We start from the raw sequence: 57,671 nt of genomic DNA, 5'->3' as shown, positions 1-57,671 counted from the left end.
GTAGCGGGGGGTCTGCCGCGACCAGTCGAGATTGCCGCGCATCCAGCTCCGCATCCCGCCGAGGTAGGGGAGGAGCGTCCCCGACAGCTCGGGGTACAGGTCGAGCAGCTCGTCCTCGGCGGTGAGGAAGCGCTCGGTCTCGGCCGCGATCTCGGCGCACACGTGGTCGATCGCCTGCTGCTCGCCGTAGCCGCGGTGGTGGCGGACCAGGTGGACGAGATTGTGGATCTCCCCGAGGACCTGCTCCTTCTCGTAGGAGTAGACGTCGTTGGCCCAGCACACGACGTTGCACGAGGCCTCGAGCGCCGTGATGAACCGGGGGTCGTTGTGCACCGACTCGGGCGCCTCCACGCCGGCCACGATCTCGATCAGATCCATGCACACGTGGATCGCACCGGTGTGCCGGCGGTTGGCTATGTACGCCGCCTCGGAGGGCACCACGCCGTCGGCCCGGTTGCCGGCCTCCCAGGTCGTCGCGGTCGTCAGGTAGGTCATGAGGTGCCACGCGAAGCGGCTGCGCCAGTGCGGAGCCGCCCGTGCGGTCGTACGTTCCCACAGGTCCATCAGGGCGACGACGGCCGCGGGCAGCTCCTCGCCCGGGAGGGGGCCGGGGGCCGAGCCCTCCACCACCGCACGCATCCGGGCGACCACGTCGCGTACGCGCCCGGGGCTGCGGCCGAGGTGCCCGTCGTCGAGCTGGTCGTCGACGAGGAACAGCCAGACGAACCAGTCGGCGACGAGGTCCAGGTGCTCGGCGTCCGCCGTGGGATAGACCATGCCGACGAACGCGCCGAAGTCGGCCTGCTCGAAACGCTCCCTGGCGGACTCCCGGTGCACCAGGCCGGTGCGGCGCGTCCAGACGCCGAGGTGCTCACGGGTGTGATCCACGTGCGGGTTGCTCCGCTGCGGGAACGGGCAGTAGATGTCCGGCAGTTCGCTCTCCACAGTCGGATCCGAGTCCTTTCCGGTCAGACGCGTGGCAGGCCTTCCGTGCGCCGCCGCGCAGCGCTGCGGCCACCCGGGACCTGCGCATTCGAAGCTACCTGAGCCCCCGTCACCCGGTCCAGGGATCGTGATCGCGAATGGTCGAATCCTGTTCGGGTAAGGTCCCCTGGTAAGGCAGGTTCCACTTGCCCCGGCCCCCGGGACGCCTCTTCGGAGGAAGCGACGAACACGGGGGTGCATCGCTGTGTCTTCGTGGAAGCGACCTGCACCGTTTCGTATGAAAAAATGAGTGTTATGCGTTTTCTTGAGCCCGGCACCGGTCGTCACACGGCCTCTCCCTCGGTCCCCTACGACCTCACGTACGACGACGTCTTCATGGTCCCCGGCCGCTCCGCGGTCGGGTCCCGGCAGGCCGTGGACCTCTCCTCGCCCGACGGCACCGGCACCACCATCCCCCTCGTCGTCGCCAACATGACCGCCATCGCGGGCCGCCGGATGGCCGAGACGATCGCCCGCCGCGGCGGACTGGTGGTCATCCCCCAGGACATCCCGATCGAGGTCGTCACCGAGGTCATCGGCTGGGTCAAGACGCGCCACCTCGTCCTCGACACGCCGATCGTGCTGGCCCCCGGCCAGACCGTGGCCGACGCGCTCTCCCTGCTGCACAAGCGAGCCCACGGGGCGGGAGTCGTCGTCGACGCCGAGCACCGTCCCGTCGGCGTCGTCACCGACCACGACCTCGCGGGTGTCGACCGCTTCACCCAGCTCTCCGAGGTCATGTCCCGCGACCTGGTCGTGCTGGACGCGGACATCGACCCGCGCGACGCCTTCAACAAGCTCGACGGGGCCAACCGCAAGCTCGCCCCCGCGGTCGACGCGGACGGCAGGCTCGTCGGCATCCTCACCCGCAAGGCCGCGCTGCGGGCCACGCTGTACACCCCGGCCACCGACGCGGACGGCAAGCTGCGTATCGCCGCCGCCGTCGGTATCAACGGGGACGTGGCGGGCAAGGCCGAGCAGCTCCTGGACGCGGGCGTCGACACCCTCGTCGTGGACACCGCGCACGGACACCAGGAATCCATGATCGGCGCGGTCGCCGCGGTGCGGGCGCTCGACCCGCGCGTGCCCGTCGTCGCGGGCAACGTGGTCGCCGCCGAGGGCGTCCGCGACCTGATCGAGGCCGGCGCCGACATCGTCAAGGTGGGCGTCGGCCCCGGCGCCATGTGCACCACGCGGATGATGACCGGCGTCGGCAGGCCGCAGTTCTCCGCCGTCCTGGAGTGCGCCGCCGAGGCCCGCAGACACGGCAAGCACGTCTGGGCCGACGGCGGCGTCCGGCATCCGCGCGACGTCGCCATGGCGCTGGCCGCCGGCGCGTCCAACGTGATGATCGGCTCCTGGTTCGCGGGGACGTACGAATCGCCCGGCGACCTCCAGCAGTCCGCCGACGGCCGCTACTACAAGGAGTCCTTCGGCATGGCCTCGGCCCGCGCGGTGAAGAACCGCACGTCCGAGGAGTCCGCCTACGACCGGGCCCGCAAGGGGCTGTTCGAGGAGGGCATCTCCACGTCGCGGATGTTCCTCGACCCGGCACGCCCCGGCGTCGAGGACCTGGTCGACTCGATCATCGCCGGCGTTCGCTCCTCCTGCACCTACGCGGGCGCCGCCTCGCTCGAGGAGTTCGCCGAGAAGGCGATCGTCGGTGTGCAGAGCGCCGCCGGTTACGCGGAGGGCAAGCCGCTGCACGCCAGCTGGAGCTGACGGCCGCCTCCACGGGCTGCCAGGCACCGTCGACGCCCCTCCGCGGGCTGTCCCGCACCACCGGCGCCCCTCCCGGACCCTGCTCCGGGAGGGGCGCCGGCCTTGTACGCCCGATGACCGGGCATGACCGTTCGCCTTCTCTTTCCCGGCATCTTTGATCGGCTTCAACTCCGTTATTTGATAAGTAATATGAGCCGCAGTCAGCTGCCCGCCCCTCTGCGGTAAGGGAATCCATGTCCTCCTTCTTCACCGACCTGGCACAGCAGTACATCGACGGCGAGTGGAGGCCGGGGAAGGGGTCCTGGGACATCATCGACTTCAACCCCTACGACGGCGAGAAGCTCGCCTCGATCACCGTGGCCACGGCCGGCGAGGTCGACCAGGCCTACCGCGCGGCCGAGCGCGCCCAGCGGGAGTGGGCGGACACCAACCCGTACACCCGCCGTGCGGTGCTGGAGAAGGCGTTGCGCGTCGTGGAGGAGCGCGAGAGCGAGATCGGTGACGCGATCGTCGCCGAACTCGGCGGCACCCGGCTGAAGGCCGGCTTCGAGCTCCACCTGGCCAAGGAGTTCCTGCGTGAGGCGGCCCGTCTCGCGCTGCGGCCCGCCGGCCAGATCCTCCCGTCGCCGACCGACGGCAAGGAGAACCGCGTCTACCGGGTCCCCGTCGGCGTCGTCGGCGTCATCAGCCCCTTCAACTTCCCCTTCCTGCTGTCGCTCAAGTCGGTCGCGCCCGCCCTCGCCCTCGGGAACGCGGTGGTCCTCAAGCCGCACCAGAACACCCCGGTCTGCGGCGGCACGCTGCTGGCGAGGGTGTTCGAGGAGGCCGGTCTGCCCGCCGGGCTGCTGAACGTCGTGGTCACCGACATCGCGGAGATCGGTGACGCCCTGCTGGAGCACCCGGTCCCGCAGGTCATATCCTTCACCGGCTCCGACAAGGTGGGCCGCCACGTCGCGACGGTCTGCGCGGCCAACTTCAAGAAGGCCGTACTCGAACTCGGCGGCAACAGCGCGCTGATCGTCCTCGACGACGCCGACGTGGACTACGCCGTCGACGCGGCCGTGTTCAGCCGCTACATCCACCAGGGCCAGGTCTGCATGGCGGCCAACCGGATCCTGGTCGACCGTGCCGTGGAGCAGGAGTTCACCGAGAAGTTCGTGGCCAAGGTCGCCTCCCTGCGGGTGGGCGACCCGGCCGACCCCGCGACCCACATCGGTCCGCTGATCAACTCCTCACAGGCCGAGGCCATCTCCAAGCTGGTCGACCAGACCGTGGAGGCCGGCGCCACCGCGCTGCTGCACGGCACCGTCGACGGCAACCTGGTGGGCCCGTCCGTCCTGACCGGCATCGCCGACGGGTCTCCCGTGCTGCACCAGGAGATCTTCGGCCCCGTCGCCCTCCTCGTGCCCTTCGACGGCGAGGACGAGGCGGTCCGCATCGCCAACGACACTCCGTACGGGTTGAGCGGCGCGGTCCACACGGCGAACATCGAGCGCGGCGTCCAGGTGGGCAAGCGCATCCGGACCGGCATGATCCACATCAACGACGGCACGGTCCACGACGAGCCCGTCGTCCCCTTCGGCGGGGAGAAGGCCTCGGGCCTCGGGCGGCTGAACGGTGACGCGATGACCGAGGCCTTCACCACCCAGCAGTGGATCTCCGTACAGCACGGGCGTTCGCGCTTCCCCTTCTGACCGTCGCCCCGCGGTGTGCGCGCCCGGTGGGGGCGCCCATGGTCTACTTCGGGGGCGGCCCGCGCCGCCCCCGAACCGGCCCCCGCAGAGAAGTGACCCACCAGAAGTGCGCCTGAACGACCTCGACGAACGCATCGTCCACGCCCTCGCCGAAGACGCCCGCCGCTCCTACGCCGACATCGGGGCGCTCATCGGCCTGTCGGCACCCGCGGTGAAACGCCGGGTGGACCGCCTGCGCGCCGAGGGCGCCATCACCGGCTTCACCGTGCGCGTCGACCCGGCGGCGCTCGGCTGGGAGACCGAGGGGTTCATCGAGATCTTCTGCAGCCGCAACACCGCCCCCGACGCGATCAAGGACGGCCTCGCCCACTACCCGGAGGTCGCCGCCGCGTCCACGGTCACGGGGGACGCCGACGCGATCGTGCACGTCTTCGCCGCCGACATGCGGCACTTCGAGCAGGTGCTCGAACGGATCGCGGGCGAGCCCTACGTCGAGCGGACCAAGTCGGTACTCGTGCTCTCCCCGCTGCTGCGCCGGTACTCCTCGGGCCCGCCCGCCTGAGACCCGATCACGTCCGTGTGAGACCCAGATCACCCGCCTGACCTGCACGAGGACCGTACGCAACGAATCGCCGGGCAGGCGGGACGGAGCGCAACGGATCGACGGTGGACGCGCAACAGTCGCGCCTTGCCGGGGCTGACGGCCGCCCCGTACCGTCGATACGTCTCCCCACCCCGCCCGCACCGCCCCGAGGTCAGCCATGCCGCCGTTGCGCACCGCACTGCTCCAGAGCTCCGGACGACCCGGCTCCGTGGCGGGGAACCTCGCGGTGCTGGACGAGGCCGCCGGAAAGGCGGCGGAGGCGGGCGCGCGCCTCCTGGTCTGCCCGGAGATGTTCCTCACCGGGTACGCCGTCGGCGACGCCGTGCCCCGACTCGCCGAGCCCGCGGACGGCCCCGGGGCGGGCGCGGTCGCCGAGATCTGCGCCCGGCACGGTCTGGCCGTCCTGTACGGCTACCCGGAACGCGCCGGCGGACTGATCTTCAACGCGGCGCAGCTCATCGGCCCGGACGGTGCCGCGCTCGCCCACTACCGCAAGACCCACCTCTTCGGAGCGTTCGAGGAGAAGTGGTTCACCCCCGGTGAGCAGCCCGTCGTCCAGACCGAGCTGGACGGTGTCCGGATCGGCCTGCTGATCTGCTACGACGTCGAGTTCCCGGAGAACGTGCGGGCCCACGCCCTGGCCGGGACCGACCTGCTGCTGGTGCCCACCGCGCTGATGCACCCCTTCGCCTTCGTCGCCGAGTCCGTCGTGCCGGTGCGCGCCTTCGAGAACCAGATGTACGTCGCCTACGTCAACAGGACCGGCTCGGAGGGCGAGTTCGAGTTCACCGGACTGAGCTGCCTGGCCGGCCCCGACGGCACGGCCCGCGCCCGGGCCGGGCGCGGGGAGGAACTCGTCGTCGCCGCGGTCGACACCGCCCTCCTCGGTGCCTCGCGCGCGGCCAACCCCTACCTCGACGGCCGCCGCCCTCCGCTGTACCGCTCCCTCGTCTGAGCCGCCCGCCCCGTTCCCGCGTTCCCCGCGTCCGCCCGCAAGGAGTCCGTACCCCATGACGTCCACGGTGCCCAACGCCGTCCAGCACACCGACGCGCAGCCGCCGATCACCATGTTCGGACCGGACTTCCCCTACGCCTACGACGACTTCCTGGCCCACCCCGCGGGCATCGGCCAGATACCGGCGACCGAACACGGCGCCGAGGTCGCCGTCATCGGCGGAGGGCTGTCGGGCATCGTGGCGGCCTACGAACTGATGAAGATGGGCCTGAAGCCCGTCGTGTACGAGGCGGACCGGATCGGCGGCCGGCTGCGGACCGTCGGTTTCGAGGGCTGCGACCCCTCGCTGACCGCCGAGATGGGCGCCATGCGCTTCCCTCCGTCCTCCACGGCGCTCCAGCACTACATCGACCTCGTGGGCCTGGAGACAGAGCCGTTCCCCAACCCGCTCTCCCCGGCCACCCCCTCGACCGTCGTCGACCTGAAGGGCGAGTCCCACTACGCGAGGACGATCGACGACCTCCCGCAGGTCTACCGCGACGTCGCCGACGCGTGGAGCGCCTGCCTGGAGGAGGGCGCCGACTTCTCCGACATGAACCGCGCGATGCGCGAGCGGGACGTGCCCCGCATCCGGGAGATCTGGGCGAGGCTCGTCGAGAAGCTCGACAACCAGACCTTCTACGGCTTCCTCTGCGACTCCGAGGCCTTCCGGTCCTTCCGGCACCGCGAGATCTTCGGCCAGGTCGGCTTCGGCACGGGCGGCTGGGACACCGACTTCCCCAACTCCATCCTGGAGATCCTCCGGGTCGTCTACACGGAGGCCGACGACCACCACCGCGGGATCGTCGGCGGCAGCCAGCAGCTGCCGCTGCGGCTCTGGGAGCGGGAGCCGGGGAAGATCGTGCACTGGCCCCTCGGTACCTCGCTGGCCTCGCTGCACTGCGGCGAGCCGCGGCCCGCCGTGACCCGGCTCGACCGTACGGCCGGGAACCGGATCACGGTCACCGACGCCACCGGCGACATCCGGACCTACCGGGCCGCGGTCTTCACCGGGCAGTCCTGGCTGCTGCTGTCCAAGATCGCGTGCGACGACGCGCTCTTCCCGATCGACCACTGGACGGCGATGGAGCGCACCCACTACATGGAGTCCTCCAAGCTGTTCGTGCCCGTCGACCGGCCGTTCTGGCTGGACAAGGACGAGGTGACGGGCCGCGACACGATGTCCATGACGCTCACGGACCGGATGACCCGGGGCACGTACCTGCTGGACGACGGCCCCGGCAGGCCGGCCGTCATCTGCCTCTCGTACACCTGGTGCGACGACAGCCTGAAGTGGCTGCCGCTCTCCCCGAACGAGCGCATGGACGTGATGCTCAAGTCGCTCGGCGAGATCTATCCCGGTGTCGACATCCGCAAGCACGTCATCGGCAACCCGGTCACCGTCTCCTGGGAGAACGAACCCTGGTTCATGGGTGCGTTCAAGGCCAACCTGCCCGGCCACTACCGCTACCAGCGGCGGCTGTTCACCCACTTCATGCAGGACCGCCTGCCCGCCGACAAGCGGGGCCTGTTCCTCGCGGGTGACGACATCTCGTGGACGGCCGGCTGGGCCGAGGGCGCCGTGCAGACCGCCCTCAACGCCGTGTGGGGTGTGATGGCCCAGTTCGGGGGCGCCACGGACCCGACGAACCCCGGCCCGGGCGACGTCTTCGACGACATCGCACCGGTCGAACTGCCGGAGGACTGAGCCCGGCGGCCCGCCGCCTGGCGCGGGGGTGGGCCGCGGGTCAGCGGCAGGGGGTGAGCAGCAAGCGCCCCACCAGGCCGGCCCCCGCGTCCATCCGGGACCTGAACTCCTCGGCGAGAAGCGGCACGCCCCGCAGCCGCCACAGGACCCCGGCCGCCGTCCACGCGGCCTCGCGGGCCCGCTCCAGGCTCCAGACGCCCGCCAGGTGGGTCAGCGGGTCGGCCACCTCAAGCAGATCGGGGCCCGGCATCAGCTCGTCGCGGATCCGTTCCTCCAGCGTCGCCAGGAGATCGCCCACCCGTTCGAACTCCTCCTCCAGGTCGCGGGGGACGCAGTCCAAGGCACGGCAGGTGTCCACCACGGCCAGCGCCAGGTCATGGCCGATGTGGGCGTTGATGCCGGCGAGGGCGAACTGGAGGGGACCGAGCCCGGGGTGGCGGCGGTTCTCGAACAGGGGACGCCAGCACTCGGGCGGCCGCCCGCCCGCCGCGGCCGCGTCGACCGCCCTCAGGTAGTGCTCCGCGAAGCGCACGTCGAGTGCGGATCCGGCCGTGCGGTCGCCGAGGGCGCCGTCGCCCACCCGCGCCCCGACCGTCTCGGTGACCGTCAGATAGACCTGGTTGAACACCGCCACGCCGTCCCCGGGCGGCCAGCCGGAGCCCAGGCCGCGCATCCGCTCGATCACGGCGCCGAGATCGGTGGTCACGGCGCCGGCATCGGTGGTCACCGTGTCGGCTTCGGTCACCGTGCCGGCCGACCCGGCCGGACCCGCGCACTCCTCGAACCGGTTCATGGACGCAGCGTCCCAGCCGGAGGCCCCTCGCGGTGCCGACGGGCCGGAGCGTTCATCGGAACGGACGAACGTCCGGGCGCCGGGGACGGCCGGGGGAGGGGGCGGTGCCCCCGGCGGAGCCGGGTCAGGCCGTCCCGGTGGGCGGTTCCTCGTCGTACGTGGACGTGCCCGAGTCCAGCAGGGGTTCCTGGGTCTTGAGGTGGGCGGGGGCGAACGCCCGCAGGGCGTGGTAGCCGGTGATCACGACGAGGGTGCCCAGTGCGATGCCGCTCAGCTCGAAGTTGTCGGTGATCTTCAGGCTGACCCCGCCGACGCCGATGATGATGCCCGCGGCGGCGGGCACGAGGTTGAGCGGGTTGCGCAGGTCGACCTTGGCGTTCAGCCAGATCTGGGCGCCCAGCAGGCCGATCATCCCGTAGAGGATCACGGTGATGCCGCCCAGCACGCCGCCGGGGATCGCGGCGACGACCGCGCCGAACTTGGGGCAGAGGCCGAACAGCAGAGCGAAGAAGGCGGCCGCCCAGTAGGCGGCGGTGGAGTAGACCCGGGTCGCCGCCATGACCCCGATGTTCTCCGAGTACGTCGTGTTGGGCGGGCCGCCCACGGCGGTGGACAGCACGGAGGCGGCGCCGTCCGCCGCGATGGCGGTGCCCAGCTTGTCGTCCAGGGAGTCACCGGTCATCTCGCCGACGGCCTTCACATGACCGGCGTTCTCGGCGATCAGGGCGATCACGACCGGCAGCGCCACCAGGATCGCGGACCATTCGAAGCTCGGCCCGTGGAAGGACGGCAGTCCGAGCCAGTCGGCGTCCGCCACACCGGACAGGTCCAGGCGCCAGTGGTCGACGGCCTCGGCCCCGCCGGCCGGCGAGTGGATCCTGCCGAACACCAGGTCGAGCACCCAGGACAGGACGTACCCGAAGACGAGCCCCAGGAAGATCGCGATGCGGGAGAAGAACCCGCGCAGGCAGACGACCGCCAGCCCGGTGAAGAGCATGACCAGCAGAGCCGTCCACTGGTCCTGGGGCCAGTAGGTCGACGCGGTGACCGGTGCCAGGTTGAAACCGATCAGCATGACGACGGCGCCGGTCACCACGGGCGGCATGGCCGCGTGGATGATCCGCGCGCCGAACCGCTGAACGATGAGCCCCACCACGAACAGCACGGCGCCCACCACCAGCACCGCGCCCGTGACGGTGGCACTGGTGCCACCGCTTGCCCGGATCGTGGCGGCGACACCCACGAAGGAGAGCGAGCACCCCAGATAGCTGGGCACCCTGCCGCGCGTCGACAGCAGGAAGATGGCGGTCGCGACGCCGGACATCATGATCGCGAGGTTGGGATCCAGGCCCATCAGGACCGGTGCGACGAAGGACGCGCCGAACATGGCGACCACGTGCTGGGCGCCGAGCCCGAAGGTGCGGGGCCAGGAGAGCCGCTCGTCGGGGCGTACGACGGCCCCCGGAGCGGGAGTCCTCCCGTCGCCGTGCAAGGTCCAGCGCACGCCGAGGCCGCCCATGGTCGCTCCCTGTCGGTGTGTGCGAAGTGCCCACCCTGGTGTTCACCCGCGGAAAAAGATCAGCGCCATGCTAGTGCCGCGACGCCGTGACCTCGCGCTCGACCCCGTCGCCCGTGCTCAGTCCGAGGCGGCCGGACTCCCGGCCGGCACCGGCGCCGGTGCGCCGCCCTCCGTGACTTTGCGGTCGCCCGCCCGCAACACCCCGGCGCCCAGCACCAGGCCGAACGCCAGCACCGTCACCAGGCCGAAGGACACGAGCAGCGAGGTCGCCTCGGCCAGCGACCCGATCGCGGACGGGGCGATCAGACCGGAGGTGTACGTGATGGTGGCCACACCCGCGATGGCCCGGCTCGGGTTCGGCCCGCTGCGCCCCGCGGCCGCGAACGCCAGCGGCACGACGACCGCGACACCCAGTCCGAGCAGTCCGAAGCCGCAGAGCGCCAGCGCCGTGTTCGGCGACAGGACCACCAGCAACCCGCCCGCCGTGGCCAGGACCCCGCCCACGCGCACGGTCCGTACCGCCCCGAACCGGTCGACGACCTTGTCGCCGGCGATGCGGGCCACGGCCATCGTCAGGGCGAACGCCGTGGTCGACGCCGCCGCCAGGCCGGCCGAGCTGCCCATGACATCCCTCAGGTAGACCGCCGACCAGTCCATGCTGGCTCCCTCGGCGAACACCGCGCAGAAGCCGACCGCGCCGATCACCAGGGCTGACTTCGGAGGGAGCGTGAAGCGGGGCGGCGGCTCCTCGTCCGGTTCGCTGCGCAGGTCCAGTACGCCCCCGCAGGCGACGAGGCCGAGCGCCGTCAGCACCAGCGCGGCCACCGTGTGGTGCAGCCGGGCGTCGGCGCCGACGTGAGCGGCGACCGTGCCGGCGGCCGAGCCGATCAGCGCCCCCACGCTCCACATGCCGTGGAGCCCGGACATGATCGACCTGTCGAGCCGGTTCTCCACCTCGACGCCCAGCGCGTTCATCGCGACGTCCGACATGCCGGCGCTCGCCCCGTACACGAAGAGCGCTCCGCAGAGCGTGGGGAGGTTCGGGGCGACGGCGGGCAGGACCAGCGACAGCGTCCAGAGGGCCAGCAGCCCGCGCAGGGCCGTCCGGGCGCCGAAGCGGTGGCTGACCCGGCCGGCGAGCGGCATGGCCAGCGAGGCGCCGATGGCCGGGAAGGCGAGGGCGAGCCCCAGTTGTCCGGCGCTGACCGATGCGTGGTCCTGGATCCACGGCACGCGGGTCGCGAAGCTGCCGGTCACCGCCCCGTGCACGGCGAAGACCGCGGCCACCGCGTACCTCGCCCGCCTGACCTGCTCCCTACCGAAGACCGGAACCGTTGTCTCCGTCGTCATGCGCCGTGACCTCCCCTGGACAGTGTGACCCCCGGCAGCCCGGACGTCCGGATGACGGTGCGGGCGTAAACTATCAGGAACCCTGCCTGATAAATACCGTGCGGGCGGACCGCAGTGATCTGGAAGGATCCCCGCATGCCCGCATCCCCGAGCACCGCCCGGGCCATCAACGACCGGCTCGCCCTGCGACTGCTCCAGCAGGACGGCCCGTTGACGGCCACGCAGCTCAAGACCCTGACCGGACTCTCCCGGCCCACCGTCGCCGACCTGGTGGAACGGCTCCAGGAAGCCGGACTCGTCCGGGTGGTGGGCGAGAGCGGAACCCAGCGGCGCGGCCCCAACGCCCGCCTGTACGGGATCGCCGCCGACCGGGCCCACCTGGCCGCTCTCGACGTACGGACCGACAGCGTCGCCGTGGTCGTCGCGGACCTGCTCGGTGCCACGCTGGCGGAAGCCACCTCGCCGATCGGCGGCGACGCCGGGATCCGGCCCGCCGTCGAACAGGCCGTGGCCATGGTGGAACGGACCGCCCGCGCGGCCGGCACCGCGCCGCTGCACAGCGTCGCCATCGGCGCGCCGGGGCTGATCGACCCGGTCTCCGGCGAACTCCGGGACACCGCCGGACTGCCGGCCTGGCACCGGGGCCTGGTCAAGGAGCTCCAGCGGCGGCTGCCCGCGACGGTCGTCGTCGAGAACGAGACCAACCTGGCCGCCGTGGCCGAACACCGCACCGGGGCGGCCCTCGACCGGGACACCTTCGCCCTGCTCTGGCTGGGGCACGGCATCGGAGCCGCGGTCATGCTGGACGGGGTCCTGCGGCGGGGCGCGTCCGGAGGCGCGGGTGAGATCGGCTTCCTGCCGGTGCCCGGCACACGGGGCGTTCCCTCGGCCGTCAACTGCGACGGCGGATTCCACTCGCTGGCCGGTTCGGTCGCCGTCTGCGAGCTGGCGGCGGCCCACGGGATCGAGGTGCGGGTCCCGGCCGGAGCGGAGAGCGGGGGACGGGAACAGCACCCGGCCGCCGCGTTCGCCGTGCAGGCGGCGGTGGCCGACGGCGGGCCCCGGGGCGAGGCGTTCCTCGCCGCGCTCGCCGACCGGATCGCCCTCGGGGCGGCCTCCGTCGTCGCGGTCCTGGACCCGGGGTGTGTGGTCCTGGCGGGCGAGGTCGGCCGGGCGGGCGGCGACACCCTCGCGTCCCGGGTCGAGGAGCGGCTCGCCCGGCTGTCCCCGCTGGCGACGGAGGTCAGAGCCGGGCGCCTGGGCGGCGGAGCGGTCCTGCGCGGCGCGGTCCTCGCGGCCCGCGAGGCGGCGCAGGAGGTGCTGTTCGCGCCGGGGGGGTGAGGGGGCGGGTATCTGCCGGTGGCGCGGGGACCGGCTCGCCCCCGGCCGCTTGCACTCCGCCGACCTGCGGTTGGCCGACACTATGGACCAGCCGGTCCCCCGTCGCGCAGATAACCCAGCAGATGAGGTACCCGGTGCAGGGCGACGACTGTCTTGCCGGTGCCCGGGCCGCCGGTGACCTGGGTGGGGCCTGAGTGCGAGGGCCGGTAGGCGGTTGAGCGAGGGGATGTCACTTTCCGGTCACCGGACAGCAGCGCTGGGTCAGGCCTGCTTCTGAAGTTCGACGAGACTGCTCGCGACGGTTGACACTGCCTCCTCGCCGCACGACAGGACGACACAGAATTTGCTGAGCGTGATTCCTTCGGGCCGCTTGGTGTAAGACCATCGTTGACCGGCTCGGTAGAGGGCTTTGAAGAACTCCTTGCGAGCGGCGTCATCCTCGGAAAGTGCACGCTCGGCTGATTCGATGATCAGAATGTGGTAGTCCGAAGAGAGCCAATGAAGGTCTCGAAGGCAGTCGTAGAAAGCGTGCCAGTTCCACCCGAAATATTCAGGGAACTTCAGTCTCTCCCAGAAATTTTGAAAAGCCGACAACTCTTCAGGCATGTCTGCGCCGTTGAGGCGTGCCACATAAACGCTACCCGAAGTGGGCAGGAGTTGATCAAGATCCAGGCTGGCGCCTGGTGTGATGATGTGCATCCATGGGGCGATAAGGATCGCCCGTTCTTCGTCTCTCATTAATGCACCCATTCAGGGCTTCTGCCCACGATGTACGTCTGGTAGTGAGTCGGGGTGTAATAGGCGGACCTGTCGCTTCCGAATACCCACCGCTCGCCGCCTGGCTTGGGATTATCCGGTGATGGATAGGTTCCATATTCTTGGTAGGTGATCGGATTTCCCGACGGGTCATGGGTGGGAAGTTGGTAGCCACCCTTCGCGCCGCTGTTTTCGAATGGCTCAGTCCACCATTTCGGTCCGTGGAATCCTGGCCCGCCCCACCACGCGAAGTTGTGCTTCCCCATGTCTCTAAGGACCTGCATCGACTCCTTAGGGATGGAATTCGGGACCCATCCCGGAGTATTGGCGACGTCTCCCAAGCTGGATCCAGGCATGAAGGTCTTGCAGCCTGAAAGCCCCAGGGGGTCAGCCCAGGTGTGAGGGTTGGGAACATAAGCTGCAGGGTTAGGTGCTGGGCCGAGGCCCAGGGGGTCAGGGCTGAGGTAGTGGGCGGTTTCGGGCTCGTAGTAGCGGAAGTGATTGTAGTGGAGGCCCGTTTCTGGGTCGAAGTACTGGCCCGGGAAGCGAAGGGGCGTGTAGGTGGTGCTGGTGGATGCCCAGGATGTGGTGCCCCAGAGAGTGCTCCGGGTGTGCCATGCCAGCAGACCGGAATCGTCGACCAGTTCTGTCGGAGTGCCTACCAGGTCGGTGATGATCGCGAAGAACCGGCTGTCTACAAGCTCCTGGGGCGCTTCTCGGTTGAAGAGGCATTCTCTTTGAGTAAGCGGCTGGAGGCCCCTGTGGTCCCAGGTGAGAGCTACCAGATGAGGCAATGCCGGTGACTCCGTCGTCTGCTCGCAAAGAGTCGTGGCATCCCAGGTGAACGTGACTTGTTCGAGGACGGTCGTGCCGTCGGCAGCGAGACGTTGTTTGGATGTGCGTCGGCCGAGCGCATCGTAGGCGTAGCGCCACATCGCGCCCTCAGGGGTGGACACCGAGCGCAAGCGGTCTTCGGCGTCCCAGTCGTAGTGCCAGGTGTCCGGCTTGCGAGACAGACGGGTCTTCTGCCGTGAGGTGATGCGGCCCAATGCGTCGTGTTCGTAGACGGTCCTGCCCGCGCGGCTGATCCCCGTGCCCGTGTAGCTACGGGGACCCGCAGATTCCTGTCCGGGGTGCGGGGCCTGCCAAAAGGCGTCCGTCTGGTTGCCCGCCTCGTCGTAGGCGTACCGCTCGGTCCACTCCATCGAGTGGACCGAGGTGGCCCGGCCGATCAGGTCCAAGTCGAAGGTTATCGAGCCCGAGCGCTGGTCGTCCACGCCGATGAGATTGCCATCTGCGCGGTATGCGTAGTCACGGCGCTGGATGCTGCGGCCCGCACCCATGGCATGTTGGGTAATGAGACGACCTGCGCGGTCGTAGCGGGACACCAGTAAGACCGTGTCGCCAATCCTGCGGGTGGTCTCCTGGCCGATCGCGTCGTATGCGAAGGCCATGGTGCGGCCGGACGCAGTCAGCGAGGTACGACGGCCAGCCGGGTCGTAAGCCCAGGTGCTGACTGCCCCCGTGGGGGTCGTTCGACTCGTCCGGCGGCCGAGATCGTCGTACTCGTACGCCGTTGTCCGACCGTTGACGGTCTCAGACCTGAGGCGGCCGTACCGGTCGCGGAGGAGTGTGATCGTCGCGTCCGAGTTCACGGCTTCCGCGAGTTGGTCCGCGAAGTCGTACGCGAAGGTCGTCACGGCCCCTGCGGCGTCCTTGCGGACAACACGGTCCAGCTCGTCCCGTTCGTAACGGATGACTTGGCCCAGTGCGTTCGTTCGGGAGACGAGACGCCCCGCCGCGTCCCTCTCGTACGTCAGCGTCCGATCGTCGAAGTCGGTTTCCGATATGAGTCGGCCGACCGGGTCATACCTGTATTCCCACGTCAGCCCCTGGGGGCTGGTGACCTGTATGCGGTTGAGATTTGTGTCGTGGCTGAACTCGTGGCGGACAGCGCCCGGACCCGTGCGGGCGGTGAGGAGATCAAAATCGGTGTACTCGAAAGTAGTGACTCCGCCGACAGGATCCGAATGGCTGAGGCAGTTACCTTCACCGTCGAATGTCCATGACTGCATGCTCCCATCCGCCTCGGCACGGCGGGAGAGTTTTCCCTCGACCGTCCATTCCAGGCGCGTGACGGCCCCCAGCGGATCGGTGATCGACACAGGTCGACCGAAGGCATCGCGCTCGCAGCGTGTGATGTTCCCCAGCGGATCAGTGATGGCCAGAGAGAGGCCCGCCTCATCGGAGGCCACAGACGAAGTGTGCCCGCGCGCATCCGTGATGGAGGTGAGGCAGCCGGTATCGTCATAGGTGAAGTGGGTGGTTGCACCGGACGGCTCCGTGACCGATGTCCGGTTGCCGCGGCGATCGAAAGTCTGACGCGTGATGTTGGCGTCGGTGCCGACCGACCGGACCATGAACCCGCGCTCGTCGTAATCGGCCCGGACCTGACGGCCGTCGGCCCGTTCCGCGACGGTGAGGCGGCCGTGCTCGTCGAATGTGTAGCGGCTTACGCGGCCGAGTGGGTCCGTCCGGGACACCAGGTGGTGGTAGCGGTCGTGCTCGAAGCGGGTGATCGCACCCAGGGGGTCGATCTCGGCGACGACCTGGGAGTGGTCGTTGATTACATATCGCGTGGTGTGGCCGAGGCTGTCCGTCATGGATGTCATGCGCAGGCCGGTGGCTGGGGCGGTGTCGTCCCAGGTGAAGCTGGCTTCGAGGTAACCGTTGGTGCCGGCCTGGTACACGCAGCGGTCGTGTTCGTCGTAGACGTACTCATACCGGCTGTTGTTGGTGTCCGTCCATGCGGTGATGCGCCCGAGTTCGTCGCAGTCGAAGCGCAGAGGTTTGCCCGATGAGTTGGTGACCGTGGTGAGGTGGCCGTCGGTGTAGCCGTAGCGGAGGATCTCCTGGTCGGTGCCGTCGGGGGCGGCGCCTGCCAGGTGCAGGGCGGTGACTCTGCCCTCGCGCGTGGTGAGCTTCAGGTGGTAACCGCCGTGGTGCACGATCGAGGTCGGAGCACCCGCCTCGTCGTACTCGAAGGCGATCCAGCGGCCGTTGCGGTCGTCGATATGGGCCAGAAGCGCCAGCTCCCCAGCGGGCTGGTCGACGAAGTGGCGGACCTGGCCGGTTTCCGGATCAGTGATGGTGTAGCCGTCACCCACCCGGTCCAGGGGCCAGCGCCGACCGTGTGTGGGCATGACGGGGGCGCCAGGTGCGGGATGCGGATAGGCGAGCAGGCTGCCCTCGCTGCAGCTGAAGACCACGCCTTCCGCGTCGATCTCCAGGCGCTGGTCGACCGTGCTCGACCAGCCCGTGCCGAACCAGCGGCCGGCGCGGTGCGAGGAGTCGAAGACGCGCTCGAAGACCAGGGGCAGCGATCCCGGCAGCACGATGTCCGTCTGCGGGAGCAGCATGCGCCCGGTCGCGACGTCCACGGGGTCTCCGGCGCACTTGACGTCGCCGCACTTCTTGGCGTTGGACTCGGGGTTCCTCTCGTGCCCCTGCCGATTCTTGCCCTTGGGGCGTTCGAGCAGGTCCTTCATTCCGGCTCGAAGGCCGCCCTTGAGCAGGCCACCGCCCTTGGTGCCGACGAGTTCGGGGACGAGTCGGCCGATAAATTCGGAGGGGTCGCCCTTGGCCGCGTCCCAGGCGTTCTTCAACGTGCGGTCGGGGTTGGCGGCGCTGGAGACGAGGCCGGCGAGCGTCATGTTGACGCCCTTGTAGTACTCGGCCGGGTGCGTCAGGTTGTACGGGTCGGTCGGATTGACCGAGCGTACGAAGTTCACCAGGCCCGCGGTGCCCTTGACGACACCACCACCGAAGTGCGCCAGCTCGATGCCCTGGCCCACACCGTAGTCGTAGAACTCCTGCTTGGCCCGGTCCAGACCGGTGGGTTCCTTCGGAGCGTGCGCCATCGCGGCCGTGATCGCACCCTTGGCCGCTTCGGCTGCCTCGTCGCGCGCCCGCCGGGCACCCTGGAGGATCTCCTGGGCATGCTGGCGCTTGGCCGCGCCCGGGTCGGTGAACGTTCCCGGATGCGGTTGGGGGTGGTCGGTGTTGCGGACCGCGTTGTACGCCTCCGCCTTCTCCTTATAGGCGGAGGCAGCGGTTTCGTAGTCCTGCTTGCCCTCCTTGTAGAGGGCGATCGCCTCACCGGCCTTGGCCTGCGCGCTGGTGACCGTCCCGGCGTACGTCTCCAGCGACGTGGCCGCGTCCTCGAACGCATCGGCCGCGCGCAGCCAGTCGGTCGGAAGGGTCTGAAACCTGGCGCGGAAGGCGTCGGCAGCCTCACCCCTCCAGTGCCCGGAGTCGAGCTTCCTCATCCCGCCACCGACGAGATCGAATGCCTTTTGGAAGTCCCGGAGGTTCTTCACCGCCGCGCTGATCTTGTCCGGCCGGCCGTGGATCAACTCGTTCACATCTTCGGTCTGCCCGAGCTGCTGCTCTCCGACATCCGCACCCAGCGAGGAGGCGGTCTCATCACCCCAGTCCTCAACCTTGTCAGCCCACTCATCGGCACCGACCTTCTCCAGACCCGAGCCGAGCACATCGGTGCCCTTGTCGATGCCGGTGCCGACGACCTCCTTACCCTTGTCGACCAGATCACCCGCCCCGTCGTAAAGAGCGTCGCCCCACTTCCCCCAGTCCACCATCAGCGACTCTCCCCCCACCGCGGCTGCCCAGCCTGATCGATCGTCTCCTGCGACGGATCCAACTGCTCCCGCATCCGCTCATCCGCCGCAGCCCGCACCGCCGGGTCCATCAGCCCGTTGCGCTCCATGGAATCGAGGGCTGCGTCCTCCGCGTCGTACGCGGTGTTCTTCCAGGTCTGGTTCACCTCGTCCTGGGCCTGACTCATCGACTCCCAGCTGTAATCCGGGTCGTCGTACGCGGACTGCGCACGGATCGTGTCCCAGCCCATCGCCTTGACCTCGTCCTCGGACGCATGAGGATTCCCGTTCAAGGAGTTCACACCGATCTTGAACGAGTCCTTGATGTACTGCTCCTGCTCCGCGAACGAACCCGCCGACAGGCCGACCCCGAGGGCGAAGCCGTTGCCCTTCTGCGTCAGGGCCCGCACACCCCACTCCCAGCGGTTGCAGAACGTCTCGAACTCCGACGTCAGCCCGCCATGCCCCAACTCCAGCCCCGACAAGGCCAGATCCGAAAACCCCCGACCCGTCGACGCCTGGCCGATCATGCCGAGATCCTTCAGCTCCGCATGCGCCAGATCAATCCCCTTCGCGATCTCCGCCAGCGCCTCCGGCGGGATCTGAAGATCAGCGTTCTCCCCGCTCACCGCGTCCCCCCGAGATCCACCGCGACCGCGTCCGGCACAATGCCCGCCACCGGCGGAAACAACATCCCGCCGCTCAAGCTGCCGGCATCAAGCGCCACCCCCGCCGGCCCCGGCAGCAACGGCACCATCACATCCAGCAACCTCGCACCGAGAACGGACTGGTACGCCCATTCCCGCCCGGTTTTACCACGTGCCGAGGCGAAACGGGCCAACGCCTCCTCATCCGAGAAGGCACAGATCCACCGCACTCCGTTCTGCTCCGCAGACCACAGATCCCCGGCCTCATCCAGCGGCACCAGCACCGCCGTACGCCGGAACTCACCCAGTAGGACTGCGAACTCCCGTCGGGCCGTACGCACCCGTTGCTGTTCCGCCTCCACCGAGGTCGCTACGGGCCCTCGCCCGGGAAGCGGTGCTGAAAGAAGATCAAGGTCCGCCAGCCGTGACCGCCTGCGCTGTTGCTCCGGTATCCCGTCCCCACCCGTGGTCATGCCAAGGATCATCACACGCACGCATTTTCGAGTGCAACGTGACATCACCTACTGACTGAATCCTGCGTCTACGAGCACGGGGAGACGTCCAGGACCGCCCACACCGTCTTGCCCGGCCCGTCCGCGCAGAGGTACCAGCCCCGGCGATCGGCGAGGGCGGGCACCAACAGGAGGCCGCGGCCGCCTTCCTGATCGGGCGGGGCCGGGTGGGTGGGGGTCGGGAGGCACTCGCCCCGGGTGTCGGTGACCTCGATGCGGACGGCCGTGCCCTCGGCGGAGAGGCGGAGGCGGAAATTGCGGCCGGACGCGTGACCGTGACGCACCGCCTTGCTGCTGAGTTCGCCGACGGTCAGCAACAACGCGTGATGCGCGTCGCTCCCGTACGGGATGCCCCAGGCGTTGAGGCGCTCGCCGGCCAGGCGCCGAGCGAGACGGGCGCCGCGCGTGGGTGGAACTGAAACGCGTTGTGAAGTGGTGCCAGGAAAATTGGGTGTGAGGGGCGCGCGTCGAGCCAACAAATGTTCGCGTCACGCGTGATGAGGTCGACAGACAGACGCGTGCCCTTGTTCTGGGTGGCCGCTGCACGGACGTATCGCACCTGGTCGATCGAGATATCAGCACGGATTTCGGCTTGCTCGAGGAATGCACTTGTCCTGGCCGTGATGACGCGGCGATCCGTGATGGCGACCAGTGTGTTCGCCGCAGTCTTGTCCCTTGCCGCTGCGAACTTCTCCTTGGCCCCGCTGAAGATCGCAGACACGGGACCGAGTGCATCGAGCTGATCGGCGAAGCCGAGGACACGTAGGGCCTCGCCGTCATCGAGGAGCCGTCGCAGGATGCGAAGGTACGGATCGAGAACCAGCGATTCGGGTGCGCAGACGACGCCCGGAGCAACCAGCGGAGGGACCGGCGGACGGAGAGCGTCGGCGAGAGGCTCGATCGCCTCCAGGAGGCGGGCTGGTGTCACCGAGGTGCGCTGCGTGGGCATGGCGGGTGATGCGGGCGCGGGAGCGGGCGGCGTCGGGGGAGCGGTGGGCTCAGGTGTGGTGGCGGGTGGTGCGGTCGCCCGCGGGGATGAGGTCGGTGCGGTATCGCTGGGCGGTGGGGGAGCGGGCGCCACTTCCGCAATGGAGTGGCTGCCCTCGGTGGCCAGGAACGTGTCCCACCACTCGTTGTCGCGGGCGGTACGGGACCAGTAGGTGCGGGAGACCCGGCGGACCTGGTCACCTTCGCCGGCCAGGCACCGTACGTGCCATAGATGTCCGGCCACTCTGAGGGCCCCTTCTCCTACCTACCGGATGAACTACAGCGCTCGGCTCTCGACGCTCACATCCCGGCCCCCGAAGCTCAAGCGTCGGGTTCGGTTCCCCGGCCATGTCCCCCCTGTGAGTGAAGCCTTTACCCCGGCGCTCGGAGCCCGCCGCTCGAATAACGAGTCCTGGGCCTTTGCTCACGTACTGCGCGCTGCGTCACCCCGATGGCTTGTTCTGTCACATGCTGTTGAGATCGAGTGGCGCGGGCCTGAAAATAGCTGAGGTATCAGGGAACGGGGGGCATGCTGTGCTGCGGAGTGAAGACGGCTCGGCCGTCGGTGCGCCATGAGGCAGCGCATGCAACTCGCGCTTCAGGTGATGCTGGTACTGGTTGCGAGCTTGTTCGGCATCGTCACCAACTACGCCACCGGGGCCGATGAAGCCCCATGGCTGTTACAGGTCATTCAGAAGGCATCCGTCCCTGCCATCGGCGTGCTGGTCATCGCTATGGTGGTGGGCCAGGTCGTGGTGTACCGGCTGGAGAATCCGACGCCGCCGCAGGTCGAATGGCCACGTGACCGAATCCCGTACCCCGGACTGGACGCTTACGCGGAGGACGAGGCGGCTGTGTACTTCGGCCGGGAGGCCTTGGCAGCCGAGCTGACGCGCAGGCTGCACACGTCTCCGGAAAGGCCGACCGACCGCTTCCTCGTGCTCGTCGGCGCATCCGGAAGCGGAAAGAGTTCACTGGTCAAAGCTGGCGTCATGCCTCGCCTGCGAGACCGGCGATGGACGCTGATTCCCGCCTTCACCCCAGGGACCACCCCGCTGAGCGCGATGGCAGCGGCCATCGCATCCGCGGGCGGGGAGAGGGAATCCGTGAGTGCCGTCCTGCGGCGACTACGGCAGGGCCCAACAGCGCTCAGGACAGAACTGACCCGCCTGCGTGGCGGCCGATTCCGACGTGTACTGCTCGTTGTGGACCAGTTCGAGGAGGTCGTCACCCTCGCCGGTGAGCGGGAACGAGCCCAGTTCCTCGACGCACTCCGCCTGTGCGTGGAACAGGATGCGAGCGTGCGCGTCCTGGCTACCCTGCGGGTGGACTTCCTCGGCAGGCTCCTGACCACGGGCCACGCCGAAATCTGCCAACATCCCGTCACCGTCGGCGGGCTCGGGCGGAGCCAGTTCGCTCAGGTCGTGGAGGGCCCCGCCGCGTTGGTGGGCCTCTCCTTCGCACCGGGTGTCGTCGATGCAATCGTCGACGACGCCGGCACGGATGACGCCCTGCCGCTGCTCGCCTACCTCCTCCAGGAGCTCTACTTCGCCTCCGGTCCGGGCGGGACGGTCACCGAGGAGCTGTACCGGAACTTGGGTGGCGTGGCAGGTGCCCTCTCGCGGCAGGCGGACCACACGGTGTCAGAGCTCGACCATGCCGGGGGGATCGCCTTCGTCCTGCGCGTCCTCCTCCGGTTCGTCACGGTCCAAGGCCAGGAAGTGGCTCGCAAACGTGTCCCGCTGTCCGAGCTCACCGATCGGGAACGGCGTGTCGTGGACGCCTTCATCGACGCGCGTCTGCTGATGTCGGACGCGGCCGGCGACGGAACCCCCGGCCAGGAGGCGCCCTACGCACAGGTGACGCACGAAGCGCTGTTCCGCCAGTGGGCCCCGCTACGCCAGGAGGTCGAGTCACGCGCGGACCAGCTGCGTGAGCGGGCCGAGTTGGAGCGATGGGCCCAGGACTGGGAACGCTCCGGCCGCAGTGACGACTACCTCCTCACCGGGGAGCGGCTCACTCTTGCCCGGCGCAGGCTCACCGCGCTGGAGGAGTCAGGCCTCGCACCTGAGCCGGTTCGCCTGCTGGTGCAGTCGTCGCTGCGGCGCGATCTGGCCTTCCTCCGCCGAGTGTCGGAGAGTATCGGCCAATACGCGCTCGGAAGCGCAGAAACGCACCCGGAGCGGGCCATACTCCTGTCCCTGGCCGCTCTCGGCGAATGCACGCCGACCCCCTCGGCCCGCCGCGGCCTCATGGCGGCGCTGGCAGCGAGCCACCTCCGTACGCGAGTGAATGCGCACACGGACACCGTCCGGCACATTGCCTGGTCACCGGACGGCCGACGGCTGGCCACTGCGTCGCGTGACGGCAGCGCCCGGGTTCTGGAGGCCCGGTCCGGGCAGTCGTTGCTCGTCCTTCCGTCCGACGGGGCGATGGTCGAGTCGGTCGCGTGGTCGCCGGACTCCACATGCGTCGCGACAGCAGGGCGAGAACGCGTCGTACGCATCTGGGACGCCGCCTCGGGCGAGCCCGTCCGGCTGCTGACCGGTCCCACGGACATCGTGAGGCAGGTGGCATGGTCACCGGACGGACGGTATGTCGCCGCCAGTTCGAAGGACTGCGCCCTGCGCGTGTGGGAGGCCGGGACGGGGCGACTCACACAGGAACTGGAGGGGCACCGGAACGACGTCTGGGGCGTCACCTGGTCGCCCGACAGCACCCGGCTCGCCTCGGCCTCACACGATCAGACGGCCCGCGTGTGGGACCTTGCCACGGGCACCACCGATGTCGTTCTGGAAGGCCACACGGACTTCGTCGAAGGCGTCGCATGGTCGCCGGACGGCCTTTCCATTGCCACGGGCAGCGGGGACCACACGGTTCGCATCTGGGACGCCCGGACCGGTGCACTGCGTTTGCTGCTGCGCGGCCACACCGACTACGTGTGGAACCTGGCTTGGTCCCCGGACAGCAGGGCTCTCGCGTCCGCGTCCTCCGACCACACCGTGCGTCTGGTCAGTGCCCAGGACGCGAAGGTGCTAGCGGTGCTCAGGGGCCACAGCGACACGGTCTGGGGTGTGACGTGGTCGCCCTGCGGCAGCCAGCTCGCCACAAGCTCGACCGACGGTTCCGCGATCGTGTGGGACCTACGGCCACAGGGAGCGGAGGTCGTGGCGGCCGACGGACACCGCGGCCCGGTGAATCAGGCATCCTGGTCCGCCGACGAACAGTGGATCGCCACCGCCTGCGACGACGCGACCGTACGCCGTTGGTCCTCCGGCGACGGGACCCCCGCAGGAGAGCCGCTGAGGCTCGACGACCGGGTTTGGAGCGTGGCGTGGTCTCCGCTGTCCCAGGACGGCAGGCTGGCGCTCAGTACGAATGACGGTCTCTTCCGCGTCCTGGACGACACCGGCGCTGTGTTGGTCGAACAACGGGGAGAGGTCGTCGAGTCGTGCGCCTGGTCACCCGAAGGTCGCCGCATCGCCACCGGCGGACACGACTGCATTGTGCGTGTGAGGGAGGCTGACACCGGCACCGAACTCACCGCGCTTGCCGGCCATCAGGACTGGGTGGGCAGCGTCGCCTGGTCGCCCGGCGGGGGGCTCCTCGCCAGCGCGTCGGACGACCGTACCTGCCGCCTCTGGGACGTCGCGGAGAGCCGGCAACTGACCGTCCTGCGCGGTCACGACAACTACGTCGACGACGTCGCCTGGGCCCCTGACGAACAGCGGATCGCCACGGCCTCCGGAGACTGGACGGTGGCGGTATGGGAGGTCACCACAGGCCGTCGCATGGATGTGCTCAAGGGCCATGAAGGGCGCGTCCGTTGTGTGGTCTGGTCTCCTGACGGCCGCTTCATCGCCAGCGGCTCGGACGACCGGACCGTACGTGTCTGGAGTGCCGACACCTTCGAGGAGATCGCCGTCGTAGGGGTCCACCAGGACAAGGTGTCCTCGGTCGAATGGTCCCGTGACGGCACGCGGTTGCTCACTGCCTCCTTCGACGGAACGGCCCGCGTCTGGTCCGCCGACCCCGATTTCGACCGACTTGAAGCCCATGCCCGGGGACGTGTCTTCCGGTCGCTGGACGAGGGCGAACGGCGACGGCACTTGCTTCCCCTGGCGGGGGCGTAGCCGGCGCGTCGGCTCAGTTCCAATCCTCCACGGTCCGCTCCTCGGTACCCACGAGGTAGTCGTCCGGATCTAGATCCATCGATCTGCGGGCGGACGAGTCCCAGTACATCGCGTTGCGCTCCGCGAACGTCTCCGGGCCGTCGTAGGAGATCAGCCAGATGAACTGATTGTGCTCCCGGTCGACCCAAGCGCCGCCGATCGCGAACCCTAACTCAAGCCGCAGCGGCAGGATTTCAGCCTTCCACCTCTGCGCCCACTCGTCCAGCAGACCGTCGCGGACGGTGTAGGTGCGGAGCTGGGTGGTCTTAGCCATGATGGAGTGCTCCTAGGTTGAACCGACGAGGCTGCCCTTCCGCGATGGGATGTGGCGTTACCGACTCATCCTCACGCTGACCGGGAGGGCGGTGAGTTACCCCGAGCGTAGGGGCCGAAAAACCCGGGATTCTACGCGTAGTGAAACGGCGCGATCACGATGTGTCAACAGGCAGGCTGGTGGCACGGGATGACAACGCACATCAGCATGCTGCCCATGCTCCGCAGGTTTCTGTATGGACCTGAGCACGGCTACTCAGATGACACCGGACGGCGGGGCTCGGGGGCGCGCGGCCGAGCCCACTGCGTTCGGGTCCCTCCTGCAGTTGCACCAGGGACGCTCATCATGGCACTGCACAGGGGTGGCGACGTAGGTCGGTTTTGTCGGGCTGAGCGACATCAGCGGGAGGCCGCGCCGGGCGCCGGTACTGCGGCGCGCGGCACGGCCCGCCGCTCTGTACGGAGGCCGGACCGGAAGCTCCTGACCCAGCCGGAGCGCTGGGCCCGGTGGCGGCGGTGGCCCGTCGTCACCGGGCGGTCGGTGCCTGGCGGTAGGTCCGGGTTCAGCAGGCGCCGAGGTCCTGCCAGACGCCCCACTCACCGGTGGAGCCGGGTGTCTCGCCCTTGGTCCACCACTTGGCCTTCCAGGTGTGCGAGCCGTGGCTCACCGTCGCCCCCGCTCCGTACTCCGCCGTAGCGCTCCAGGCGGTCGCGGCGCAGGTGCCGGGGGTCGGGGTCGGGGTCGGGTCGGGGGTGGGGCCGGTGCCGGTGCCCGGCTGGACCACGGTGGTGCCGCGTGCCAGGTCTCCGGCGAGGGAGTACGTGGCCCCGCCGAAGGTCACCGTCCAGTTCGAAGGCGTCGAGGTCGGCAGGTAGTAGACGAAGTCCAGCTGTACGGAGGCGCCCGGGGCGAGCGTCTGCCAGGCGGGCAGCTTCAGCGACACGCGGTTGTAGTCGCCCTTGAGTCCGCCGACGTTGTTGGCCGCGGTGTGGTCGCTGCGCACGATGGTGGTGCCGAAGCCCGACTGGTCCTTGGCGTTGGCCGGGGCGGAGGTCGCGTAGTCGAAGCGGAACTCCGTGCCGCCGGGCAGGGTCGCCCTCGTGTTGTTGGTGATCTTCAGCTTCGGGCCGATCGGGTAGTTCGAGTCACCGAGCGGGAACTGCTCGAACGCCACGTCGATGTCCAGCGCCTTGGCCGGCAGGTCGACGGTCGACCGGGTGGCACCGTACGGGGTGGCCGACTTGAACTTCTCGTACATCGCGGACGTCAGCGTGGAGCCGGGCTCGTACTGGCCCTTGGCGGCGTTCCATCCGTAGTCGCCGGCCAGTTCCCAGATCATCGTGCCGCCGATGCCCTTGTCGACGACGTAGTTCGCCTTGGCGGCCACCGACTGCTCGTCCTCGGTGGACAGGAAGACCTTCTTCTCGGCGTTCCACAGCCAGGGCGCGACCAGCGTCGCGTCGTAGTTGCGGGCGTAGGTGCCGGTCAGCTTCGTGCCGGCCGGGAAGCCGTACCGGGTGACGTAGTCGCCCACGACGCCCTTCTCCAGGTTCTTCGCGTGCCACATCGGGTTCGAGCCGGCCGGGGACTCCTTGCCGTTCGTGTCCAGGTCGTGCCAGAGGTTGTCGATACCGACGGCACCGTCACCGCACTTGGTCAGTCCGGCGCCCGCGGGGCAGTCGGTGGTGGCGGCCCTGCCCCACAGCCCGTTCGTGCCGCCCTGCACGTTCTTGAAGCCACGGGTGTAGTAGGGCAGCCCGATGTTGATCCGGCCGGGCGGCATGGAACCGCGGAAGTAGTGGTACGCCCAGTCGGTGTTGAGGTAGCCGGTCCCGCCGTACTGGGACGTCGAGTAGACGCCGGCCTGGGCCAGTTCGGCGTCCTTGCCGTCGTCGAAGAGGGAGGCGTTCGGGCCGACGTACTCGTTCCAGGCGCCGTGCAGGTCGTAGGACATGATGTTGACGTAGTCCAGGTACTTCTGGACCTGGAAGGTCTCCATGCCGCGCAGCAGGTAGCCGGAGGAGGGGGCCGCGACGGTCAGCAGGTAGTGCGTGCCGTCGGCGGCGGACGCCCGGTCCAGCTTCTCGCGCAGCGTCTTCATCAGGGCGCCGTAGCCCTTGACGAGGCCGGCCCGGCGGGCGTTGGCCAGCGTGTGGTCGAGCGGGTTCCCGGCGTCCTTCATCGTCGTCGGGTACTCGTAGTCGATGTCGACGCCGTTGAAGCCGTACTTCTTGATGAACGCGACGGTGGAGTCGGCGAAGGTGTCGATGCCCTTCTGGTTGACCGATCCGTCGGCGTTCGTGGCCATCGAGTAGAAGCCGCCCGAGTTCACCCGGGTGCCCTTGTCGTCGAAGTAGCCGCCGGTCTCCGCCCAGCCGCCCACCGAGACCAGGGTCTTCACGGCCGGATGCTGCTTCTTGAACTTGTTGAGCAGGTTGAAGTGGCCCTTGTAGGGGAGGGCGGGGTCCATCTCGGCGCCCGCCACACCCGGCCAGGTCATCCCGGTGGAGGCGTTCTGCGGGCCGTCGGTGCCCACGGAGATCTTGTTGTCGCCGCCGATGTGCGCGAACGCGTAGTTCAGGTGGGTGACCTTGTCCCACGGGATGTCCGGGACGAGGTAGGCCGGCGTGCCGTCCTTGCCGGTCCGCCAGTTGGTGAAGTACCCGATGACACGCCGCTGGTGGTCGGCGCCCATCTTCTCGCGGCCCTGGGAGTCGTAGACCGAGCAGTACGGGACGTCGACGCCGGGGGTCCGGTACAGCCCGTCGGGCCGGCAGGACTCCTGGTCGGCGGCGGCGGCCGACGGAATCGCGGTGAGCGAGCCCAGCAGCAGTCCGGCGACGGCTGCGCCGGCCGCGAGCAGGGTGGCTCTCGCGCGGGTGGGGGACAGCATGTGTTGTTCCTCCTGGGGAGGTCGGCAGAACACAAGTGGCAAGGGGGCTTGTCGCGTGGTCCGGGTGTGCGCACACCCGGCAGGCGTTCCTCGGAGGTGACGCAGAGATTAAGAGGACTAGACCAGTGAGTCAATAGGTCTGGACCATTTCCCCGGAGCCGGGCAGGTGGACCCCCGCCGGCGCGCCCGCTGTGAGCCGCCCCACAGCGGGCACCCGTTCGGCTCAACGACGGCCGTGGCACAATGAGTGATGTACCAGTAGCAGCGCACTCCGGGGTCGGTGCAATTCCGAACCGGCGGTTATAGTCCGCGACCCGTCCGCAGCCAGCGGCCGGTTGACCAGGTGGGATTCCTGGACCGACGGTTAAAGTCCGGATGGGAGGCAGTGCGCGGCGGGTCGTCACGGGTACGCCGCCGTAGGCGGACGCGTTCCGGGAGGTTCCGGGGCGGGTTCGTCCGTGCCCTCGGTCCGGCGTTCCCCGTAGCGTTCCGCTTCCTCTGTCGTCATCGACAGGCCCCGGAGTCCGTGCCCGAAGAGGCAGGAGGACCCGGTGGCCACCGCAGCCGACATCACCGCCATGCGGCGAGCGATCACGCTCGCAGCCCGCGGACTCGGCGCCACCAGCCCCAACCCGGTCGTCGGGTGCGTCGTCCTCGACGCCACCGGGCAACAGGCCGGCGAGGGCCACCACCGGCGCGCCGGAGGGCCGCACGCCGAGATCCACGCCCTGCGCCAGGCCGGTGAAGCCGCCCGCGGCGGCACCGCCTACGTCACCCTCGAACCCTGCAACCACACCGGCCGGACCGGCCCCTGCGCCCAGGCGCTCCTGGACGCCGGTGTCCGCCGTGTCGTGTACGCGGTCGGTGACCCGAACCCGCAGGCCACAGGCGGTGCGGACACCCTGCGTGCCGCAGGCGTCCAGGTGGAGCAGGGCCTCCTCGCCGACGAGGCGGCAACCGGGAACACGGCCTGGCTCACCTCCGTACGACGGGGCCGCCCCTACGTCCGGTGGAAGTACGCGGCCACCCTCGACGGCCGTGTCGCCGCCGCCGACGCCACCAGCCGCTGGATCACCTCGCCCGAGTCCCGCGCCGACGTCCACCGGCTGCGCGCCGAGGCCGACGCCGTCGTGGTCGGCTCCGGCACCGCCCGCGCCGACGACCCGCAGCTGGGCGTACGCGGTGTCGAGGGCGCCGTCCAGCCGCTCCGGGTGGTCGTCGACACCGCCGCCACCGCCGTCCGGCCCGGGGCCCGGGTCCTGGACGGCACCGCGCCCACCCTGGTCGCCGTCGCCGAGGACGCGGACACCGCGCACCTGCCCGGGGAAGCGGTGCTGCGGCTGCCCCGCGCCGCCGCCGGCCGGGGGCTGGACATCCCGGCCCTGCTCGCGGCCCTGCACACCCGCGGCGTCCGTTCCGTACTCCTCGAAGGAGGGCCCGTCCTGGCCGGCTCCTTCGTCGCCGCGGGAGCGGTCGACACCGTCGTCGGCTATCTCGCCCCGGTCCTTCTCGGCGCGGGCCCCGCGGCCCTCGCCGACGCCGGAATCTCCACCATCTCCCAGGCGTTGCGGCTCGACGTGACCGAGACCGTCCGTCTCGGCCCCGACCTGCGCATCACCGCCGTCCCCGTTCCTGCTCGGAAGGGAAACTGAGTGTTCACCGGAATCGTCGAAGAACTGGGTGAGGTCACCGCCGTCGAGAAACTCGACGACGCCTCCCGCTTCCGCCTGCGCGGCCCCGTGGTCACCGAAGGCGCCCGCCACGGTGACTCCATCGCCGTCAACGGCGTCTGCCTCACCGTCGTGGACCTCGGCGAACACGAGTTCACCGCCGACGTCATGGCCGAGACGCTCAAGCGCTCCAGCCTCGGCGCGCTGGAGGCCGGCTCCCGGGTCAACCTGGAACGTCCCATGGCGCTCGGCGGCCGGCTCGGCGGACACATCGTCCAGGGCCACGTGGACGGCACGGGCCACATCCTCGAACGCACCGTCTCCGAGAACTGGGAGATCGTGAAGATCTCCCTGCCCGCGGAGCTGACCCGCTACGTGGTGGAGAAGGGCTCGATCACCGTCGACGGCGTGAGCCTGACCGTCGTCGACGCCGCATCCGGCCACTTCACCATCAGCCTCATCCCGACGACCCTCGCGCTGACGACGCTCGGCATCAAGGGGCCCGGCGACCCCGTCAACCTCGAGGTGGACGTCCTCGCGAAGTACGTCGAGAGGCTGCTCGGCCCGAACGCCGGGGCCGCCCCCGCGCCCGCCGCCGGGGCCGCGACTGCCGTGGCGCCCGGCGCCGCGGCCGCACCCGGGGAGCCGGTCGCATGAGCGCCCTGGACTGGCTGAACTCCGAGGCGTTCACCGCCTTCGGGCAGCACATCATCTGGTCGGACATGATCGGCAACACGGTCGGCCTGATCGCCCTGGCCCTCGGCTGGCTCCGCTCGGTGTGGACCTGGCCGGCCCAGCTCCTGTCCGGCCTCGTGCTCATCGCCGCGAACGTCTCCGTGCAGCAGGCGGGCAGCGTCGGCAAGCAGCTGATCGTCGTCGCCGTCGCCGTGTGGGGCTGGCAGCAGTGGACCCGCGGCAGGCAGAAGGCACAGGACGGCTCCATCGCCGTACGCTTCGCCACCTGGCGCGAACGCGCGTACCTGGTGGGCGGCGCCGCCCTCGGCACCCTCGCCGTCGGCGCCCTGTTCACCGCTTTCCCGTCGCTCTCCTGGAGCCCCTGGGCGGACGCGTACATCTTCGCCGGCACCCTCGTCGCGATGCTCGCCCAGGCCCGCGGCATGGTCGAGTTCTGGTTCGCCTGGCTGCTCGTCGACCTCGTCGGTGTCCCGCTGAACTTCCACAGCGGCCTCGCCTTCTCCGGTCTCATCTACATCGTCTACGGGGCCCTCGTCCTGTGGGGCATGCGCGACTGGTGGCTGCGCACGCGGACACCCGCTCTGGAAGGAGCCACGGCATGACTGCCCAGCCCGCCTGGCTGCACGACCGAACCGCCGGCGACCTCGCCCTCGACCCCGTCGAACAGGCCATCCGCGACATCGCCGCCGGACGGCCCGTCGTCGTCGTCGACGACGAGGACCGCGAGAACGAGGGCGACCTCGTCATCGCCGCCGAGAAGGCGACCCCCGAGATCATCGCGTTCATGATGGGCGAGTGCCGCGGCCTGATCTGCGCGCCCATGGAGGGCGACGAGCTGGACCGCCTCCGGCTCCCGCAGATGGTCGAGCACAACACCGAGTCGATGAGGACCGCCTTCACCGTCTCGGTGGACGCCTCCGCCGCCCACGGGGTGAGCACCGGCATCTCCGCCGCCGACCGGGCCACCACCCTGCGGATGCTGGCCGGCGGCGTGGCGGGACCCGACGACTTCGTGCGCCCCGGCCACGTCTTCCCGCTCCGCGCCCGCGCCGGCGGGGTCCTCGTCCGCAACGGCCACACCGAGGCCGCCGTCGACCTGGCCCGCCTCGCCGGACTGCGGCCGGCCGGCGCCATCGTCGAGATCGCCGGCGAGGACGGCGTGATGCTGCGCCTACCCGAGCTCGTCCCCTTCGCCCGCAAGCACGGCCTCACGATCATCTCCATCGAGGACCTCGTCGCCTACCGGCGCAGCGCCGAGCCGACCGTCCGCCGCGAGGCCGAGGTCCGGCTGCCCACCGCCTTCGGCCTGTTCACCGCGTACGGCTACCGCTCGACCGTCGACGGCGTCGAGCACGTCGCACTCGTCCACGGCGACATCGGCGACGGCCAGGACGTCCTCGTGCGCGTCCACTCCGAATGCCTGACCGGCGACATCTTCCAGTCCCAGCGCTGCGACTGCGGACCCCAGCTCCACGCCTCCATGGAGCGCATCACGGCCGAGGGGCGCGGCGTCGTCGTGTACCTGCGCGGCCACGAGGGCCGCGGCATCGGGCTGCTGTCCAAGCTGCGGGCCTACGAACTCCAGGAGCGCGGCTCCGACACCCTCGACGCCAACCTCGAACTCGGCCTTCCCGCCGACGCGCGGGACTACGCGGCGGGCGCCCGGATCCTCGGCGACCTCGGCGTCCACTCGCTCCGGCTGATGACGAACAACCCGGAGAAGACGGCCGCCCTCGTCAGCCACGGCCTCGGCATCACCGGGCGCGAACCCATGCCCGTCCAGGCCGGTGAGCACAACCTCCGCTACCTGCGCACCAAGCGCGACCGCATGGGCCACGACCTGCCCTGGCTCGACGCCACCACCGTGTCGACCTGCGGCAACCAGTAAGCACCGACGAAACACTCAGGAGAGACATGAGCGGCAAGGGCGCACCCGAACTGTCCGTACGCAACTGCGGTGACCTGCGGGTGGCCGTGATCGCGGCCCAGTGGCACGAGAAGGTCATGGACGGACTCGTCGACGGGGCCCTGCGCGCCCTGCACGACCTCGGCATCGACGAGCCGACGCTGCTGCGGGTCCCCGGCAGCTTCGAGCTCCCGGTCGTCGCCAAGGTGCTCGCCGGCCGCGGCTACGACGCGATCGTCGCCCTCGGGGTGATCATCCGCGGCGGCACCCCCCACTTCGAGTACGTGTCCCAGGGAGTCACCAGCGGCCTCACCCAGGTCACCGTCGACACCGGGGTCCCCGTCGGCTTCGGTGTCCTGACCTGTGACACGGAGGAACAGGCACTCGACCGGGCCGGCCTCGAGGGCTCCCACGAGGACAAGGGGCACGAAGCGGTCACCGCCGCCGTCGCCACCGCCGCCACACTGCGCACCGTCAGCGAACCCTGGCGCTGAGCAGCGGTCCGGGACCCCGTATTCTAAGGACCATCATGGCGAACAAAACCTTCGAAGAGCTCTTCGCCGAGCTGCAGCTCAAGGCCGCCGACGGCGACCCCTCCACCTCCCGCACCGCCGAACTGGTGGACAAGGGCGTGCACGCCATCGGCAAGAAGGTCGTCGAGGAGGCCGCCGAGGTCTGGATGGCCGCCGAGTACGAGGGCAAGGAAGCAGCCGCCGAGGAGATCTCGCAGCTGCTCTACCACGTCCAGGTGATGATGGTCGCCCGCGGGATCTCCCTCGACGACGTCTACGCCCACCTCTGAGCGCCGGCCCACAGGGCTCCGGCCGCCCCGCGGGGCAGCCGGCTCCGCACGTCCCCGAACATCCCTCCGCACAAAGGAAACCCGACCTCATGCTGCGCATCGCCGTCCCCAACAAGGGTGCACTCTCCGGGCCTGCGATGGCGATGCTCCATGAGGCCGGCTACCAGCAGCGCAAGGAGTCGAAGGAGCTCGTCCTCGTCGACCCCGTCAACGAGGTCGAGTTCTTCTACCTCCGGCCCCGCGACATCGCGATCTACGTCAGCTCGGGCCGTCTGGACATCGGCATCACCGGCCGCGACCTCCTGCTCGACTCCGGCGCCGAGGCCGAGGAGATCCTCCAGCTCGGCTTCGCCCGCTCCACGTTCCGCTACGCCACCAAGCCCGGCACGGCCACCGGCCCGCAGGACTTCGGCGGCATGACGATCGCCACCTCCTACGAGGGCATCGTCGGCAAGCACCTGGCCGACGTGGGCGTCGACGCCTCCGTCGTCCACCTCGACGGCGCGGTCGAGACGGCCGTCGAACTCGGCGTCGCCCAGGTCATCGCCGACGTCGTCGAGACCGGCACCAGCCTGCGCAACGCCGGCCTCGAGGTCATCGGCGAGCCGATCATGACCTCCGAGGCGGTGGTGATCCGCCGCACGGGCGCCCCCGCCGACGACCCTAAGGTGCAGCAGTTCCTGCGCCGCCTGCAGGGCGTGCTGGTCGCCCGCAGCTACGTGATGATGGACTACGACTGCCGCGTCGAGCACCTGGAGCGGGCCGTGGCCCTCACCCCGGGCCTGGAGTCGCCGACCATCTCGCCCCTGCACCACGAGGGCTGGGTCGCCGTCCGTTCCATGGTCGCCGCCAAGGAGGCACAGCGGATCATGGACGACCTGTACGAGCTCGGCGCCCGCGCCATCCTCACCACGGCCATCCACGCCTGCCGTCTCTGACGGCCGTACCCCGTCCCCACCCGCCGTCCCCGGTGACGGCCGGACCAGAACACCGAAGGACGACAGCGCCCATGTCCGCCCCAGCGCCCCGGCCGCCCGAACTCCCCGCGCTCCCGGCGACCTTCAGGCCCACCCACAGCCGGGTGGTGCTGCTCGCCGTCGGAGCGGCGACGTTCGTCGTCATCACGGCGATCGCGCTGACACTGGAACGGCTGAGCCCGGGGGAGCGGACCAGCTTCGTCTTCGTCGCCCTCCTCTTCTTCGGCGTGCTGGCCCTGCTCAGCAGGCCCCGGATCGTCGCGGACGAGTCCGGCGTCACCGTCGTCAACATCACCCGGACGCGCAGGCTGGCCTGGGCCGAGATCCTGCGTGTCAACCTGCGGGCCGGTGACCCCTGGGTCTTCCTCGACCTCAGCGACGGCACCAGCCTGCCGGCCCTGGGCATCCAGCCCGGAATCGCCAAGCAGCACGCCATCCGCGACGCCCGTACGCTCCGCGCACTCGCCGAATTCCACGGCAGCGGAGTGAACGGCAGCGCGCGGAACGGCTGAGCCCCCTGCCCCGCACGGCCTGTTCTTGACTACTCTGGAGGGCGGCGGCGCACTGCGCGCCCCGCCCCGCACCCGAGGCCACGAGGCCGGCGGGGCCTTCCTGCGACCCAAGGAGTGACTCCCTCCAGCAATGGACGGATCGTCCGGTAGTACCTGCGCCGCCCTCCCCCCGGAGGCGGCGGCATGACCACCCCCCTGCTGCTGCTCAGCGCGGCATTCCTTCTCATCCTCGTCAACGGATTCTTCGTGGCGGCCGAATTCGGGCTCGTCACGGTGGAACGGCCCGACGCCGAACGCGCGGCCGCCGAAGGCGACCGCAGAGCCCGCACCGTCGTGTCGGCCCTGCGCGAACTCTCCTTCCAGCTCTCCGGCACCCAGCTGGGCATCACCATCACCTCGCTGGTCGTCGGCATGCTCGCCGAACCCGCACTCGCCCGGCTGCTGGCGGGACCGCTCACCGCCACCGGTCTTCCCGGCGGGGCCGTGCCCGGGGTGAGCGTCGTCATCGGCGTGCTGCTCGCCTCCGCCGTGCAGATGGTGATCGGCGAACTCGTCCCGAAGAACTGGGCGGTCTCCCGGCCGCTCCAGGTGGCCCGCTTCGTCGCCGGCCCCCAGCACCGGTTCTCCACCCTCCTGCGACCGGTGATCACCGCCTTGAACACCGTCGCCAACCGGCTGGTGCGGCTGCTGGGCGTCGAACCCACCGACGAGCTGGCCTCCGCGCGCACCCCCGGTGAGCTGGTCTCGCTGGCCCGGCACTCCGCCGAGGCCGGCGCCCTGGAACAGGACACCGCGGACCTCTTCGTGCGCACCCTGTCCCTGGCCGGGCTCACCGCGCAGCACGTCATGACCCCCCGGGTGCGCGTCAGCGCGCTCCAGTCGTCGGCGACCGCGGCGGACGTGCTGAACCTGACCCGGGCCACCGGGCTCTCCCGCTTCCCGGTCTACCGGGACCGCATCGACGAGGTCGTCGGCATGGTCCACCTGAAGGACGCGCTCGCCGTCCCCGCCCCGGACCGGCTGCGGACCCCGGCCGGCCGCATCGCCGTGCCGCCGCTCCTCGTGCCGGAGACACTGCCCGTCGAGCAGCTGCTCCGGCGGCTCCGCAACGAGCAGCCGATAGCCGTGGTGGTCGACGAGTACGGCGGGACCGCCGGCGTCGTCACGCTGGAGGACATCATCGAGGAACTCGTCGGCGAGGTGCGCGACGAGCACGACGCGGAAGGTGCCGACCGGCCCGATCTGACCCCCGTGGTCGCCGACGACGGCCGGCCGGCCTGGGACGTGGAAGGCAGCTGCAGGGTGCTCACCCTGCGGCGCATAGGCCTCGAGGTGCCCGAAGGGCCGTACGAGACCGTGGCGGGGCTCGTCGCCGGCCTGCTGGGCCGCATCCCCGCCCCGGGCGACCGGGCCGAACTGCCCGGTTGGCGGGTCGTGGTCCGCCAGGTCGGCCACTACCGCGCCGAACAGGTCCGCTTCGTGCGCCTCACGGACGTGACACGGCCCGTTTCGGCCGAACTCACCCGGGACCTCCTGGAGGCCGTGCGATGAGCCTCGTGCAGTTGCTCTTCGCCGGGCTCCTCGTCCTGGCGAACGGCTTCTTCGTCGGCGCCGAGTTCGCACTCGTCTCCGTACGCCGCAGCCAGGTCGAACCCCTGGCCGCGAAGGGGTCGAGCCGGGCCGGACAGGTCCTGTACGGCCTGGAGAACCTGCCGCAGATGATGGCCGCCGCACAGTTCGGCATCACCGTCTGCTCCCTGACCCTCGGAGCCGTCGCCGAGCCCACGCTCGCCCGCCTCCTGGAGCCGGTCTTCCACGCCGTGCACCTGCCCGAGGCGCTGATCCATCCGCTCGGCTACGCCCTGGCCCTCGTCGTCGTGGTCTTCCTCCACCTCGTCGTCGGCGAGATGGTCCCGAAGAACCTGGCGATGGCCGCGCCCGAGAAGACTGCCCTGTGGCTCAGCCCCGCCCTGGTCGGCTTCGCCCGGCTCTGCCGGCCGGTCACCTCGGCGCTGGGGGCCTGCGCCCGGCTGGTCCTGCGCGTCTTCGGCGTCGAGCCGAGGGACGAGGTCGAGGCCGCCTTCACCAGCGAGCAGCTCAACCGGCTCGTCGAGGACTCCGGGCAGGCCGGACTGCTGGAGCCCGAGGCGCAGGAACGGCTCGAGGACGCTCTCGAACTCGGCAGCAGGCCGGTCACCGACGTGCTGCTCGACCGGGCCTCGCTGGTGACGGTGGACCCCTCCGTCACCCCGCGCCGGCTGGAGGAGCTGACCGTGCGGACGGGCTACTCGCGCTTCCCCGTCTGCGCGGAGGGCGGCGGCCCCTTCATGGGCTACCTCCACGTGAAGGACGTGCTGGAGCTGGAGGACGGTGAGCGGGCCGTCCCGCAACACGTCTGGCGGCCGATGGCCACCGTGCGGGCGGAACTCCCCCTGGACGACGCCCTGACGGTGATGCGCCGCGCCGCGACGCACCTGGCGCAGGTCGCCGACGCCTCGGGCAAGGTGCTCGGCCTCGTCACCATGGAGGACGTCCTGGAGACGCTCGTGGGTGAGGTGCGCGACCCGGCCCACCGCGTCTCGGTGCCGCGCCGCACGGTGGACGTGCCGAAGGTCATGGCCCCGCTCGGCTGACCTCGCGGCGACGGGCCGCCGGGCGGTCACCCCGCCCGGCGGCCCGCCGGCGTCACAGGGCCCCCGGCTCCTGGGTGCCGCGGCCCGCCGGTCCGCGGCCGGACAGCACCTCGCCGTACGCCTGCATCAGGTCGGCCAGCCGCAGTGTCGCCAGATCCTCCCGGGACGGCGCGGCCGTGTACCCGGAGAGCCGCAGATCACGGTAGGCGCAGCTCTTCTCGTACAGCGTGCGCAGGAAGCGGCCGTTGCCCAGCTCGTCGATCCAGCCCTGGTCGACCACGTGCCCGCTGATGCTGCGCAGCTCGTCCAGGGACTCCTCGTCCCACGTGTCGCCGTTCTCGGCGGCCAGCACCTCGCCGATCGCGGTCAGCTCCAGAGGGCGGTAGCTGGGGAAGTCGACCCGTGTGGTGAAGCGGGAGGAGAGGCCAGGGTTGGCGGACAGCAGCCTGTCCATGCCCTCCGGATAGCCGGCCAGGATCACCACCAGGTGGTCCCTGTTGTCCTCGGCCCGCTTGAGCAGGACCTGCAACGCCTCGTCACCGTAGGCGTCGCCCTTGCTGTAGCCGGAGTTGGACAGGCTGTACGCCTCGTCGACGAACAGCACCCCGCCCAGCGCGGAGTCGATCAGCTCGTTGGCCTTCACCGCCGTCTGGCCGAGGAACTCGCCCACGAGGTCGGAGCGCTGCGCCTCCACCAGGTGGTCGCCCCCGAGCAGCCCGAGGGCGTAGAAGACCCGGCCGAGGATGCGGGCGACCGTGGTCTTACCCGTCCCGGACGGCCCGGAGAAGACGAAGTGCCGCTTCGGCGGCTGCACGGGCAGACCCTCCTCGGCCCTCAGCCGCGCCATGTTCAGCTGCGCCGACAGCGCCTTGACCTGCCGTTTCACCGGCTCCAGCCCCACCATGCGCTCGAGCTGCGCCAGCGCCTGGGCGAGCAGCGCCGGATCACTCGGCCCCGCCGGGAAACCGGAGTGCGCCTGGCCCCCCGGTGTCCCCGGCTCCGCGCGCGGCCCGCCGGGCCGGGGCGGGGACACGGTGGCTTCCGGCAGGTCCTGCGGGTCCCCGCCGAGCCAGGGGTCACGGCCGTCCACCAGGTCGGTGCCCAGCGCCGCCTCACCGTCCGGCTGCGTCTCCGCCGCCAGGCCGTCCGGGGCGAACCCGGTGAGGGACACCGCGGCGTACCCGGCGGCCTCGTCGTAGCCGTCGCCGTCGGAGATCGCCGCGAGCCGTGCGGAGGTGTCCATGAAGGCCGGGTCGACGCGGTGCACGGCCCGGTACAGGGGGAGCGCGGCCGCGCTGCGCCCGGTGCCCTCGTGCGCCCTGGCCAGCCAGTAGCGCAACTCCTTGCGCTGCGGCTGTTCGCTCCGGCAGCGCATCAGGGCGGCGGCCAGCAGGGGTTCCGCCTGCCCGTACATCTCCAGGCGCACCCGGGCCATGCCGCCGAAGAGGCCCGACTCTATGCCGAGCAGCGGATCGTCGACGAGCGGCTCGGTGGTGCGCACGAGCTGCTCCCAGTCCTTGACGAGGTAGGCCCGGCACGCGTGCAGGAAGCGGACCTGCGGATCCGCGTCGACCGGCGGAAGACCCGCCAGGGCGCGGTCCAGCTCCGGCACGTGCCGGCCGTCGAGCCAGTGCGAGGCGTGCGCGAGCAGCAGGTCGCGCGGGCTCTCCAGCAGCGGTTGCACCCACCAGCCCAGCCAGTACCAGGAGTTGAGCGGGCGGCGGTACCGGGCACGCTGCTCGCCGAAGCGGTCGCGATGGCGGTACATGCGGAGCAGCGCCGTGGTGGTGTCGATCCGCAGGGCGTGCAGGCCGAGCCAGCCGTCCGCCATGCCGGGGTCGACGCGCACCGCGGTCCTGAACTCCTCCTCGGCCTGCGGGTAGGCGCCCATCGTGTAGGCGTCCACCCCCCGCAGCCAGGCCAGGTCGGCCGGGGCCTGTGCGCCCTGCGTGCCGATGTCCATCAGGTCCCCCACAAACCGTGCCCCAGAATGCCTGCCCGCACAGCATGCCCATCGCGGCGATGCTAATCACCGTGCAGGGGGCGGGAATTGACCGCAGCGGGACGCAGCGTACCGGCGTGGGGAGTGCCTGGTTAAGTACGTTACCGGCGCTTGTGTGCCGGTGACCGACGGTGATCAGGGAGGCCCGTCCGGCGTCGGCGGAGGGAGGTGCGAGGGCAGAACGAAGCCCCCGATCACGGGGGAACAACCGGGGGCTTCGTGTCCGCGGGGCTCCGAAAAGCCGCACAATGAGAACGTAAGACCTGTACGGCCCCTCGGTCAAGCCGAGTTGAGGCACTTCCGGTACGACTTCCCATCGACCGGCAAGGCCGCCCTCATCCTTCACTCTCCGTGAGGTTTTGACTCGCCCCCGCTGTCGCGCGGGGCCCTTCCAGCCACTCGTACCCGTCCGGCTCCTGGCGGATCACCCAGTCCGCGAAAGGATGTGAGGGGTCGTCGGCGAAATGGCGCCGTTCCGCGACGGTCCAGCCGTCCCAGAACTCCGCCAGCGCCGGCCCGTCGCGCCGCCTGCCCCGCTGCCAGGACCGCTCCGTGTCCCCCTCCAGCCAGAGCAGGGCGGCGAGATACGGCCGCACGGCGGCCCGGCCCGCGCCCACGCCCTCGATCAGCACCACGGGCGCGGGCCGAAGGGTTCGTACCGTCCCGAAGCACCGGGCGGTCCAGTCGTACGGGGCGTAGCGCGCGGCCTCCCCGCGCGCGAGCGGCTCCAGGACCTGCGCCCGCAGGCGGTCCGTCCACCCGAAGAGCTCCTCGTGGGTGGCCAGGTCGTCCAGGTGCAGTACGGGCGCGTCGCCGAGCCGGGAGGCGAGCCGGCCGGCGAAGGTCGTCTTGCCGGAACCGGCGTGGCCGTCGACGGCGATGATCCGCGCGGGCCCGCAGGAGGGTGGCAGGGCGCGCAGACGGCGCGCGTGGTCCGCCAGGTCGTTCATGCCCCCAGCCTACGAGAGCCGGCTCGGCCGCCGGGGCCGGGCAGCGGTCCGGGGTGGCGCGACGGGGCGGTACCCGCGCCGCGTCCGCCCCCGGTTGCCTCCAGTGGCGCAGACCAATATTGCTCCGGCGGCACGGCCCGAATCGCTGGCAGGAACCGGTTCCCACCCGCGATAGTTGGCGCACCGATCGGCACCCGCAGCCCCAATCCGCCCACGACCGGGGGTCTCGCCCATGACCAGACCGACCACACGCAGGACCGTGCTCACCGCCGCGCTCGCGGCAGCGGCCGGGGCGGGCACGGCGGCCTCCGCCGGCCCCGCGGCGGCCTCCTCCCGCACCCCTACGACACCGGCGGCCGGCTCGCTCGTGGACAACCGCTTCTGGAGCACGTACACCGACTGGCGCTTCGGCGCCGCGGCCGGAACCCGCGCCGTCGCCGGACGGCGGCCCGGCCTGGTGATCGCCGCCCCCGCCGGCACCACCGAGTACACCGACCCGCACACCGGCACGACCGGTACGTGGGAGTACGCGACCTGGACCTCGCCGCTGCACCGCTCGACCGTCCGGGCGACCGAGGTGATCGCCTCCTGGAACGCCCGGACACCGGCGGGCACCTGGATCCAGGCCGAACTCCAGGGCCGCTACTCCGACGGCACGGACACCCCCTGGTACGTGATGGGGCGGTGGGCGGCGGGCGACACCGACATCCGCCGGACGTCGGTCGACGACCAGACCGACGGCCGGAGCACGGTCTGGACCGACACCCTGGCGGTGGACGACGCGGCGAGCGGGCTCCGGCTGGTCGCCCACCGGCTCCGGCTCACCCTGTACCGGACACCGGGCAGCGGGCTCACCCCGACGGTCCACCGGGTCGGTGCCATGGCCTCGGACGTCCCGGACCGCTTCACCGTCGACCCGAGCACGCCCGGGATCGCCCGGGAGCTGGTGGTGCCCCGCTACTCGCAGAACGTCCACGTGGGGCAGTACCCGGAGTACGACAACGGGGGCGAGGCCTGGTGCAGCCCCACGTCGTCCCAGATGATCGTCGAGTACTGGGGCCGCGGGCCCACCGCCGAGGACCTCGCCTGGGTGAAGCCGGGAATCGCCGACCCGCAGGTCTGCCACGCGGCCCGGTACACCTTCGACCACCAGTACGAGGGCTGTGGCAACTGGCCCTTCAACGCCGCGTACGCCGCCACCTACAAGGACATGAACGCGGTCGTCACCCGCCTCGGTTCGCTCACCGACGTGGAGCGGCTCGTCCGCGTGGGCATCCCGGTCATCACGTCCCAGTCCTTCCTGAAGGAGGAACTGACGGGCGCCGGCTACGGCACGTCCGGCCACCTGATGACCGTCGTCGGCTTCACGGCCGACGGCGACGTCATCGCCAACGACCCGGCCTCCCCGGACAACGACGCGGTCCGCCACGTCTACCGCCGGCGCCAATGGGAGAACATCTGGCTCCGTACGAAGCGGTACGACGCCAACGGCAAGGTCAGGAGCGGTACCGGAGGCGTCTGCTACCTCTTCTGGCCTGCTGACCTCTCCCCGGCACGGCACCTCGTCCTGCGGTCGCTCGGGTTGGCCTGACCGGCCGGGCACGCCCCCACCGCGCCCCGGTGGCGCTGTGGCGTCCGGCACAGCCGGCTCCCCGGCACACCGCTCCGTGCGGCCCGGATCCCGCGTGGCCGCGGGCATCCGGGCCGGCCGCGCGCCGCCCGGCCTCCCGACCGCAGTGACCTGCGTCTCTACCGCGTCGGCCGTCCCGCTGGCACTGTGGTCGGGTCACGGGGGACCCCTGCCGAACGACCGAGCGAGATGCCATGACCGCGACTGCCGCTGAGATCCTGAGCCGCGCCCGCAACGCACGCCGCGCCCGCACCGGCGGCCCGGACAACGGGCCGAAGCTGCTGGAGCACATCCTGGGCTGGACCCTCGTCGTCGTCCTCGCCATGTTCGTCACCCAGGCAGGCCTGATGTGACAGCCGCCCGTCCCCCGAGACGGGGACGGGCCCACGGGGCCCGACGGGGGAGGCGCGGGGCGCCCGCCCGGCACCCCGCGCCCCTACGGCCCCCGCCCGGGGCCGCGCACCCGCCGTGCCGTACGTCTACCCGCTACGGCCGGCCCTAGCGGGTGGCACCGGATCACCGTGGCCGTGTCGCCGCCGAGCTCCCTGGACAGCGCGCCGCCCGGACTCTCCGGGATCCCGCGACCCGTCCCACCGCGACGGCGGTCGGCGGCGCAGGCGGCATCGAGGGAGGGGCGCCGACCCGCGTCGAACCGACGGCGTGGCCGATGGGCGACGAGTCCGGTGTCGCGTCGCGTCCGGCCGCCGGGGCTGGGTTTCCACGTCCGCGTTCCTGACGCGGCCACGGGGCTCGTACGCACCCCCCGGCCGGTCACGTATCCGAGACCCCCGTCCCCGTGCACCGACGCCTGTGGGGGCGGCCTCCGCGGTCCGGCGTGCGCGGCCGCCGGGCGCGCTGCCGGCGGCGAGGTGCCCGCGGTGGTGACGCGCAGGGCCACGCGGCGCGCCGTCGAGGCGAAAGCGGTGAACGCACTCCGTGGGCGCGGGCGTGGTGAAAGCCGTTCGTGGTGACCCGTCGCGGGGGAGGGCCGCACGCGGGGTGCGGCCGGTCCTGGCCGGTACGGAAACGATCAAGTGCGGGCCGGCCGAGGGAGCACCGGAGCGGTCGGGCCGAGGGAGTGGACCAACTTCCAGGGAGACCCGGCTGCTTGCCCCCGGTGACGGGAGCGCTCCGATCGGGCATACTCGACCCGCCACAGCCGCTGGCCAGCGCCTCTCGTGATCCGAGCAGGGCAGGATCGGCTGGGATCCACACCTTTCCGGGGGACGCCCGGGACCACCCGGCGGCGCCGCGCACACCCCGCGCGTGCGACCGCCGCAACGCCCGACAGGGAGGAGAGCGCCGTCATGTCCGACAGTGCCCCGCAGCCGGTGGAACGCCGCCTGCCCACCGAGGAGTCCCGGCAGCTGGTCGAGCTCGTCCGCGACATCGTCGCCAAGGAGATCGCACCCCGGGCGGCGGAGGAGGAGGAAGCGGGCCGCTTCCCGCGCGCCGTCTTCACCCTGCTCTCCGAATCCGGCCTCCTCGGACTGCCGTACGACTCCGCGTACCAAGGCGGCGACCAGCCGTACGAGGTCTACCTCCAGGTGCTGGAGGAGCTGGCCGCCGCCCGGCTCACCGTCGGCCTCGGCGTCAGCGTCCATTCGCTCGCCTGCCACGCGCTCGCCGGATACGGCACCGAGGAGCAGCGCGCCGCCCACCTCCCCTCGATGCTCGCCGGCGGCCTGCTGGGGGCCTACTGCCTCTCCGAGCCGTCCTCGGGCTCGGACGCCGCCTCGCTGCGCACCAAGGCGGTGAGGGACGGTGACGACTGGGTCCTGACCGGCACCAAGGCCTGGATCACCCATGGCGGCATCGCCGACTTCTACACGGTCATGGCCCGTACCGGGGTGGAGGGACCCCGCGGCATCACGGCCTTCCTCGTCCCGGGGGACGCCGAGGGCCTCACCGCCGCCGTGCCCGAGAAGAAGATGGGCATGAAGGGCTCGCCCACCGCGCAGATGCACTTCGACGGCGTACGCGTCCGCGGGGACCGCCGCATCGGGGACGAGGGGCAGGGTTTCGCCATCGCCCTGTCCGCCCTCGACTCCGGGCGGCTGGGAATCGCCGCCTGCGCCATCGGCGTGGCCAGGGCGGCCCTGGACGAGGCGGTCGCCTACGCCACCGGGCGGCGCCAGTTCGGCCGTCCCGTCGCGGACTTCCAGGGGCTGCGCTTCATGCTCGCCGACATGGCCACCCAGATCGAGGCCGGCCGGTCGCTCTACCTCGAGGCGGCACGGCGCCGCGACGCCGGGCTGCCGTTCTCACGGCAGGCGGCGATGGCGAAGCTCTTCTGCACCGACGCGGCCATGCGGGTGACCACCGACGCGGTCCAGGTGCTGGGAGGCTACGGATACACCCTCGACTTCCCCGTCGAGCGGCTGATGCGCGAGGCCAAGGTGCTCCAGATCGTCGAGGGCACCAACCAGATCCAGCGCATGGTCATCGCCCGCCACCTCGCGGGTCCCGAGACGCGCTGACCCTCCGGGGCCGGTCGGACCGCACGGGCGTCGTCATGACCGGGTCCCACTCCTGGTCGTGGCGGCCCGGCAGGGACCGGCCCGCGCTCTCCCGACGGCGCGGCACCGCACGGTGGAGCCGGTGTGCCGGTCGTGGACGCGGTGGCCGGCCGACGCCGGGACCGGGCCCCTCGTCGCCGTCCGGCCGGCTCACGCGCCCGTTCCCCGGGAACCGCGTTCGCCGGCCGGCAGTCGCGGGTACGAACGCGGTCGGCGCCGCCCGGACCGGGGGCTCAGGCCGCCTGACGCCTGATCGGCGGGACACGCAGGGGCCGCGAGCCGGGCCCGCCGGCGTGCGAGAAGGGCTGCATCCGCCAGTCGAACCCCTGAGGCAGCGTCAGCAGCAGCGCCGTCTCCTGCTCCTGGACCTCCAGCGTCTCGTCGGCCGGCCGGGCCTCGGCAGCCGAGCGGCTCGTACCGGCGCACACGGTCAGGACGAACGGATTCCACGGCGTGGGGCACAGCGCGTGCTCGGGCAGGACGTCCTCATCCGGCAGCAGGGCGATCGGCTGCGCACAGTCCGGGCAGATCACCCGGTACATCTCGAACGTGTCGTACGCGTCAAAAGCGGTGTCCTCGTCGGAGACGGCGTACTCCACGGGATCCGGTTCGGTGCGTCCGGTGAGCCTGATGCTCTGCATGGGATGTTTCCCCCCTCGGATGGGCCGGCCAGGCGCCACGGCCTCGGCCACAGCAAGCACTTCCCGTGGGGGGCGGGCCGTAATCGCGGGTCCGTCGGCTACCGGCGCGTAGGTATGTGGTATTGGTCACATGCCGCTCGAAGGTGCCCCCACGAAGGCCTCGTGGCTGTGCCTGGGCCCGGCCGGGGCATAGGTTGATCCGCATGGAGGAGCTGGACCGTCAGATCGTGGAGTTGCTCGTCAGGGACGGGCGGATGAGCTACACCGACCTGGGCAAGGCCACGGGCCTGTCCACCTCGGCCGTTCATCAGCGCGTCCGCAGGCTGGAGCAGCGCGGGGTGATCCGTGGTTACGCCGCGGTCGTCGACCCCGAGGCCGTGGGCCTGCCCCTCACCGCGTTCATCTCGGTGAAGCCGTTCGACCCCAGCGCCCCCGACGACATCGCCGAACGGCTCGCCGACGTACCGGAGTTGGAGGCCTGCCACAGTGTCGCCGGCGACGAGAACTACATCCTCAAGGTGAGGGTCGCCAGCCCGTTGGAGCTGGAGCACCTGCTGACCCGCATCCGTTCGCTGGCCGGCGTCTCCACCCGCACGACCGTCGTCCTCTCCACCCCCTACGAGGCCCGCCCGCCACGCGTCTGAGGCACCCGGCGTCCCGTGGGAGGGGGCGCGGGCACGCGCCGGCCGGGCAGGCGCGAGACTGGTCCCATGACCGAGAGCACCGCCCCCCAGAGCGAAGACCGCACCGTGCTGCTGCGCGGTGGAGACGTCCACAGCCCCGCCGACCCGTTCGCGACCGCGATGGTCGTCGAACGCGGCCATGTCGCCTGGGTCGGATCGGAGGGGGCGGCGGACGCCTTCGCCGGCGGGGTGGACGAGGTGATCGACCTGGAAGGGGCTCTGGTCACCCCGGCCTTCACCGACTCCCACGTCCACACCACCTCGACCGGGCTCGCCCTCACCGGACTGGACCTCTCCGGAGCGCACACCCTCGCCGAGGCACTCGGCCGGGTGCGTGCGTACGCGAACGGGCACGCCGCGCAGCGGGTCGTCCTCGGCCACGGGTGGGACGCGACGCGGTGGCCCGAACAGCGGCCCCCCTCGCGCGCCGAACTGGACGAGGCGGCCGGCCGCCGGCCGGTCTACCTGCCCCGGGTGGACGTCCACTCCGCGGTGGTCACGACGGCCCTGCTGGACCTCGTCCCCGGCGTCACCGCGCTGCCCGGCTACCACCCCGAAGGCCCCCTGACCGGCGCGGCCCACCACGCGGTGCGCTCCGCCGCCCACGGCGCCGTCCCACCCGCCCAGCGTGCCGACGCCCAGCGCGCCGCCCTGGCGCACGCGGCGTCGCTCGGCATCGGGACGGTGCACGAGTGCGCCGGTCCCGACATCTCCGACGAGGAGGACTTCACCGGGCTGCTGCGGCTCGCCGCCGAGCACCCCGGCCCCCGCGTCTTCGGCTACTGGGCCGAAAGGATCGAGGACGCGAAGGGCGCCCGCCGCATCCGCGAACTCGGCGCCGCCGGAGCGGCCGGTGACCTGTTCGTCGACGGCTCCCTGGGCTCGCACACGGCCTTCCTGCACGAGCCGTACGCCGACGCGCCGCACGACGGCACCGCCCACCTGGACGTGGGCCGGATCGCCGCACACGTCACGGCCTGCACGGAAGCGGGCCTGCAAGCCGGCTTCCACGCCATCGGTGACGCGGCGGTCTCCGCCGTCGTCGCGGGCGTGCGGGCCGCCTCCGAGACCCTCGGTCTCGCACGCGTCCGCGCGGCGCGCCACCGGGTGGAACACGCCGAGATGCTCACCCCCGAGACGATCGCCGCCTTCGCGGAACTCGGCCTCACCGCATCCGTCCAGCCCGGCTTCGACGCCGCCTGGGGCGGCCCGGACGGGATGTACGCCCGACGCCTGGGCGCGGAGCGGGCCGCGACGCTCAACCCGTACGCGGCACTCCTGCGGGCCGGCGTGCCCCTCGCCTTCGGCTCGGACAGCCCGGTCACCCCGCTGGATCCCTGGGGGACCGTACGGGCGGCGGCGTTCCACCGGACGCCCCGGCACCGGGTCTCGGTGCGGGCCGGCTTCACCGCGCACACCCGGGGCGGCTGGCGGGCCGTCGGGCGCGACGACGCGGGGATCCTCGTGCCCGGAGCCCCCGCCGACTACGCCGTCTGGCGGACCGGCGAACTCGTGGTCCAGGCGCCCGACGACCGGGTCTCCCGCTGGTCCACCGACCCCCGCTCCGGCACCCCCGGCCTGCCGGACCTCACGCCGGGGGCCGAACTCCCGGTCTGCCTGCGCACGGTGGTCGCCGGACGTACCGTCCACCTGAGGCCGAACGAGTGACGTCGGCACCTTCCGTACCGCCGATCGAAGGCGGGCGTACTCCCGGGCGAGCCGGGCACCCCCGGCACTGACCTGCCCCTTCGAGCGGAAACCGCAGGTCGCACAGCTGTTGACAGGGAGCGCCCACCGGCCGGTAGGTTCTGCCGGGTCCACCACTGGACGTCCGACCGGTCAGACCTCCACGCAGTCGTCGAACGCCGCTGGGTCACGGGGTGGTGTGCCGCACCGGCGCACCACCACTGACAGCCAGGTTCAGCGCCCGCGCCCCGGGTGCGAGGGAAGGTCTCGTCCGGACGGCAGGTGCGACCCGGGTGGGGCCCGGAGGTTCAGTAGACAACGGCTTTCGGTCGACCCGCAGCCAGCGGGTCCCAGGTCGGCCCGAAGGACGCCGGGCCCCCATCCGCAGATCTGTCCGCAGTTCCGTCCTTCTGTCCGGTCGGGCCGGGGTCCGCGAGGCACCGGCTCGTGACCGTGCAGGAGTCCGGCCGCGATGTGCTGGATATGGTGTGCACCTGCGTACGGACTTTAAGGGGCAGTAGTGAACGACGGCGGTCAGAGGCAGTTCGGCCCGCTCGGCAGGGTCTTGGTGATCATTCCGACCTACAACGAGGCCGAGAACGTCAAGCTGATCGTCGCCCGGGTGCGCGCCGCCGTCCCGGAGGCGGACATCCTGGTCGCCGACGACAACAGCCCCGACGGCACCGGCAAGGTCGCCGACGAGCTCGCGGCGGCGGACGGCCACGTGCACGTGCTGCACCGCGAGGGCAAGGAAGGACTCGGCGCCGCCTATCTGGCGGGGTTCCGCTGGGGCACCGAGCACGAGTACGGCGTCCTGGTCGAGATGGACGCGGACGGCTCCCACCAGCCCGAGGAGCTCCCCCGGCTCCTCACCGCGCTCAAGGGGGCCGACCTGGTCCTCGGTTCGCGGTGGGTCCCCGGTGGCCGGGTGGTCAACTGGCCCAAGCACCGGGAGATGATCTCCCGCGGGGGCAGCATGTACTCCCGGATGCTGCTCGGCCTCTCGGTCCGGGACGTCACGGGCGGCTACCGCGCGTTCCGCACGCCGACCCTGGAGGGCCTCGGCCTCGACGAGGTCGCCTCGCAGGGGTACTGCTTCCAGGTCGATCTGGCCCGGCGGGCCGTCGAGGCGGGCTACCACGTCGTCGAGGTGCCGATCACCTTCATGGAGCGGGAGATCGGCGACTCCAAGATGAGCCGCGACATCCTCGTCGAGGCCCTGTGGCGGGTCACCGGCTGGGGGATCACCGGGCGGGCCAACAAGGTGCTGGGCCGTAAGAACTCCTGAGTCGCACCCGGTAGACCTCCGCCGCCGCCGACGGCCCCCGGGAGCCGCGCTCCGGCCTCCCGGGCGGGCGATCCCATGATCACCCCCTTACGCCGTGCCCACGGCCGGACAGGCACACTGGGAGCATGACGACCGGCACACCGCCCCAGAACCGTCCACGGCGCTCACGGGCGCGCACCCTCCTGCCGCTCGGCCTGGCGGCCTGGCTGGTGCTGGAGGTCTGGCTGCTGATCGTCGTGGCAGGCGCGGCGAACGGCTTCACCGTGCTGCTGATCCTCGTCGGCGGAGCCGTGCTCGGCGCCACGGTGATCAAACGGGCGGGCCGGAGGGCCTTCCGGAACCTGTCCGAGACGCTGCAGCGGACGCCGGGGCAGCCCGGTGCCCCGGGCGACCCGGTGGCGGCCCCGGCCGGCAGCGAGGGCAACGGCCTGCTGATGCTGGGCGGCCTCCTGCTGATGATCCCCGGCCTGATCTCCGACGCGGCGGGGCTCCTGCTCCTGCTGCCTCCCGTCCGCTCGGTGCTCGGCCGCTTCACCGAGCGCTCGCTGGAGCGCCGGATGCGCGCTACAGCGCCCGGCACCCTCTCGGACGCCTTCCAGCAGGCCCGCATGCGCCGGCCCGACGGGAAGGTCGTCCAGGGCGAGGTCGTCCGGGAGGAGGGCGCCCCGGCATCCGACCGCCCCGACGACAGCCCGGGCGGCCCGCGCCCGCCCCTGGCCCCCTGAGCACGGCGGTGCGCCGCGCCGACGGCGGGCCGACCCGTGCCGGGGGAGAGGCGGGCCGACGGAGCCCCCACCCCGGGAAGGGCGCGAGGAGCGGGGACGGATGGGCACGCGGGGAGCCCGTACCGCGGGACACGCGAAGAGGCGGTCTGGGGGACACGCGAAGAGCCGCGGACCGTGACACACGTTCTGTGTCACGGCCCGCGGCTCTTGCTCTGTGCTCTGTGCTGTGCGGTCAGGCAGACTTCCTGCTGTCACGCGGATGCACGGCGATGTTCATGGCTCCGGAGCGCAGAACCGCCAGCCTCTCGGCCAGCACCTCCTCCAGCTCCTCGCGGGTGCGCCGCTCCATGAGCATGTCCCAGTGCGTACGCGCAGGCTTGCCCTTCTTCTCCTCGGGGCCATCCCCGTCCACCAGGAGTGCCGTGGCGCCGCACGCCTTGCACTCCCACTCCGGCGGAATCTCCGCCTCTACCGAGAACGGCATCTCAAAACGATGTCCGTTCGGGCATGCGTACTCCACCGCCTGGCGCGGGGCCAGATCGATGCCGCGGTCCGTCTCGTAGCTGGTAACCACGAGTCGCGTGCCGCGGAGAGCTCGCTCACTCATGAATCGTGCCTCCCGGGCTTGTCGCCCACAGGACAGGTGTCGCTGTCGTCGTCATCCGGTCAACGTCCGGTCGGCGGTAAAGATTCCCGTTGCCGGTCATGCGTCGCCCGTCGTGCCGCTGCTTGGTCTGGGTTGAGTACCCACCGGTGCCCGGTTTGTCACCTGTGGTCGAAGTTGTCACCCAACGGTTCGGCTTCATCCCCACGCAGTAACGGTCCTCCGGACAGACCAAAGGCGTACACTACCGGCCTTTCACTTCAACACCTAAATCCTGGCCGGAACGGCGTTGCCCGCGGCGGCCACCGCGGCCCGTACGGGCACCCGTGCCAGCAACACGGAACCGAGCGCGAAGAAGACGACCAGGGACAGGATCGCGTCCCGGTAGCTCCCGGTGAGCTGGTAGCCCATTCCGAAGACCAGGGGGCCCAGCCAGCTGAGTCCCCGATCGGTCATCTCGTACGCCGAGAAGTACTCCGCCTCCTTCCCGCGCGGCACCAGGTGCGAGAACAGCGAGCGCGAGAGCGCCTGGCTGCCGCCCAGCACCAGGCCGATCGCGGCCGCCAGGGCGTAGAAGAACACCGGCGCGCCGGCGGGCAGCACGTAGGCGGCGGCCAGGATCAGGGTCCAGACGGCCAGCGAGGCGAGGATCGTGCGCTTCGCGCCGTACGTCCGGGCGAGCCGCCCCATGCCGAGGGCTCCGGCCACCGCGAGCACCTGGACGAGCAGCACCGCGGTGATCAGAGTCGTCTGGCCGAGCCCCAGCTCCTCGGAGCCGTACACCGAGGCCTGGGAGATCACCGTCTGGATGCCGTCGTTGTACACCAGGTAGGCGAGCAGGAAGGCGAGCGTCAGGGGATGGCGGCGCATGTCGCGCAGGGTCGCCGCCAGCTGGCGCCACCCGGAGCCCACCGCGCCCTCGCCGCCCGGGGCCGCCCGGCGGTCGCGCAGCCTGCGCAGCGGCACCATGGTGAAGGCACCCCACCACACACCGGCCGAGGCGAGGCAGACGCGCACCGCGTCGGACTCGGACAGGCCGAACGACGCGTGGCCCGTGTAGAGGACCAGGTTCAGGACGAGCACCAGCGCACCCGAGGTGTACCCGAAGGCCCACCCGCGCGAGGAGACCGCGTCGCGCTCCTCGGGGGTGGCGATCTGCGGCAGGTAGGCGTTGTAGAGCATCATCGACACGGATATCGACGCGTTCGCGACGACGAGCAGGAAAGCCCCCAGCAGATAGCGCTGCCCGTCCAGGAAGAACATGCAGGCCGTCGCCGTCGCACCCGTGTACGCGGCGGCCGCGAGCAACGGCTTCTTGCGCCCCGTGCGGTCCGCGGCCGCGCCCACCAGCGGCATCAGCAGCACGGCCACCACCATGGACGCCGACACGGCGTAGGGGAACAGCGAACCCGCCCGCACGGCTGTCCCGAACGGATGCACGTAACCGTCCGCGTCGGCGGCGGCCTTGGCCACCGACGTCAGGTAGGGGCCGAGGAAGACGGTGAGCACGCTGGTGGAGTAGACGGAGCAGGCGAAGTCGTAGAAGTACCAGCCGCGCTGCTCCCGCCTGCGGTCCGCGGCCTCCGTGGGCCGCTGCTCCGGATCGGCCGTTCCCGCGGTACCGGTGCTCACACCACGCCTCCCTCGCTCGTCCCCCGCGCACGCGGCGGGCCCGCGTCAGGACCAGGCGCCCCGTTCGCTCAGCACCGTGCGCAGCGTCCCGATGTGATCGGTCATGATGCCATCCACCCCGAGGTCCAGGAGGGCCGCCATCCGATCGGGATCGTTGACTGTCCAGACATGGACCTGGAGCCCGCGTGCGTGCGCCGTCCGCACGAAACTCCGGTCGACGATCCGGATGCCGTTCCGGCTCTCGGGCACCTGGGCGCACACCGCACCCGCGCGCAGCGCCGCCGGGATGCCGTAGGAGCGCAGCCGCAGGCCCAGCACTCCGCGCATCCCGTAGGAGGTGGCCAGGCGGGGGCCCGCGAGGCGGTGCGCGCGGGCCACCCGCCTCTCGGAGAACGACCCGACGCACACGCGGTCCCAGGCGTCCGTCCTGCGGATCAGCTCGACGAGCGGGACCAGCGCGGTGGCCGCCTTGACGTCCACGTTCCAGCGGGCTCGCGGGAACTCCTCCAGCAGGTCCTCCAACAGCGGCAGCGGTTCGCTGCCTCCCACCCTGGCCCGGCTCACCTCGCTCCACGGCAGGTCGGCTATCCGGCCCCGGGCGTCCGTCACCCGGTCCAGGGTCGGGTCGTGGAACGCGACCAGGCGGCCGTCCGCCGTGGTGTGCACGTCGGTCTCGAAGTAGCGGTAGCCCGCGTCGGCGGCCCGCCTGAAGGCGGCCACCGTGTTCTCCCTCCCGTCCGCCGCCCCGCCGCGGTGGGCGAAGGCGAGGGGTGCGGGATGGTCCAGATAGGGATGGAGCGCAGAGGTCACCGCGGAAGTATCGCCTCCCGCGGCGCCGGGCCGGTACCTCCCGGAGCGCCGCCCTCCTCCGCCGGAAGGGCGAAGACGCGCAGGAAGAACTGGGCGAGCGGCCCGATCGCCAGGGCGTAGAGCACGGTGCCGGCGCCGAGGGAGCCACCGAGGAGGAAGCCGGTCACCACGACGGCGACCTCGATCGCCGTGCGCACCAGCCTGATGGACCGCCCGGTGAGGCGGTGCAGGCCGGTCATCAGGCCGTCACGGGGCCCCGGACCGAAGCGGGCCGAGATGTACAGGCCCGTGGCGACGCCGTTCAGCACGATGCCGGCGGCCATGAGCGGGACCTGGGCCGGGAGCCCGTGGACGTCGGGCACGACGGCGAGCGTGCCGTCCATCGCGATGCCGACGGCGAAGACGTTGGAGACCGTCCCCAGCCCGGGGCGCTGCCTGATCGGGATCCACAGGAGGAGGACGACCGCCCCGACGCCGATCGAGACGACCCCGATCGAGATACCCGTCCGTTCGGAGAGGCCCTGGTGCAGCACGCCCCACGGCTCCAGTCCGAGGCCGGCGCGCACCAGCAGCGCCGAGCTCGCCCCGTACAGGGCGAGCCCCGCGTACAGGCAGCTCAGCCGCCGGGGGAGGCGTGTCCCGCTCCGCGCGGTGGTATCGGACAAGTGGTGCCCCCTGTGTGGTGATGGTGGACTGCTGCATGTCACTCTGTGGCGGGAGATTGGCATTCAACTACAGCCAATCCGAGGAAGGTGGACTGATTTCCATGGCCCAGTGGACTTCGACCGTCGGCGCGGGTCAGCTCGCCCGCCAGCTCCGGGCGCAGCAGCCCCGGCCCGCGGCGCCGGGCAGCCGGAAGCCCCCCGCCTACCGCGCGCTCGCCGACGGCGTGCGCCTGCTCGTCCTGGAGGGCCGGGTCCCGGTCGCCGCACGGCTCCCCGCCGAACGCGAGCTCGCGCTGGCCCTGTCGCTCAGCCGCACGACCGTCGCCGCCGCCTACGAGGCGCTGCGGGCCGAGGGTTTCCTGGAGTCACGGCGGGGCGCCGGCAGCTGGACGGCCGTCCCCGCGGGCAACCCGCTGCCCGCCCGGGGCCTGGAACCCCTGCCGCCGGAGTCCCTCGGTTCGATGATCGACCTCGGCTGCGCCTCGCTGTCCGCCCCGGAGCCCTGGCTGACCCGGGCCGTCCAGGGAGCGCTGGAGGAACTCCCGCCCTACGCGCACACCCACGGCGACTACCCGGCCGGGCTGCCCGCCCTACGGCAGATGATCGCCGAGCGCTACACCGGGCACGGCATCCCCACCATGCCCGAACAGATCATGGTCACCACCGGTGCCATGGGGGCCATCGACGCGATCTGCCACCTGTTCGCCGGACGCGGTGAGCGCATCGCCGTGGAGTCGCCCAGCTACGCCAACATCCTCCAGCTCATGCGGGAGACGGGCGCCAGGCTGGTGCCCGTGGCCATGGAGGAGGGCCTCGGCGGCTGGGACATGAACCGCTGGCGGCAGGTCCTGCGGGACGCCGCGCCCCGGCTCGCCTACGTCGTCGCGGACTTCCACAACCCCACCGGGGCCCTGGCGGACGAGCAGCGGCGCCGGGCCCTGGTGGAGGCCGCGCGCTCCGCCGGAACGGTCCTGGTCGTCGACGAGACCATGCACGAGCTCCACCTGGACGCCGATGTCGAGATGCCGCGCAGGGTCTGCGCCTTCGACCCGGCGGGCAGCACGGTGCTGACCGTCGGGTCGGCGAGCAAGGCATTCTGGGCCGGTATGCGGATCGGGTGGGTCAGAGCGGCGCCGGACGTCATCCGGAGCCTCGTCGCCGCTCGCGCGTACGCGGACATGGGGACGCCGGTCCTGGAGCAGCTCGCCATCAACTGGCTGTTGCGCACGGGCGGCTGGGAGCAGGCGGTGGCCCTCCGCCGCGAACAGGCCCGGGAGAACAGGGACGACCTGGTGCGCGCCGTGCGCCGGGAGCTGCCCGAGTGGGAGTTCGAGGTTCCGCGCGGCGGGCTGACCCTCTGGGTGCGCACCGGCGGCCTGTCCGGGTCGAGGCTGGCCGTGGCGGGGGAGCGGGTCGGCGTACGTGTGCCGTCCGGGCCCCGGTTCGGTGTCGACGGAGCCTTCGAGGGCTACGTGCGGCTCCCCTTCACCGTGGGAGGCCCGGTGGCGGACGAGGCGGCCCTCCGGCTCGCCGCGGCCGCCGCTCTGGTGGGCTCCGGGGCGGGTGCGGGAGCCGAGGTACCCCGGACGTTCGTGGCCTGAGCCTCCGCCTCACCCCTCGGCGGCGGCCGGCGCGGCGACCAGGGTGCCCGCGTCCGGGCGTGTGGCCGGGACGGCGTCGTCCTCGGGTGCGTCGCGCTCCACCGCGGCCGGGGCGGCTCCGAGGTCCTTCGCCGGCTCGTCCGCCGCCGCCCCCGGGGCACCGGGCAGCAGGTCGAGGACCGCCTGCCGGTGCGCCTCGCCGGTGGCGTCGTCGTACGGGTCAGGGGTCGCGGGCACCTGGAACCGCAGCACGGGCCCGGTGCCCAGCCTGGTGTAGCCGCGGCCCGGCGGCACGTCGGGGGTCGGGGTGGTGGGTGGCCGGCCGCCGAGCACCGCCTCGACCTCCTCGAGGGTCGCGGGGCCGAGGACGGCCCGGGCCCGGGTGTGGGTCCGTACCGCGTCCGAGAGGGCGTCGAGGGCGTCGAAGTGGTCGGCGACGACGACCGTCACACCGGCGGCCCGCCCGTGCCGCAGCGGTACCTGGAGCAGTTCCTGCGGGTCGCGCCCTCCGTCGGCCGCCGCCAGGTGCCCCAGTGCGCTCGGGCGGTCCAGCAGGATCCACAGCGGACGCCTGACGTCCTCGGGTTCGGGGTGGCCGGCCGCCCGGGCGCGGTCGGTGGCGATGAGCCGGCGCTCGGTCTCGTGCGATGCCCATTCGAGCGTCGCGAGGGCCCCGGCCAGCCCGCACTCCACCGCGAGGACGCCCTCACGCCCGGTGAGGAACCCGTACTCGCCGTGGCCGCCGCCCTCCACCACGAGGACGTCGCCGTTCTGGAGCGCCTGGAGGGCGAGGGAGCGGACCAGGGTCGTGGTGCCGCTGCCGGGGTGGCCGACGACGAGCAGGTGGGGCTCGGTGGAGCGGGCGCCGGTGCGCCAGACCACCGGTGAGGCGTCCCGGGTCGCGTCGCCGTCCCGCACCGGGACGGTGCGCCGGACCGCGTCCGCGTCGGTGAAGCCGAGCACGGTCTCCCCGGGGGCGGTGACGAAGCGCTGGGCGGCGATCGTGGTGGGCAGCGCGTCGAGCACCGTCATCAGGAGGTGGTTGTCCTCCTCGTTCCACGCGAAGTGGTACTCGCGGCCGCGGCCGCACTTGGCGTGCAGGACGTGTTCGACGCGGGCGCGCGAGGCCGGGTCGCCGTCCGGGAAGTAGGCGGGGTAGTCCACCCGGAGCCGGGTGAGGCGGCCGTCGCCGTCGAACGCGTACGACGTGCCGAAGGCCTTCTCCCAGTCGCCGCCGTGGGAGAACAGCGGATCGGGGTCCTCGGCCGCGCAGAAGTGCGGGACCAGCGCCTCGTACAGCGACTGGAGCCGGGCGGCTCCGGCCTCGCCGGGGCCGGCCCCCGCGGGGGTGCGCTCCCGGCCCCTCCACGCGGCGGCGCCCATCACCGTGACGAGGGCCAGCAGCGGCCCGTAGGGGATGAGCGCCACCACGAGGACGCAGGCCGCGGCGAGGAACAGCACGTGTCCGCGCCGGTCCATGGGCGTGGCGGCCCATCGCTGCCGCCCTGCTCCTGCCAGCAGTCCCAGACCGCGGGTGACCGTGATCAGCGGATGGAGGACGTCGGTGGCGCTGTCGGCGGCCGTGCGCGCCATCTCGCGGCTGCGAGTGATCGAAGCGCTGCCGCTGCGCAGGATGCGGGGGAGTGGTCGCCGGGCCACGTCGGTCTCCTGGAGTTGTGGGAACGGTCGTGAGGCGTCAGAACTTGATCCCGCTCAGCATGCCGGCGAGGCTCGCCCCGCCCGCCGTGATGCTCGGCGCGATCGCCGTACCGGCCAGGTAGAAGCCGAACAGGGCGCAGATGAGGGCGTGGGACGCCTTGAGCCCGTCCTTCTTGAAGAACAGGAAGACGATGATGCCGAGCAGTACCACGCCCGAGATGGAGAGGATCATGAGCGGTTCTCCTGGTTGAGGGGGACAGTCACCATGAGTACTTCCAGCATCACAAGATGTATCAATACGATAAAAGGTGCAATCGGGTGATGAGGGGTCGATTTCACCTGAACGGCGGTCGAAAAGTGGTTCCAGCGCGCCAGACGCGGTTCCGGGGACCGCTGTACCCAGGAGAAGGTCCGCCCCGCGGGGTGATCCTCCGCCGCGTCCGGGCAGGCTCGGGCCAGGCCCGGAGCAGTACCCTGTCGATTCACCCGTACGGCCCCGAGCCGTAACCCCCACCGGCCGGTCCGTCCTGGTCACCGGGCCAGGCCGCAACGGCCGTCACAGTCCTGAAAGGCGGTCCGTCCGATGAGCGAAACCCCCGATCCCGAGCTGGTCGAGCTGGCGACCAAGGTCTTCGACCTGGCCCGCCGAGGCGAAACCGACACACTCGCCGCCTACGTCGACGCAGGCGTGCCCGCGAACCTCACCAACGACCGGGGCGACTCCCTCCTGATGCTCGCCGCCTACCACGGGCACGCACCCGCCGTGAGCGCCCTCGCCGACCGGGGCGCCGACCCGGACCGGGCCAACGACCGGGGGCAGACCCCCCTCGCCGGAGCCGTCTTCAAGGGTGAGCGGGCCGTGATCGACGCACTCCTCGCCGCAGGGGCCGATCCCGCCGCCGGAACGCCCTCCGCGCTGGACACCGCGCGCATGTTCGGCAAGGACGACCTGCTGGAACTCTTCGGTGCCCGCTGAGACGCGCTCGGGGGCGCCGGATGACCGGTGCGCCGTAAATGTGGTCGCGTCGGCGAAATGGCTGGGTCATCATGACGTCGCGGGTCCGCTCAGGACCACCGACGAGAGGCAGAGGAAGATGAGCACCAGGCAGACGACGGCGATCGGCCGATCATGTTGCTGCGCGGCATAGTGCCCACCCGGCACTCGGAACAGCACAGTCCCGGTCGCGTCGACAGCTTGATGTGAGGCTTTCCCCATGTTCGATCCGTTCATAGCGCCGAGCGGCACCCTGCTCGGCCTGCTGCAGAGGGGCCGAGGCGACGGCACGCTCCACGCACTCGCCGCACCGCGCCCCGAGGCACTCGCGGCCCTCAACCACTGCGTCCTGAGCGATCCGCGTCACGACTGGCAGGTCGAGAACCGCTCCCTCTACTACGCACGCCTGTACCTCGATCTCGACGGCGGCACCGAAGAGATCGAGCGGCACCTGTGGGACCCCGAGGACCACCTCGACACCGACGACTCACGCACCGGCCTCGCGCTCGCCGTGCTCGGCCACCTCGCGTCCTACGGGCGCGACGACGCGCTCGTGCTCCTGCGGCGGTACGCCGCGACCGGCGCCAACTGGGCCTGGGCCCTGGACGAGCTCGCCCTGCGCGACGACGACGCCGGACTACGCTCGCTCGCCGAGCCGGTGCTCGGCCGATTCCCCGCCACGGCCCAGGGCGAGGCCGCACTCGCGGCGGCGGTAAGGGACGCCTACGAGCCGCGGCCCTGGCGGCTCTGGGCCGACGAC

At 71.2% G+C, this 57,671-nt stretch carries 47 protein-coding genes, 1 pseudogene and 1 riboswitch (1 of these 49 running past the window's edge); of the genes and pseudogenes, 27 read left to right on the top strand and 21 right to left on the bottom strand.

The window, feature by feature from the left end:
• Positions 1-945 carry the 5' portion of a terpene cyclase gene (locus ABZ371_RS01840; protein ID WP_358672609.1) on the bottom strand. The gene continues 105 nt to the left of window position 1, outside the view, so only the first 945 of its 1,050 coding nucleotides appear in the window; its start codon is at positions 943-945; its stop codon lies beyond the left edge, outside the window.
• Positions 946-1,239: 294 nt separating this feature from the next.
• Here ABZ371_RS01840 and ABZ371_RS01835 point away from each other — a divergent pair, with 294 nt between their 5' ends.
• From ABZ371_RS01835 to ABZ371_RS01815, 5 genes are all read left to right on the top strand, one after another.
• The gene (locus tag ABZ371_RS01835) at positions 1,240-2,706 is read left to right on the top strand and encodes a GuaB1 family IMP dehydrogenase-related protein (protein WP_358672608.1); all 1,467 of its coding nucleotides are present in this window, start codon (positions 1,240-1,242) and stop codon (positions 2,704-2,706) included.
• A gap of 233 nt (positions 2,707-2,939) precedes the next feature.
• Positions 2,940-4,400, top strand: coding sequence for an aldehyde dehydrogenase family protein (locus ABZ371_RS01830; protein ID WP_358672607.1), 1,461 nt, complete (start codon positions 2,940-2,942; stop codon positions 4,398-4,400).
• 106 nt (positions 4,401-4,506) lie between these two features.
• Positions 4,507-4,962, top strand: coding sequence for an Lrp/AsnC family transcriptional regulator (locus ABZ371_RS01825; RefSeq protein ID WP_358672606.1), 456 nt, complete (start codon positions 4,507-4,509; stop codon positions 4,960-4,962).
• Between the two features lie 199 nt (positions 4,963-5,161).
• Entirely contained in the window at positions 5,162-5,959 is a 798-nt protein-coding gene (locus ABZ371_RS01820; RefSeq protein WP_358672605.1) for a carbon-nitrogen hydrolase family protein, read from the top strand.
• A 55-nt stretch (positions 5,960-6,014) separates the two neighbouring features.
• On the top strand, positions 6,015-7,706 hold the full coding sequence (locus ABZ371_RS01815) for an NAD(P)/FAD-dependent oxidoreductase (protein WP_358672604.1): 1,692 nt from the start codon (positions 6,015-6,017) through the stop codon (positions 7,704-7,706).
• Positions 7,707-7,746: 40 nt separating this feature from the next.
• Here the strand turns inward: ABZ371_RS01815 and ABZ371_RS01810 are convergent, their stop codons facing one another.
• The 3 genes from ABZ371_RS01810 to ABZ371_RS01800 all read right to left on the bottom strand — a co-directional run bounded on the left by ABZ371_RS01810 (position 7,747) and on the right by ABZ371_RS01800 (position 11,368).
• Positions 7,747-8,499 (bottom strand): DUF5995 family protein, encoded by a 753-nt coding sequence (locus ABZ371_RS01810; RefSeq protein ID WP_358672603.1) that lies wholly within the window; start codon positions 8,497-8,499, stop codon positions 7,747-7,749.
• Between the two features lie 124 nt (positions 8,500-8,623).
• Complete coding sequence (locus ABZ371_RS01805; RefSeq protein WP_358672602.1) at positions 8,624-10,018, bottom strand: solute carrier family 23 protein; 1,395 nt, start codon at positions 10,016-10,018, stop codon at positions 8,624-8,626.
• A gap of 117 nt (positions 10,019-10,135) precedes the next feature.
• Positions 10,136-11,368: an MFS transporter gene (locus ABZ371_RS01800; RefSeq protein WP_358672601.1), complete on the bottom strand. Its 1,233-nt coding sequence runs from the start codon at positions 11,366-11,368 to the stop codon at positions 10,136-10,138.
• A gap of 135 nt (positions 11,369-11,503) precedes the next feature.
• Between ABZ371_RS01800 and ABZ371_RS01795 the strand changes: the two genes are divergently transcribed.
• Complete coding sequence (locus ABZ371_RS01795) at positions 11,504-12,709, top strand: ROK family transcriptional regulator (RefSeq protein WP_358672600.1); 1,206 nt, start codon at positions 11,504-11,506, stop codon at positions 12,707-12,709.
• A gap of 261 nt (positions 12,710-12,970) precedes the next feature.
• On the opposite strand, the gene ABZ371_RS01790 is transcribed toward ABZ371_RS01795, so the two are convergent.
• From ABZ371_RS01790 to ABZ371_RS01765, 6 genes are all read right to left on the bottom strand, one after another.
• Positions 12,971-13,408 carry a barstar family protein gene (locus ABZ371_RS01790; protein WP_358672599.1) on the bottom strand — a complete coding sequence of 146 codons (438 nt, stop codon included), beginning with the start codon at positions 13,406-13,408 and terminating at the stop codon, positions 12,971-12,973.
• Positions 13,409-13,446: 38 nt separating this feature from the next.
• Positions 13,447-18,123, bottom strand: a complete 4,677-nt coding sequence (locus ABZ371_RS01785) for a putative T7SS-secreted protein (RefSeq protein ID WP_358672598.1) — start codon at positions 18,121-18,123, stop codon at positions 13,447-13,449.
• Positions 18,123-18,770 carry a hypothetical protein gene (locus ABZ371_RS01780; protein ID WP_358672597.1) on the bottom strand — a complete coding sequence of 216 codons (648 nt, stop codon included), beginning with the start codon at positions 18,768-18,770 and terminating at the stop codon, positions 18,123-18,125. The genes ABZ371_RS01785 and ABZ371_RS01780 overlap by 1 nt, the downstream gene beginning before the upstream one ends.
• The gene (locus ABZ371_RS01775; RefSeq protein ID WP_358672596.1) at positions 18,767-19,261 is read right to left on the bottom strand and encodes an SseB family protein; all 495 of its coding nucleotides are present in this window, start codon (positions 19,259-19,261) and stop codon (positions 18,767-18,769) included. The genes ABZ371_RS01780 and ABZ371_RS01775 overlap by 4 nt, the downstream gene beginning before the upstream one ends.
• A 68-nt stretch (positions 19,262-19,329) precedes the next feature.
• Positions 19,330-19,650 carry an ATP-binding protein gene (locus ABZ371_RS01770; RefSeq protein ID WP_358672610.1) on the bottom strand — a complete coding sequence of 107 codons (321 nt, stop codon included), beginning with the start codon at positions 19,648-19,650 and terminating at the stop codon, positions 19,330-19,332.
• Positions 19,611-20,249 carry a hypothetical protein gene (locus ABZ371_RS01765; RefSeq protein ID WP_358672611.1) on the bottom strand — a complete coding sequence of 213 codons (639 nt, stop codon included), beginning with the start codon at positions 20,247-20,249 and terminating at the stop codon, positions 19,611-19,613. Before ABZ371_RS01765 ends, ABZ371_RS01770 begins: the two co-directional genes overlap by 40 nt.
• Before the next feature lie 622 nt (positions 20,250-20,871).
• Between ABZ371_RS01765 and ABZ371_RS01760 the strand changes: the two genes are divergently transcribed.
• Positions 20,872-24,420, top strand: a complete 3,549-nt coding sequence (locus ABZ371_RS01760) for an AAA family ATPase (protein ID WP_358672595.1) — start codon at positions 20,872-20,874, stop codon at positions 24,418-24,420.
• A gap of 13 nt (positions 24,421-24,433) precedes the next feature.
• Here ABZ371_RS01760 and ABZ371_RS01755 read toward each other — a convergent pair whose 3' ends face one another.
• Positions 24,434-24,733: an NIPSNAP family protein gene (locus ABZ371_RS01755; protein ID WP_358672594.1), complete on the bottom strand. Its 300-nt coding sequence runs from the start codon at positions 24,731-24,733 to the stop codon at positions 24,434-24,436.
• Positions 24,734-25,295: 562 nt separating this feature from the next.
• Entirely contained in the window at positions 25,296-27,626 is a 2,331-nt protein-coding gene (locus ABZ371_RS01750; protein ID WP_358672593.1) for a chitinase C-terminal domain-containing protein, read from the bottom strand.
• 262 nt (positions 27,627-27,888) lie between these two features.
• A riboswitch (FMN riboswitch) is annotated at positions 27,889-28,019 on the top strand.
• Between the two features lie 158 nt (positions 28,020-28,177).
• Between ABZ371_RS01750 and ribD the strand changes: the two genes are divergently transcribed.
• From ribD to ABZ371_RS01700, 10 genes are all read left to right on the top strand, one after another.
• Positions 28,178-29,278 (top strand): bifunctional diaminohydroxyphosphoribosylaminopyrimidine deaminase/5-amino-6-(5-phosphoribosylamino)uracil reductase RibD, encoded by a 1,101-nt coding sequence (ribD, locus tag ABZ371_RS01745; protein WP_358672592.1) that lies wholly within the window; start codon positions 28,178-28,180, stop codon positions 29,276-29,278.
• A complete protein-coding gene (locus tag ABZ371_RS01740) occupies positions 29,279-29,953 on the top strand; it encodes a riboflavin synthase (RefSeq protein ID WP_358672591.1) in 675 nt (224 codons plus the stop codon).
• Positions 29,950-30,594, top strand: coding sequence for a nicotinamide mononucleotide transporter family protein (locus ABZ371_RS01735; RefSeq protein WP_358672590.1), 645 nt, complete (start codon positions 29,950-29,952; stop codon positions 30,592-30,594). Before ABZ371_RS01740 ends, ABZ371_RS01735 begins: the two co-directional genes overlap by 4 nt.
• Positions 30,591-31,880 carry a bifunctional 3,4-dihydroxy-2-butanone-4-phosphate synthase/GTP cyclohydrolase II gene (locus tag ABZ371_RS01730; RefSeq protein WP_358672589.1) on the top strand — a complete coding sequence of 430 codons (1,290 nt, stop codon included), beginning with the start codon at positions 30,591-30,593 and terminating at the stop codon, positions 31,878-31,880. The genes ABZ371_RS01735 and ABZ371_RS01730 overlap by 4 nt, the downstream gene beginning before the upstream one ends.
• 26 nt (positions 31,881-31,906) lie before the next feature.
• Positions 31,907-32,392 carry a 6,7-dimethyl-8-ribityllumazine synthase gene (gene ribH / locus ABZ371_RS01725; protein WP_069173202.1) on the top strand — a complete coding sequence of 162 codons (486 nt, stop codon included), beginning with the start codon at positions 31,907-31,909 and terminating at the stop codon, positions 32,390-32,392.
• A gap of 35 nt (positions 32,393-32,427) precedes the next feature.
• Positions 32,428-32,700, top strand: a complete 273-nt coding sequence (locus tag ABZ371_RS01720; RefSeq protein WP_031097852.1) for a phosphoribosyl-ATP diphosphatase — start codon at positions 32,428-32,430, stop codon at positions 32,698-32,700.
• Between the two features lie 89 nt (positions 32,701-32,789).
• Positions 32,790-33,638, top strand: a complete 849-nt coding sequence (gene hisG, locus ABZ371_RS01715) for an ATP phosphoribosyltransferase (protein WP_358672588.1) — start codon at positions 32,790-32,792, stop codon at positions 33,636-33,638.
• Between the two features lie 71 nt (positions 33,639-33,709).
• Complete coding sequence (locus tag ABZ371_RS01710) at positions 33,710-34,189, top strand: PH domain-containing protein (RefSeq protein WP_358672587.1); 480 nt, start codon at positions 33,710-33,712, stop codon at positions 34,187-34,189.
• Positions 34,190-34,372: 183 nt separating this feature from the next.
• Entirely contained in the window at positions 34,373-35,740 is a 1,368-nt protein-coding gene (locus ABZ371_RS01705; protein WP_358672586.1) for a hemolysin family protein, read from the top strand.
• Complete coding sequence (locus ABZ371_RS01700; RefSeq protein ID WP_358672585.1) at positions 35,737-36,822, top strand: hemolysin family protein; 1,086 nt, start codon at positions 35,737-35,739, stop codon at positions 36,820-36,822. Before ABZ371_RS01705 ends, ABZ371_RS01700 begins: the two co-directional genes overlap by 4 nt.
• A gap of 52 nt (positions 36,823-36,874) precedes the next feature.
• Here ABZ371_RS01700 and ABZ371_RS01695 read toward each other — a convergent pair whose 3' ends face one another.
• Both ABZ371_RS01695 and ABZ371_RS01690 read right to left on the bottom strand, forming a co-directional pair.
• The gene (locus ABZ371_RS01695; RefSeq protein WP_358672584.1) at positions 36,875-38,785 is read right to left on the bottom strand and encodes an AAA family ATPase; all 1,911 of its coding nucleotides are present in this window, start codon (positions 38,783-38,785) and stop codon (positions 36,875-36,877) included.
• Between the two features lie 374 nt (positions 38,786-39,159).
• Positions 39,160-39,774 carry a hypothetical protein gene (locus tag ABZ371_RS01690; protein WP_358672583.1) on the bottom strand — a complete coding sequence of 205 codons (615 nt, stop codon included), beginning with the start codon at positions 39,772-39,774 and terminating at the stop codon, positions 39,160-39,162.
• A 232-nt stretch (positions 39,775-40,006) separates the two neighbouring features.
• On the opposite strand from ABZ371_RS01690, the gene ABZ371_RS01685 reads away from it, so the two are divergent.
• The 3 genes from ABZ371_RS01685 to ABZ371_RS01675 all read left to right on the top strand — a co-directional run bounded on the left by ABZ371_RS01685 (position 40,007) and on the right by ABZ371_RS01675 (position 43,884).
• On the top strand, positions 40,007-41,365 hold the full coding sequence (locus ABZ371_RS01685; protein WP_358672582.1) for a peptidase C39 family protein: 1,359 nt from the start codon (positions 40,007-40,009) through the stop codon (positions 41,363-41,365).
• Between the two features lie 233 nt (positions 41,366-41,598).
• Positions 41,599-41,757 (top strand): SCO1431 family membrane protein, encoded by a 159-nt coding sequence (locus tag ABZ371_RS01680; protein WP_358672581.1) that lies wholly within the window; start codon positions 41,599-41,601, stop codon positions 41,755-41,757.
• A gap of 954 nt (positions 41,758-42,711) precedes the next feature.
• Complete coding sequence (locus ABZ371_RS01675; RefSeq protein WP_358672580.1) at positions 42,712-43,884, top strand: acyl-CoA dehydrogenase family protein; 1,173 nt, start codon at positions 42,712-42,714, stop codon at positions 43,882-43,884.
• Between the two features lie 272 nt (positions 43,885-44,156).
• On the opposite strand, the gene ABZ371_RS01670 is transcribed toward ABZ371_RS01675, so the two are convergent.
• Positions 44,157-44,564, bottom strand: coding sequence for a hypothetical protein (locus ABZ371_RS01670; RefSeq protein WP_358672579.1), 408 nt, complete (start codon positions 44,562-44,564; stop codon positions 44,157-44,159).
• A gap of 203 nt (positions 44,565-44,767) precedes the next feature.
• On the opposite strand from ABZ371_RS01670, the gene ABZ371_RS01665 reads away from it, so the two are divergent.
• The 4 genes from ABZ371_RS01665 to fxsA all read left to right on the top strand — a co-directional run bounded on the left by ABZ371_RS01665 (position 44,768) and on the right by fxsA (position 48,946).
• Positions 44,768-45,208, top strand: coding sequence for an Lrp/AsnC family transcriptional regulator (locus tag ABZ371_RS01665; RefSeq protein ID WP_358672578.1), 441 nt, complete (start codon positions 44,768-44,770; stop codon positions 45,206-45,208).
• A 66-nt stretch (positions 45,209-45,274) separates the two neighbouring features.
• The gene (locus ABZ371_RS01660) at positions 45,275-46,915 is read left to right on the top strand and encodes an amidohydrolase (protein WP_358672577.1); all 1,641 of its coding nucleotides are present in this window, start codon (positions 45,275-45,277) and stop codon (positions 46,913-46,915) included.
• Positions 46,916-47,453: 538 nt separating this feature from the next.
• Positions 47,454-48,221 (top strand): polyprenol monophosphomannose synthase, encoded by a 768-nt coding sequence (locus ABZ371_RS01655; protein ID WP_358672576.1) that lies wholly within the window; start codon positions 47,454-47,456, stop codon positions 48,219-48,221.
• Between the two features lie 125 nt (positions 48,222-48,346).
• Positions 48,347-48,946, top strand: coding sequence for an FxsA family membrane protein (gene fxsA / locus ABZ371_RS01650; protein ID WP_358672575.1), 600 nt, complete (start codon positions 48,347-48,349; stop codon positions 48,944-48,946).
• Positions 48,947-49,178: 232 nt separating this feature from the next.
• Here the strand turns inward: fxsA and ABZ371_RS01645 are convergent, their stop codons facing one another.
• The 4 genes from ABZ371_RS01645 to ABZ371_RS01630 all read right to left on the bottom strand — a co-directional run bounded on the left by ABZ371_RS01645 (position 49,179) and on the right by ABZ371_RS01630 (position 52,657).
• The gene (locus tag ABZ371_RS01645) at positions 49,179-49,553 is read right to left on the bottom strand and encodes an RNA polymerase-binding protein RbpA (RefSeq protein ID WP_014044757.1); all 375 of its coding nucleotides are present in this window, start codon (positions 49,551-49,553) and stop codon (positions 49,179-49,181) included.
• A 264-nt stretch (positions 49,554-49,817) separates the two neighbouring features.
• Positions 49,818-51,182, bottom strand: coding sequence for an MFS transporter (locus ABZ371_RS01640; RefSeq protein WP_358672574.1), 1,365 nt, complete (start codon positions 51,180-51,182; stop codon positions 49,818-49,820).
• Positions 51,183-51,227: 45 nt separating this feature from the next.
• A complete protein-coding gene (locus tag ABZ371_RS01635) occupies positions 51,228-51,992 on the bottom strand; it encodes a glycerophosphodiester phosphodiesterase (protein ID WP_358672573.1) in 765 nt (254 codons plus the stop codon).
• Positions 51,989-52,657, bottom strand: coding sequence for a hypothetical protein (locus ABZ371_RS01630; RefSeq protein ID WP_358672572.1), 669 nt, complete (start codon positions 52,655-52,657; stop codon positions 51,989-51,991). The genes ABZ371_RS01635 and ABZ371_RS01630 overlap by 4 nt, the downstream gene beginning before the upstream one ends.
• A gap of 101 nt (positions 52,658-52,758) precedes the next feature.
• On the opposite strand from ABZ371_RS01630, the gene ABZ371_RS01625 reads away from it, so the two are divergent.
• Positions 52,759-54,258 carry a PLP-dependent aminotransferase family protein gene (locus tag ABZ371_RS01625; protein WP_358672571.1) on the top strand — a complete coding sequence of 500 codons (1,500 nt, stop codon included), beginning with the start codon at positions 52,759-52,761 and terminating at the stop codon, positions 54,256-54,258.
• Between the two features lie 9 nt (positions 54,259-54,267).
• Here the strand turns inward: ABZ371_RS01625 and ABZ371_RS01620 are convergent, their stop codons facing one another.
• Positions 54,268-55,917, bottom strand: a complete 1,650-nt coding sequence (locus ABZ371_RS01620; protein WP_358672570.1) for a hypothetical protein — start codon at positions 55,915-55,917, stop codon at positions 54,268-54,270.
• Between the two features lie 37 nt (positions 55,918-55,954).
• A complete protein-coding gene (locus ABZ371_RS01615; RefSeq protein WP_031084656.1) occupies positions 55,955-56,149 on the bottom strand; it encodes a hypothetical protein in 195 nt (64 codons plus the stop codon).
• Between the two features lie 351 nt (positions 56,150-56,500).
• Here ABZ371_RS01615 and ABZ371_RS01610 point away from each other — a divergent pair, with 351 nt between their 5' ends.
• Entirely contained in the window at positions 56,501-56,893 is a 393-nt protein-coding gene (locus ABZ371_RS01610) for an ankyrin repeat domain-containing protein (protein WP_358672569.1), read from the top strand.
• A gap of 238 nt (positions 56,894-57,131) precedes the next feature.
• Positions 57,132-57,671 (top strand): annotated as a pseudogene (locus ABZ371_RS01605) (HEAT repeat domain-containing protein); the annotation flags it as partial.

The sequence above is a fragment of the Streptomyces sp. NPDC005899 genome (assembly GCF_040629645.1).
Lineage (GTDB): Bacteria > Actinomycetota > Actinomycetes > Streptomycetales > Streptomycetaceae > Streptomyces.
This window is presented reverse-complemented; position numbering and strand designations above follow the sequence as displayed.

Bases quoted from the DNA above. Each gene is read 5' to 3' on its own strand.
- ABZ371_RS01835 (WP_358672608.1), top strand. From the start codon at position 1,240: ATGCGTTTTCTTGAGCCCGGCACCGGTCGTCACACGGCCTCTCCCTCG.
- ABZ371_RS01830 (WP_358672607.1), top strand. From the start codon at position 2,940: ATGTCCTCCTTCTTCACCGACCTGGCACAGCAGTACATCGACGGCGAG.
- ABZ371_RS01820 (WP_358672605.1), top strand. From the start codon at position 5,162: ATGCCGCCGTTGCGCACCGCACTGCTCCAGAGCTCCGGACGACCCGGC.
- ABZ371_RS01815 (WP_358672604.1), top strand. From the start codon at position 6,015: ATGACGTCCACGGTGCCCAACGCCGTCCAGCACACCGACGCGCAGCCG.
- ABZ371_RS01810 (WP_358672603.1), bottom strand. From the start codon at position 8,499: ATGAACCGGTTCGAGGAGTGCGCGGGTCCGGCCGGGTCGGCCGGCACG.
- ABZ371_RS01805 (WP_358672602.1), bottom strand. From the start codon at position 10,018: ATGGGCGGCCTCGGCGTGCGCTGGACCTTGCACGGCGACGGGAGGACT.
- ABZ371_RS01800 (WP_358672601.1), bottom strand. From the start codon at position 11,368: ATGACGACGGAGACAACGGTTCCGGTCTTCGGTAGGGAGCAGGTCAGG.
- ABZ371_RS01795 (WP_358672600.1), top strand. From the start codon at position 11,504: ATGCCCGCATCCCCGAGCACCGCCCGGGCCATCAACGACCGGCTCGCC.
- ABZ371_RS01790 (WP_358672599.1), bottom strand. From the start codon at position 13,408: ATGCACATCATCACACCAGGCGCCAGCCTGGATCTTGATCAACTCCTG.
- ABZ371_RS01785 (WP_358672598.1), bottom strand. From the start codon at position 18,123: ATGGTGGACTGGGGGAAGTGGGGCGACGCTCTTTACGACGGGGCGGGT.
- ABZ371_RS01775 (WP_358672596.1), bottom strand. From the start codon at position 19,261: ATGACCACGGGTGGGGACGGGATACCGGAGCAACAGCGCAGGCGGTCA.
- ABZ371_RS01765 (WP_358672611.1), bottom strand. From the start codon at position 20,249: ATGCCCACGCAGCGCACCTCGGTGACACCAGCCCGCCTCCTGGAGGCG.
- ABZ371_RS01760 (WP_358672595.1), top strand. From the start codon at position 20,872: ATGCAACTCGCGCTTCAGGTGATGCTGGTACTGGTTGCGAGCTTGTTC.
- ABZ371_RS01755 (WP_358672594.1), bottom strand. From the start codon at position 24,733: ATGGCTAAGACCACCCAGCTCCGCACCTACACCGTCCGCGACGGTCTG.
- ABZ371_RS01750 (WP_358672593.1), bottom strand. From the start codon at position 27,626: ATGCTGTCCCCCACCCGCGCGAGAGCCACCCTGCTCGCGGCCGGCGCA.
- ABZ371_RS01735 (WP_358672590.1), top strand. From the start codon at position 29,950: ATGAGCGCCCTGGACTGGCTGAACTCCGAGGCGTTCACCGCCTTCGGG.
- ABZ371_RS01730 (WP_358672589.1), top strand. From the start codon at position 30,591: ATGACTGCCCAGCCCGCCTGGCTGCACGACCGAACCGCCGGCGACCTC.
- ribH (WP_069173202.1), top strand. From the start codon at position 31,907: ATGAGCGGCAAGGGCGCACCCGAACTGTCCGTACGCAACTGCGGTGAC.
- ABZ371_RS01720 (WP_031097852.1), top strand. From the start codon at position 32,428: ATGGCGAACAAAACCTTCGAAGAGCTCTTCGCCGAGCTGCAGCTCAAG.
- hisG (WP_358672588.1), top strand. From the start codon at position 32,790: ATGCTGCGCATCGCCGTCCCCAACAAGGGTGCACTCTCCGGGCCTGCG.
- ABZ371_RS01710 (WP_358672587.1), top strand. From the start codon at position 33,710: ATGTCCGCCCCAGCGCCCCGGCCGCCCGAACTCCCCGCGCTCCCGGCG.
- ABZ371_RS01705 (WP_358672586.1), top strand. From the start codon at position 34,373: ATGACCACCCCCCTGCTGCTGCTCAGCGCGGCATTCCTTCTCATCCTC.
- ABZ371_RS01700 (WP_358672585.1), top strand. From the start codon at position 35,737: ATGAGCCTCGTGCAGTTGCTCTTCGCCGGGCTCCTCGTCCTGGCGAAC.
- ABZ371_RS01695 (WP_358672584.1), bottom strand. From the start codon at position 38,785: ATGGACATCGGCACGCAGGGCGCACAGGCCCCGGCCGACCTGGCCTGG.
- ABZ371_RS01690 (WP_358672583.1), bottom strand. From the start codon at position 39,774: ATGAACGACCTGGCGGACCACGCGCGCCGTCTGCGCGCCCTGCCACCC.
- ABZ371_RS01685 (WP_358672582.1), top strand. From the start codon at position 40,007: ATGACCAGACCGACCACACGCAGGACCGTGCTCACCGCCGCGCTCGCG.
- ABZ371_RS01680 (WP_358672581.1), top strand. From the start codon at position 41,599: ATGACCGCGACTGCCGCTGAGATCCTGAGCCGCGCCCGCAACGCACGC.
- ABZ371_RS01675 (WP_358672580.1), top strand. From the start codon at position 42,712: ATGTCCGACAGTGCCCCGCAGCCGGTGGAACGCCGCCTGCCCACCGAG.
- ABZ371_RS01670 (WP_358672579.1), bottom strand. From the start codon at position 44,564: ATGCAGAGCATCAGGCTCACCGGACGCACCGAACCGGATCCCGTGGAG.
- ABZ371_RS01665 (WP_358672578.1), top strand. From the start codon at position 44,768: ATGGAGGAGCTGGACCGTCAGATCGTGGAGTTGCTCGTCAGGGACGGG.
- ABZ371_RS01660 (WP_358672577.1), top strand. From the start codon at position 45,275: ATGACCGAGAGCACCGCCCCCCAGAGCGAAGACCGCACCGTGCTGCTG.
- fxsA (WP_358672575.1), top strand. From the start codon at position 48,347: ATGACGACCGGCACACCGCCCCAGAACCGTCCACGGCGCTCACGGGCG.
- ABZ371_RS01645 (WP_014044757.1), bottom strand. From the start codon at position 49,553: ATGAGTGAGCGAGCTCTCCGCGGCACGCGACTCGTGGTTACCAGCTAC.
- ABZ371_RS01625 (WP_358672571.1), top strand. From the start codon at position 52,759: ATGGCCCAGTGGACTTCGACCGTCGGCGCGGGTCAGCTCGCCCGCCAG.
- ABZ371_RS01615 (WP_031084656.1), bottom strand. From the start codon at position 56,149: ATGATCCTCTCCATCTCGGGCGTGGTACTGCTCGGCATCATCGTCTTC.
- ABZ371_RS01610 (WP_358672569.1), top strand. From the start codon at position 56,501: ATGAGCGAAACCCCCGATCCCGAGCTGGTCGAGCTGGCGACCAAGGTC.